46 protein-coding genes and 1 pseudogene are annotated in these 55,066 nt (G+C 32.3%); 23 read left to right on the forward strand and 24 right to left on the reverse strand.

All coding sequences use genetic code 11. From position 1 onward, the window contains the following. The first annotated feature begins 265 nt into the window (after window positions 1-265). Window positions 266-847 carry an NUDIX domain-containing protein gene (locus QZZ53_RS05275; RefSeq protein ID WP_296382267.1) on the forward strand — a complete coding sequence of 194 codons (582 nt, stop codon included), beginning with the start codon at window positions 266-268 and terminating at the stop codon, window positions 845-847. A 3-nt stretch (window positions 848-850) separates the two neighbouring features. On the opposite strand, the gene QZZ53_RS05280 is transcribed toward QZZ53_RS05275, so the two are convergent. Both QZZ53_RS05280 and QZZ53_RS05285 read right to left on the reverse strand, forming a co-directional pair. Beyond that, window positions 851-1,687, reverse strand: a complete 837-nt coding sequence (locus tag QZZ53_RS05280) for a rhomboid family intramembrane serine protease (RefSeq protein ID WP_296382269.1) — start codon at window positions 1,685-1,687, stop codon at window positions 851-853. Window positions 1,688-1,693: 6 nt separating this feature from the next. Next, on the reverse strand, window positions 1,694-3,445 hold the full coding sequence (locus QZZ53_RS05285; RefSeq protein WP_296382271.1) for a M14 family metallopeptidase: 1,752 nt from the start codon (window positions 3,443-3,445) through the stop codon (window positions 1,694-1,696). Window positions 3,446-3,648: 203 nt separating this feature from the next. Between QZZ53_RS05285 and ctlX the strand changes: the two genes are divergently transcribed. Beyond that, window positions 3,649-4,581, forward strand: coding sequence for a citrulline utilization hydrolase CtlX (ctlX, locus tag QZZ53_RS05290; protein WP_296382272.1), 933 nt, complete (start codon window positions 3,649-3,651; stop codon window positions 4,579-4,581). Between the two features lie 50 nt (window positions 4,582-4,631). Here ctlX and QZZ53_RS05295 read toward each other — a convergent pair whose 3' ends face one another. The 3 genes from QZZ53_RS05295 to QZZ53_RS05305 form a co-directional block, all read right to left on the reverse strand. Then, window positions 4,632-5,261: a chromophore lyase CpcT/CpeT gene (locus QZZ53_RS05295; RefSeq protein ID WP_296382274.1), complete on the reverse strand. Its 630-nt coding sequence runs from the start codon at window positions 5,259-5,261 to the stop codon at window positions 4,632-4,634. A gap of 37 nt (window positions 5,262-5,298) precedes the next feature. Then, window positions 5,299-7,353, reverse strand: coding sequence for a tetratricopeptide repeat-containing sensor histidine kinase (locus tag QZZ53_RS05300; RefSeq protein WP_296382276.1), 2,055 nt, complete (start codon window positions 7,351-7,353; stop codon window positions 5,299-5,301). Between the two features lie 329 nt (window positions 7,354-7,682). Then, complete coding sequence (locus tag QZZ53_RS05305; protein ID WP_296382278.1) at window positions 7,683-8,843, reverse strand: glycosyl hydrolase 53 family protein; 1,161 nt, start codon at window positions 8,841-8,843, stop codon at window positions 7,683-7,685. Window positions 8,844-8,984: 141 nt separating this feature from the next. Between QZZ53_RS05305 and argS the strand changes: the two genes are divergently transcribed. Both argS and QZZ53_RS05315 read left to right on the forward strand, forming a co-directional pair. After that, a complete protein-coding gene (gene argS, locus QZZ53_RS05310; protein WP_296382280.1) occupies window positions 8,985-10,766 on the forward strand; it encodes an arginine--tRNA ligase in 1,782 nt (593 codons plus the stop codon). A gap of 199 nt (window positions 10,767-10,965) precedes the next feature. Further along, window positions 10,966-12,195: a carboxypeptidase-like regulatory domain-containing protein gene (locus QZZ53_RS05315; protein WP_296382282.1), complete on the forward strand. Its 1,230-nt coding sequence runs from the start codon at window positions 10,966-10,968 to the stop codon at window positions 12,193-12,195. A 121-nt stretch (window positions 12,196-12,316) separates the two neighbouring features. On the opposite strand, the gene QZZ53_RS05320 is transcribed toward QZZ53_RS05315, so the two are convergent. The 4 genes from QZZ53_RS05320 to QZZ53_RS05335 form a co-directional block, all read right to left on the reverse strand. Further along, the gene (locus QZZ53_RS05320) at window positions 12,317-12,862 is read right to left on the reverse strand and encodes a YfiT family bacillithiol transferase (protein ID WP_296382284.1); all 546 of its coding nucleotides are present in this window, start codon (window positions 12,860-12,862) and stop codon (window positions 12,317-12,319) included. A gap of 40 nt (window positions 12,863-12,902) precedes the next feature. Then, complete coding sequence (locus tag QZZ53_RS05325) at window positions 12,903-15,218, reverse strand: TonB-dependent receptor (protein ID WP_296382286.1); 2,316 nt, start codon at window positions 15,216-15,218, stop codon at window positions 12,903-12,905. Continuing rightward, the gene (locus QZZ53_RS05330) at window positions 15,211-16,107 is read right to left on the reverse strand and encodes a FecR domain-containing protein (RefSeq protein WP_296382289.1); all 897 of its coding nucleotides are present in this window, start codon (window positions 16,105-16,107) and stop codon (window positions 15,211-15,213) included. Before QZZ53_RS05330 ends, QZZ53_RS05325 begins: the two co-directional genes overlap by 8 nt. A 137-nt stretch (window positions 16,108-16,244) precedes the next feature. Continuing rightward, window positions 16,245-16,760, reverse strand: coding sequence for an RNA polymerase sigma factor (locus QZZ53_RS05335; RefSeq protein WP_296382291.1), 516 nt, complete (start codon window positions 16,758-16,760; stop codon window positions 16,245-16,247). A gap of 132 nt (window positions 16,761-16,892) precedes the next feature. Here QZZ53_RS05335 and QZZ53_RS05340 point away from each other — a divergent pair, with 132 nt between their 5' ends. The 4 genes from QZZ53_RS05340 (at window position 16,893) to QZZ53_RS05355 (ending at window position 23,070) form a co-directional block, all read left to right on the forward strand. Further along, window positions 16,893-19,796 (forward strand): hypothetical protein, encoded by a 2,904-nt coding sequence (locus QZZ53_RS05340; protein ID WP_296382293.1) that lies wholly within the window; start codon window positions 16,893-16,895, stop codon window positions 19,794-19,796. A 218-nt stretch (window positions 19,797-20,014) separates the two neighbouring features. Beyond that, complete coding sequence (gene ffh, locus QZZ53_RS05345) at window positions 20,015-21,346, forward strand: signal recognition particle protein (RefSeq protein WP_296382295.1); 1,332 nt, start codon at window positions 20,015-20,017, stop codon at window positions 21,344-21,346. A gap of 108 nt (window positions 21,347-21,454) precedes the next feature. Beyond that, window positions 21,455-22,339, forward strand: coding sequence for a tetrahydrofolate dehydrogenase/cyclohydrolase catalytic domain-containing protein (locus QZZ53_RS05350; protein ID WP_296382297.1), 885 nt, complete (start codon window positions 21,455-21,457; stop codon window positions 22,337-22,339). Between the two features lie 14 nt (window positions 22,340-22,353). Next, on the forward strand, window positions 22,354-23,070 hold the full coding sequence (locus QZZ53_RS05355) for a TIGR02206 family membrane protein (protein ID WP_296382298.1): 717 nt from the start codon (window positions 22,354-22,356) through the stop codon (window positions 23,068-23,070). Here the strand turns inward: QZZ53_RS05355 and QZZ53_RS05360 are convergent. From QZZ53_RS05360 to QZZ53_RS05395, 8 genes are all read right to left on the reverse strand, one after another. Beyond that, window positions 23,056-23,478, reverse strand: coding sequence for a VOC family protein (locus tag QZZ53_RS05360; protein WP_296382301.1), 423 nt, complete (start codon window positions 23,476-23,478; stop codon window positions 23,056-23,058). The genes QZZ53_RS05355 and QZZ53_RS05360 overlap by 15 nt on opposite strands. Window positions 23,479-23,492: 14 nt before the next feature. After that, entirely contained in the window at window positions 23,493-24,443 is a 951-nt protein-coding gene (locus tag QZZ53_RS05365; RefSeq protein WP_296382303.1) for a DUF4440 domain-containing protein, read from the reverse strand. 63 nt (window positions 24,444-24,506) lie between these two features. Next, window positions 24,507-25,274 (reverse strand): pseudouridine synthase, encoded by a 768-nt coding sequence (locus QZZ53_RS05370; protein WP_296382305.1) that lies wholly within the window; start codon window positions 25,272-25,274, stop codon window positions 24,507-24,509. A 37-nt stretch (window positions 25,275-25,311) separates the two neighbouring features. Continuing rightward, on the reverse strand, window positions 25,312-26,352 hold the full coding sequence (locus tag QZZ53_RS05375) for an acyltransferase (protein ID WP_296382307.1): 1,041 nt from the start codon (window positions 26,350-26,352) through the stop codon (window positions 25,312-25,314). A 23-nt stretch (window positions 26,353-26,375) separates the two neighbouring features. Next, the gene (locus tag QZZ53_RS05380) at window positions 26,376-27,203 is read right to left on the reverse strand and encodes an alpha/beta hydrolase (RefSeq protein WP_296382309.1); all 828 of its coding nucleotides are present in this window, start codon (window positions 27,201-27,203) and stop codon (window positions 26,376-26,378) included. 1 nt (window position 27,204) lies between these two features. After that, window positions 27,205-27,579 carry a cupin domain-containing protein gene (locus tag QZZ53_RS05385; protein WP_296382311.1) on the reverse strand — a complete coding sequence of 125 codons (375 nt, stop codon included), beginning with the start codon at window positions 27,577-27,579 and terminating at the stop codon, window positions 27,205-27,207. Between the two features lie 39 nt (window positions 27,580-27,618). Beyond that, entirely contained in the window at window positions 27,619-28,176 is a 558-nt protein-coding gene (locus tag QZZ53_RS05390; RefSeq protein ID WP_296382314.1) for a hypothetical protein, read from the reverse strand. Window positions 28,177-28,194: 18 nt separating this feature from the next. Further along, on the reverse strand, window positions 28,195-29,733 hold the full coding sequence (locus QZZ53_RS05395; protein WP_296382315.1) for a helicase HerA-like domain-containing protein: 1,539 nt from the start codon (window positions 29,731-29,733) through the stop codon (window positions 28,195-28,197). A 150-nt stretch (window positions 29,734-29,883) separates the two neighbouring features. Here QZZ53_RS05395 and QZZ53_RS05400 point away from each other — a divergent pair, with 150 nt between their 5' ends. The 3 genes from QZZ53_RS05400 to QZZ53_RS05410 are packed head-to-tail and all read left to right on the forward strand — an operon-like array spanning window position 29,884 to window position 31,599. Beyond that, on the forward strand, window positions 29,884-30,330 hold the full coding sequence (locus tag QZZ53_RS05400; RefSeq protein WP_296382317.1) for a Rid family detoxifying hydrolase: 447 nt from the start codon (window positions 29,884-29,886) through the stop codon (window positions 30,328-30,330). 38 nt (window positions 30,331-30,368) lie between these two features. Further along, window positions 30,369-31,001 (forward strand): 7-carboxy-7-deazaguanine synthase QueE, encoded by a 633-nt coding sequence (locus QZZ53_RS05405; protein ID WP_296382319.1) that lies wholly within the window; start codon window positions 30,369-30,371, stop codon window positions 30,999-31,001. A gap of 52 nt (window positions 31,002-31,053) precedes the next feature. Next, the gene (locus QZZ53_RS05410; protein ID WP_296382321.1) at window positions 31,054-31,599 is read left to right on the forward strand and encodes an HNH endonuclease; all 546 of its coding nucleotides are present in this window, start codon (window positions 31,054-31,056) and stop codon (window positions 31,597-31,599) included. A gap of 95 nt (window positions 31,600-31,694) precedes the next feature. On the opposite strand, the gene QZZ53_RS05415 is transcribed toward QZZ53_RS05410, so the two are convergent. Next, a complete protein-coding gene (locus QZZ53_RS05415) occupies window positions 31,695-32,237 on the reverse strand; it encodes a DUF2911 domain-containing protein (protein WP_296382323.1) in 543 nt (180 codons plus the stop codon). Window positions 32,238-32,516: 279 nt separating this feature from the next. On the opposite strand from QZZ53_RS05415, the gene asnB reads away from it, so the two are divergent. From asnB to QZZ53_RS05465, 10 genes are all read left to right on the forward strand, one after another. Next, on the forward strand, window positions 32,517-34,178 hold the full coding sequence (gene asnB, locus QZZ53_RS05420; protein ID WP_296382325.1) for an asparagine synthase B: 1,662 nt from the start codon (window positions 32,517-32,519) through the stop codon (window positions 34,176-34,178). A gap of 148 nt (window positions 34,179-34,326) precedes the next feature. Beyond that, the gene (locus tag QZZ53_RS05425) at window positions 34,327-35,115 is read left to right on the forward strand and encodes a DUF6090 family protein (protein WP_296382326.1); all 789 of its coding nucleotides are present in this window, start codon (window positions 34,327-34,329) and stop codon (window positions 35,113-35,115) included. Window positions 35,116-35,221: 106 nt separating this feature from the next. Beyond that, window positions 35,222-35,788 (forward strand): helix-turn-helix domain-containing protein, encoded by a 567-nt coding sequence (locus QZZ53_RS05430; protein ID WP_296382329.1) that lies wholly within the window; start codon window positions 35,222-35,224, stop codon window positions 35,786-35,788. Window positions 35,789-35,860: 72 nt separating this feature from the next. After that, window positions 35,861-36,679, forward strand: a complete 819-nt coding sequence (locus QZZ53_RS05435) for a CPBP family intramembrane glutamic endopeptidase (RefSeq protein WP_296382332.1) — start codon at window positions 35,861-35,863, stop codon at window positions 36,677-36,679. 297 nt (window positions 36,680-36,976) lie between these two features. Then, entirely contained in the window at window positions 36,977-38,926 is a 1,950-nt protein-coding gene (gene gyrB / locus QZZ53_RS05440) for a DNA topoisomerase (ATP-hydrolyzing) subunit B (RefSeq protein ID WP_296382333.1), read from the forward strand. A gap of 198 nt (window positions 38,927-39,124) precedes the next feature. Next, the gene (locus QZZ53_RS05445) at window positions 39,125-40,171 is read left to right on the forward strand and encodes a DUF6588 family protein (RefSeq protein ID WP_296382334.1); all 1,047 of its coding nucleotides are present in this window, start codon (window positions 39,125-39,127) and stop codon (window positions 40,169-40,171) included. Between the two features lie 142 nt (window positions 40,172-40,313). Continuing rightward, window positions 40,314-41,240 (forward strand): malate dehydrogenase, encoded by a 927-nt coding sequence (mdh, locus tag QZZ53_RS05450; RefSeq protein WP_296382335.1) that lies wholly within the window; start codon window positions 40,314-40,316, stop codon window positions 41,238-41,240. Between the two features lie 85 nt (window positions 41,241-41,325). Further along, window positions 41,326-41,937: a hypothetical protein gene (locus QZZ53_RS05455; protein ID WP_296382336.1), complete on the forward strand. Its 612-nt coding sequence runs from the start codon at window positions 41,326-41,328 to the stop codon at window positions 41,935-41,937. Window positions 41,938-42,098: 161 nt separating this feature from the next. Then, the gene (secDF, locus tag QZZ53_RS05460) at window positions 42,099-45,140 is read left to right on the forward strand and encodes a protein translocase subunit SecDF (RefSeq protein ID WP_296382337.1); all 3,042 of its coding nucleotides are present in this window, start codon (window positions 42,099-42,101) and stop codon (window positions 45,138-45,140) included. A 172-nt stretch (window positions 45,141-45,312) separates the two neighbouring features. After that, the gene (locus QZZ53_RS05465) at window positions 45,313-47,391 is read left to right on the forward strand and encodes a proprotein convertase P-domain-containing protein (RefSeq protein ID WP_296382339.1); all 2,079 of its coding nucleotides are present in this window, start codon (window positions 45,313-45,315) and stop codon (window positions 47,389-47,391) included. Window positions 47,392-47,458: 67 nt separating this feature from the next. Here the strand turns inward: QZZ53_RS05465 and QZZ53_RS17125 are convergent. From QZZ53_RS17125 to folE, 6 genes and pseudogenes are all read right to left on the reverse strand, one after another. Then, window positions 47,459-48,126, reverse strand: a pseudogene (locus QZZ53_RS17125) (DUF4272 domain-containing protein). A gap of 37 nt (window positions 48,127-48,163) precedes the next feature. Next, entirely contained in the window at window positions 48,164-48,670 is a 507-nt protein-coding gene (locus tag QZZ53_RS05480) for a DUF192 domain-containing protein (RefSeq protein ID WP_296382344.1), read from the reverse strand. After that, window positions 48,670-49,500 carry a prolipoprotein diacylglyceryl transferase gene (gene lgt / locus QZZ53_RS05485; RefSeq protein ID WP_296382346.1) on the reverse strand — a complete coding sequence of 277 codons (831 nt, stop codon included), beginning with the start codon at window positions 49,498-49,500 and terminating at the stop codon, window positions 48,670-48,672. Before lgt ends, QZZ53_RS05480 begins: the two co-directional genes overlap by 1 nt. Window positions 49,501-49,565: 65 nt before the next feature. Next, window positions 49,566-49,799: a membrane protein insertion efficiency factor YidD gene (yidD, locus tag QZZ53_RS05490; protein ID WP_296382348.1), complete on the reverse strand. Its 234-nt coding sequence runs from the start codon at window positions 49,797-49,799 to the stop codon at window positions 49,566-49,568. 2 nt (window positions 49,800-49,801) lie between these two features. Further along, window positions 49,802-51,283, reverse strand: coding sequence for a cysteine--tRNA ligase (gene cysS / locus QZZ53_RS05495; RefSeq protein WP_296382350.1), 1,482 nt, complete (start codon window positions 51,281-51,283; stop codon window positions 49,802-49,804). 58 nt (window positions 51,284-51,341) lie between these two features. After that, complete coding sequence (folE, locus tag QZZ53_RS05500) at window positions 51,342-52,019, reverse strand: GTP cyclohydrolase I FolE (RefSeq protein ID WP_296382352.1); 678 nt, start codon at window positions 52,017-52,019, stop codon at window positions 51,342-51,344. Between the two features lie 196 nt (window positions 52,020-52,215). Between folE and QZZ53_RS05505 the strand changes: the two genes are divergently transcribed. Together QZZ53_RS05505 and QZZ53_RS05510 are read left to right on the forward strand one after the other, a co-directional pair. Beyond that, a complete protein-coding gene (locus tag QZZ53_RS05505) occupies window positions 52,216-52,677 on the forward strand; it encodes a hypothetical protein (RefSeq protein ID WP_296382354.1) in 462 nt (153 codons plus the stop codon). 11 nt (window positions 52,678-52,688) lie between these two features. Next, window positions 52,689-55,066, forward strand: a 2,378-nt coding sequence (locus QZZ53_RS05510; protein WP_296382358.1) for a PKD domain-containing protein, incomplete at its 3' end; no start/stop codon positions are given.

Here is a 55,066-nt window from a genome sequence, read left to right on the forward strand (position 1 = left end):
ATTTTGTAGGCTTTAAAATTTAAAATTAAATTAATTTTTATTTTAAATGTAATACTCAAAATAAATAGGTCTTTGGTTTTTACAGTTGTTCTTTTTCTCTTTCTTTTCGTTAAAATCTAAAACCTTAACTAAGGCTATGCTTTAATATTTTGCCTTAACAAAGAAAAAAAATACTGCCTCTAAATTCCCCAAAACCTATTTACTTTGAGTATATGTCATAAAAAATAATAAATTTACAAGACCAAAGCAATAATTAACCTTAACCATGTACACCATTTTTGTAGGTAATAAACCTATAATATTAACCACCAAAGTAGAAAAAGAGACTGATTTTAAATCGTATCTTTTAAAGTCTGTTAATATTGGTAAAATAATAAAGACACTAAATAATACAGATTTAAAAGCTGTGCATTTAGTTGGGAAAAATCCTAATAAATTATTAAAGCACTTTTTAAGACTACTACCAAATGTCGTCGCTGGTGGCGGAAAGGCATACAATGCTAATAATGAAATTCTTTTTATTTATAGAAATGATAAGTGGGATTTGCCAAAAGGAAAAACTGAAGGTAAAGAATCTATTGAAGAAACATCTATAAGAGAAGTAGAAGAGGAAACAGGTGTTGAAAGGTTGAAAATTGTAAAACCATTACCAACCACATATCATATTTTTAAACGCAACGGAAAACATAAAATTAAAGTCACCTATTGGTTTGAAATGAAAACCAATTTTGATGGTAAACTCTTTCCGCAAGAAGATGAAGGTATTACCAAAGTAGAATGGTTAGATGATAAAGCATCTATAAAAGCTTTAGAGAATAGTTATGCTAATATTAGGATTTTGGTTTAGACCTTATTTTGATAATTCCTTAAGCCGTTGTTTTTCTTTCTTTGATAATTTATCAATACCTTTTTTATTTATTTTATCTAAAAGTTTATCAAGTTCTTTCTGTTTATTTGCTTTTTGAGTATTGTATTTATGTTCAAAACTTAGAGGTGGATTCTTCTTTTTTAAACCAATACTGTTAGTCATTAAAATATGTGGTTTTGTAAATATTAAGTAGATAAAAACCAATGTTGGTATTAAAACTAAAAGGATGGTAATATAGTTTTTTGATATTGCACTTGGCTGAATTAACAATGCTGTTATTAAACCAATTATTGCTCCTCCTAAATGCGCTTCATGACCAATATTATCACGTTTAGTTTTTATACCATAAATTGAATATGCCACAAACAGAATTCCATAAATCCAACTTGGAAAAGTAAAGGGAGATATGATAGAGCCGATGCCAAGTCCAGGATAAAGTGCAATACTAGTAAATATAATTCCTGAAACTGCTCCAGATGCACCAATAGCACTATAATTCCCATGATTTCTATGAATGTACAAGGCAAACAGATTTCCTCCAATTAGGCTTATAAAATATATAATTAAGAAATATAAAGGCCCAATTTCATTTTCTATTAAAGCACTAAATAGAAACAAGCTGACTATATTGAATATTAAGTGCATCCAATCTGCATGTAGAAAGCCTGAAGATACTAACCTTAGATATTCTTTATGGATTAAAATTTTGTCAACATTAAATTTATAATCTTCAAAGAACAAACTATTATTAAACCCTTTGTAAGACACAATAAGATTTACAATAATTATTAATAAACTAGCAATACCAATTCCTTCCATGACTAATTAGTTTATACGATAAACAGGATACTGCAAATGTGCTTTTTCATAGTTCTTACTCTGCTTATGTATCCAGTCTAATTGTGCATACCAATTATTTGCAAAGTCTTCATCATAGCTAATTTTTATATTGTATTCAATTTGCAATTTTGGATTCTCTTTTAAAAGTTGTTGTGCTTTGTCTTCCCAAACATAAGGAGAAAAGCCTTCTTTTTGTTGTAGAATAGTATCGAAGAAATTCCAGTTAAAAAATGAATCTGGTGCAGTTGGTTCTAAAGTTTCTATTAAGTAGCGTATTGCTCTTTGGTTCGTTTTAATGATGTAATCACCTTGTTTAAAGACTAACTTTTCTTCTGTGTTTTTTATTTTGGTATTATAATGTGGATAATGACCTTCGTATGCAGATTTACGAGTTTGGTAATCATCAATTTTATAAGATTCAACAATTAGAGTAGTATCGTTTTCAATTTGAGTAAATTTCACATTGTTTAACTTTAATAAATCCATTACATTATGCCAACCTTGCGGAATCACATAAGCTTTTGGTATTATGACTTCCATAGTTGGTGTAAAGTAGTTTTGATAAGTGATCTCTTTTGTAAATGGTTTAGATCTATTATATTTTAAACGTTGTTTACCTGTCAATTCACTCGGAATCATCTCTCCTTCGTAGCCTTTAAATTTAAGTATTGATGACTGTGTAGTGTCAATAGTCCAAGTTAATGGATAGGTTTTTCCTGTTGACCATGTTTTGGCTTGTTCTTTTCTAAGTTCCGTAATTCTATGACCTTGTTCTTCTGTGATTTCAATCATACTTTTCATTAATTCGTATGTACTTTCTACACGTTGCTTGTATGGTTTTAGCATGTGTGTTTCTACCATCATACCTAATGTATTAAATAAGGTTGTGTAGCCTGTAGAATAGCGTGGTGAATCCAAGAATTGTGAGAAACCTGATTCTGGTGTGCGATTAAACACATTGACATAAGGTGTAATGTCCCAAGATTTTGCTTCTAGTTTTTGTTCTAGCAAAGGCATCATTTCTGAGTTTACATAGTTGCCTAGTTTGCCTCCTAGTTTATTATGTTGCGTAAATAAGTGTGTCAATGTATATTGATAATCGGCTCCATTACTTACATGATTATCTATAAAAATATCGGGTTGTACTAAATGAAATAGTTTAGCAAAAGTTCTAGCATTTTTAGTGTCCGATTTTATAAAATCTCTATTTAAATCATAGTTACGTGCATTGCCTCTAAAGCCATACTCTTTCGGTCCATTTTGATTGGTGCGTGTTCCGGTATTTCTATTTAAACTTCCACCAACATTATAGATAGGAATAGTTACTAAAACAGTCTGTTTAGGAGAGTCTATTTTACCTTGAACTATATCTCTATACAATAGCATTGTGGCATCTATTCCATCAGACTCACCAGGATGAATTCCATTATTTATTAATAGAATTCTATTGTCTTTTCTAATGGCTTCAAAATCATCTTCAGAGCTATTCATATTTAAAGTTACGATATGCAAAGGCTTCCCTGAATCGGTTTCTCCTATTTCTTGTATTGAAATTTCAGAATAATTATCTGCTAAGTTTGTGTAATATTGAATTGTTTCATCGTAAGTTGCAGTTTCGAGACCTTTACTTTTTTCGAAAGTTGTTGTGAAATCTGTGTCAGGTTTTATTTTATTTTTTTCATCTGTTTTATCGGAACAAGATGTGATGATTAAGAAAAGTATTAAGAGTTTTTTCATACTTGTTTTTTTAAGTATCTCGACTACGCTCGACATGACAGTAAATTAATTTGAGTCTGTCAATTCGAGCGTAGTCGAGAATATTGGATAGACAGCATTTAATTGATAGTCAAACTTAATCAATTTAAAGAAATAAATTTCGGGCAAGTTGATTAGCAATATTAGAAAATGACTAATTTTGCATCACTTTCAAATTTATTTAAATGCAACAAACTACAAATACTATTTTAATGATTCGTCCTGTAAACTTTAGGATGAATGAGCAAACTGCTGTCAATAATTATTTTCAGGAAGATTTAAATTTAAAGAATGCTGAAATTAATGCAAAAGCACAAGAAGAATTTGATGTATTTGTTGAAAAGCTAAGAGCTGTTGGTATTAACGTTATAGTAGAAAATGATGATGAGCGTTTGGATACACCAGATTCTATTTTTCCTAATAACTGGGTAAGTTTTCATGGTAATGGGGATATCGCTAAATATCCAATGTTCGCTGAGAACAGAAGACGTGAACGTAGAGATGAGGTGTTTATCCGATTGGAAGAAGAGGGTTTTAGAATAGAAAACATAGTTGATTACACATCTGCAGAGCACGAAGGTGTTTTTTTAGAAGGGACAGGCAGTGTATTGCTAGATCGTGTTAATAGAAAAGCATATTGTGCATTGTCACCTCGAGCAGACGAAGAATTGTTTATAGAATTCTGTGAAGATTTTGAATACACTCCAATTATTTTCACGGCAAATCAAACTGTTGGCGGAAAACGTTTAGCCATATACCATACCAATGTGATGATGTGTTTAGCTGAAAACTTTGCAGTGATTTGTTTAGACACTATTGATGATAAGAAAGAGCGTAAAAATGTAGTTAAGCATTTAAAACAAGATGGTAAAGAAATTGTTTCTATTACAGAAGTACAGATGCATCAATTTGCTGGTAATATGCTGCAATTGAGAGGGGATAATAACCAACGTTATTTAGTGATGAGTGAAGCTGCTCATAAGAGCTTAACTCCGAGTCAGATAAAAAGTATTGAAAAACACTGTCCTATTCTTTCGAGTTCTTTAGAGACTATAGAAACTTGTGGTGGCGGAAGTGCTCGCTGTATGATGGCTGAGGTATTTTTACCAAAGGTATAATTATAATCGTTCAGTCGTTGAGTTGTGAAGAGGTTGCTTCTAGGTTCTTTTTAATCCAGTTTATTAAATATATAACCACCTTTTTCTGCGCCCCAAACATGCTCACTATTAGCATCAAAACCACGATCCCAAGAAATAATTTTATCTTCTAAGATTTCAACTTCACTTTGAGTATAAGAAGCTCCACGCATAGTACTTACACAAGAGGTTTCACCTGTTTTACCTATAAATTGATTTGGTGCAACTCGACTAAGAATAACTTCACAGCCTTCTTTTAGAGCGATGTCTTTTAAAGAGATAGAATCGAAAGCTTTTAGATTTTTCCATTTCCCTATCCATAGGGAATCTACGTCTAACTTATATATGGCAGAACTAAAAGTACTATCTGAGTTTCTTGTTACTTCATAAATACGTTGACGATAAGGCTTGTTTTGCATGCTGTTTAAAGCTTGTTCTACATAGAGGAAATTTCCTTTGCTTTCCCAAATAGGATACATATGTAAAGAAATATTGTAATAAGAGGAATCAATTTGTGCTTGTACTTCAGAATTAAAAGAACCTTGCATTAAAGCAAAAAGTTCTTTGAGTTCTGTATCTTCTTTAACTTCAGGTTTAGTATTGTCGTTTTTGCAATTATAAAAAAGTGTGAGTAGTATTACAAAAGGAAGAAAACGTTTCATGTATCTATATTTAGATGATAAATATAGATAAAATAAATTAGGCTTGAGGTGCAGCTTTCGGGAGTTCGATAAAGAATTTACTACCAACATTTTGAGTGCTTTCTACCCAAATTCTACCATTATTTAATTCTACTAGGTCTTTAGCAATTGTTAATCCTAAACCAGTTCCTTTTTCATTTTTAGTTCCAACCGTTGTGAAGTTTTTATTAGCATTGAAAAGTTTATCAATGTTTTCTCTAGAGATACCAACACCTGTATCTTCAACACAAATTAAAGCTTTACCATTAACGTCTTGATTAGAAACAGTAATAACATCACCAGTTCTACTAAACTTAACGGCATTTGTTATTAAATTCTGAATCACAATCTCTAGCATACTTTTATCTGCATACACAAAATCGCGTTGCGACTCATCAATAAGTACAATGCGTTTATCTTCAACTTTCTGTTCTACAAGCGCCATTTTATTATGAAATATCTCTTGCATGTTAAACAACTCTGGTTTAGGTTCTAAATTCTGCATTTGAGATTTAGACCAGTTTAATAAATTGAATAAAAGTGATGATGCATTATTGGCATTTTCACTTAATTCAGGAATTAAGTCATTAAATTCATCTCTAGATATACTGTCTTCTTTTAGTAAATCTAAAAATGCCTTTATTGAAGAAATTGAATCTTTTAAATCGTGAGATACAATTGAGAAGAGTTTGTCTTTTACCTGATTAACTTCTTCTAGATGATGAGTTTGCTCTAAAATGGCTTCATTGCGTTCTTGCTCTTGAGCTAATTTATCGTTTTGCTCTAGTATAGTGTCTTTATATGTCTTCGTTTTTAACCAGTTAAATAAAAGAAGTGTTAGTAAAATAACCAAAGCTGCAATGGTTCCGTATAGAACAAGAGGATTATTAAACCAAGATGACTTTTCTTTCGTTTTATTATCAACTTTATTAAGATCGTCTTCAATAGAATTAGTAGGATCATTTATATCTAAAGGATCTACTTCTATCGGAAATATAGGTTGGTCTACCTCTGCAAGAGTTTCTTTTAAATCATAATATTTGTTTTGCCAGAAGAACGCATTTTGAAAATAACCACGTGTAGAATCTAAAGCAATATGAAGTTTATAATTTTCTAAAAGTTCTGTTTTGTTATCGATTTTTTGAGCGATAGCATAAGCTTCATTCAATTGTAATTCAGCTAATTTTACTTTACGTTTTTGAAGATTTAAATTTCCAACAGCATTTAGTGCTCTTAAAAGACCTTCTTCATTACCTTGCTTTCTATTGTATTTTAAACCTTCAGACAAATACATAGAAGCTTTATCAAATTCTTTGAAACGTAAATATTCGCTACCTAGTTTTGGAAGTATTTCGCCACGTAAATCTTTATCAGTTTCAGGATTTAAAATTTCTAAGACTTTTTCGTAATATTCAATTGCTTTACGATGCTCTTTTCTAATAGAATATAAATCAGCAATATTTTTTGTCGATGCTTTTATGCCTTTATTATCATTGATAAGTTTTCTAACTTCTAGTGCTTTAAAGTTGAAGTCTATAGCTTTATCTATTTGATTGGTTTTAAAATAAGCTTCAGCTAGATTATTATATGCAGAGCTTAATTCGTTTCTAAGCCCTTGCTTTTCGAAAATATCTATAGCTGATAAAGAGTTTTTAAGACCTACAGCATAGTTACCACGTTTAATTTCAATAAGGCCTATACTATTACTCACTTTAGCGACTCCGAGTGTGTCACTAATTTGTAGATAGTATTTTCTAGACCTATTATAATTATCTATGGCATTAAAATAATCGTTCCGTTCCGTGTAGATTAAAGCTCTATAATAACTGCTTTCGGCAAGACCTTTGGTATATTTTAATTTTTCTGAAAGTTTTGAAGTCTGATTGACATAAAGCAAGGCTTTATTATAATCTTCAATAGCGTAAAGTTCGTTAATAAGCATTAGCGACATCTCCACCTTTGTAGAATCTTGGTTTTGATATGTTAGTTGTACTGTAAGTTCATCTATTTTTTCATTTTGCGAAAAAACAAATAACGACGTAAGACAAACAGCTAATGTCAGTAACTGTTTCATCTTCGAATTGCGTTAAAACGAATTGCGCTGTTTTGGTGCGAATAACTTTTATAGAGGGATGTAAAAAGTAAGTTAACACTAAACAATAACAACTTGGTTAATGTTTGATTATTAAGCCTCATTAATGTTTGGGACATTGATTAATAGCATTCCAAAAATGCCATAATGTGTTCGAATACACTAATTATTAGGATTTAATACCAAAAAATTAGATGAAATGACAAATGATTTTTTTTTTTTAAATCACATATCGATTAACGGCACAAATCATAGAAAAACGACCAGTTTATCGATGAAATGCACATTTCTCATAGTGTATTGTCTGTCAGTTAGTTAGAGTTAAAAATTTCTATAGCAGGTAAGGCTTTTAGATTAAAATCGAATAGACATTGATTCTCCCAAGAAGTGCCATTTGTAGATGTATTTTCATTACCATTAAAAGCGACCCAATCTGGTGCCCAATAACAAAAACCTATGCCTTTGTTATTGGGTATATTTTTTATGGTTGTGATTAACCATTCAAAATAAGCTTTTTGCCCTTGTGGAGTTGGCGAAAACTCTGAAATGATTTGATCTATACTTCCAATAAAATTATTCTGATTGTCATTCCATAATAGTGTGAAAGGGTAGGCGACTTCAACCATTAAAATATCTTTACTAAATGTATTGGCTAATTCATTCAATTTTGAAGCAATTAAGTCTAAATCTTTAATCTGAAATTGCGGATAATACGATAACCCAATAATATCAAAATCGAGATTATAAGGCTGTAATTCATTAAAAAAATAGATGGCATTCTCTACGCTTGAATGATGTAACATAATGCGAACCTCATTTTCAGTATCAACTTCTCTAACGGCACGTATCGCTTCGGAAACTAAGTCGGCATAATTAATCCAATTGTTGTTAAACTCATCCCAGACCTTGCCGTAATCCCATAAGAAGCCACTATCAGTTTCATTACCAATTTGAATCATTTCTGGCATCGTGTTCTGAGCTTTTAATTGCTCAACGACTTCTTTAGTGTAGTTGTAAATAGCAATTTTCACTTCATTTATAGTCATATTTTGCCAAGCTGTTGGTGGTGTTTGAGTGCTTGGATCTGCCCAATAATTGCTGTAATGAAAGTCTAGAAGAAAATTCATGTTTTTAGCTTTTACCTTTTGTGCATATACTTTTACATCAGTCAAGCCATTTTCTCCATTTTGAGGAGTGTGCCAAAGTTTTAACCGAACTAAATTGGTGCCTTTAGATTCTACAAAATCTAAAAGTTCAACGGAATTACCACTAGCGTCTTTGTAATTTATATTGTAATCCTCTAACTCACTTTGAAACGATAAATCCATGCCTTTATAGAATATTGGATCATTGGTTTGAGTGTCATTATTGCTTTCAGAATCTGTGCAAGACACAATTAAAACAAGAAGTAAAAGTGTTGAAGTAAGGATTTTCATTAAGTATTCATTTTGTTCTTGTTCAAATTTAATCATATTTCTGCGTTCATTTCATAAAGACTTCATTTAAAATAGGTGAATTCAATTGGGTTCTAATTTAGAGATTTAGTGTTACTATATTTCTTAATAAAACTGCTATCTTTGCAAGCGTTTTAAATACCAAGACAATAGCAAAATATGAAGCTTCAAGAGACTTTAGAATTACATGTAAAAGCAGCGATAAAAACGTTGTTTCAGTCGGAATTAGAATCGGTAGAATTCCAAGTAACTCGCAAAGAGTTTGCTGGAGATATTACAGTTGTTGTTTTTCCGATGCTACGTGTAGTAAAAGGAAATCCTGCAGTGATTGGTGAGCGAGTAGGTCAGTATTTGTTAGATAATGTTGAGTTGGTTAAAGGTTACAATGTTGTAAAAGGGTTTTTAAATATCGAAATTGATGATAGCTACTATTTAGATTTCTTTCTAGGTATAAAAGACAAAGAAAATTATGGCTTAGCTGAATTAAAAGATGACAAAGCTGTAATGGTAGAATATTCTTCGCCAAATACTAATAAACCTTTGCATTTAGGACATGTAAGAAATGTGCTTTTAGGTTATAGCGTTTCTGAAATTTTAAAAGCATCTGGTAAAAACGTTTACAAAGCCCAAATCATAAACGATAGAGGGATTCACATTTGTAAAAGTATGTTGGCATGGGAGCGTTTTGGAAATGGTGAAACACCAGAATCTACTGGATTGAAAGGTGATAAGTTGGTTGGGAATTATTATGTAAAGTTTAATCAAGCTTATAAGGCTGAAATTTCAGAGTTGGTGGCACAAGGTCAATCAGAAGAGGAAGCTAAAAAGAATGCGCCAATATTGTTGGATGCTCAAGAAATGCTAAGACAATGGGAAGCTGGTAATGAAGAGGTTGTTTCACTTTGGAAAAAAATGAACCAATGGGTTTATGATGGTTTTGAAGTGACATACAAAAATATAGGTGTAGATTTTGATACATACTATTACGAAAGTGATACATATTTGTTAGGCAAAGAATTCGTTACAGAAGGCTTAAAAACTGGAGTTTTTATTAAGAAAGAAGATGGTTCTGTTTGGTGCGATTTAGCCGAAGATGGTTTAGATGAAAAAATCGTGTTACGAAGTGATGGTACTGCAGTTTATATGACTCAAGATATTGGTACAGCGATACAACGTATTAAAGATTATCCAGATGTTGGAGGTATGGTTTATACGGTTGGTAACGAACAAGACTATCACTTTAAAGTCTTATTCTTAATCTTAAAAAAACTTGGTTTTGATTGGGCAAAGAATTTATTTCATTTAAGTTATGGAATGGTTGACTTACCAAGCGGAAAAATGAAGAGCAGAGAAGGAACAGTCGTAGACGCAGATGATTTAATACGAGAAATGGCTGATACTGCAGAAGAGATTTCTAAAGAACTAGGAAAACTCGAGGATTACTCAGAAGACGAAAAGAAAGCACTTTATAAAACCATTGGTTTAGGTGCTTTAAAATATTACATCTTAAAAGTAGATCCTAAAAAACGAATTTTGTTCGATCCAAAAGAGTCTATCGATTTTCAAGGTAATACAGGACCGTTTATTCAATATACTTATGCTCGAATTCAGTCGATTTTAAGAAAAGCCGAAGTGAAAGATAATGTTACACTGAGCGCAGTCGAAGTGTCTTTGCATGAAAAAGAAAAACAGCTCATCAAGCAATTAGAATTATTTCCTGAAGTGATTCAAAGTTCAGCAGAGCAACATAGTCCTGCGTTAATTGCTAATTATACCTACGACTTGGTTAAAGATTTTAATTCATTCTATCAAAACGTATCTATTCTTGGTGCCAATACAGATGAGGAAAAAGGATTCAGAGTAGCATTATCTAAATCAGTGAGTCGAACCATTAAAAATGCATTCAGCATTTTAGGTATCGAGGTGCCTGAGCGTATGTAATTTTGTTTTAACACTACTTCTCCTACAGTACTAGAGTTTTAACTAAATTTTAGAGGAGAAATTTTCCACTTATCCTTATCTTTACTAAGAGTGGTATTTATTTCTACTATAGTTTAATCTTAAATGCGTAATGATGAAACGATTTATATTTAAACATAAGGTCAGTGCTTTATTTCTTTTCTTGGTACTATTTTATTCAATGTCTTTAATAGCACAAACTGATTTCGCTGAGTATAGTGGAAAAGTTGTCGATGGTCGTTCTAACAAAACTTTGGAGTCAACAAGTCTTAATATTAATGAGACTAATATTAGTGTTATAACGAATTCCGAAGGTCAATTCACGTTAAAAGTTCCAAGTAAGTATTTAGACTCTAAAGTCGTTGTTTCCTCATTAGGTTACAATACTCGCGTGATACCATTGTCAGAGCTATCGGATAAGAATAACACCATAAAACTATATCGAGCGGTAACGCAATTGTCTGCAGTTAGTATTTCTGCCTACAAGAATGCTGAAAATTTGATAAGAAAAGTATTTAGGGAAAAGAATAAAAACGTTCAAAATAAAACCGTATTTATGACGGCTTTTTACAGAGAAACCATTAAGCGTCGTAGTAGAAATGTGTCATTAACAGAAGCTGTAGTAAATATATTAAAGCATCCTCATACGTCTCCACAACGCGATGCTATAAAACTAGGGAAAGCCAGAAAAAGTACAGATTATAAGCGTTTAGATACCTTATCTGTAAAGCTTCAAGGAGGTCCTTTTTCGACAATCTATTTGGATGTTATGAAATATCCAGAATATATTTTTACAGATAAAACGATTGCTAGTTACAATTTTTCGTTTAATCAGCCCTCTACCATAAATAATAGAAATGTTTTTGTGGTAAATTTTTCACCTAAGAATAATGGACTAAACATTAATTACAATGGTATATTGTATATAGATGTTCAATCTTTGGCATTGGTAAGTGCTAGTTATACTTTAGATGTTAGTAATAAGAGTAAAATGAAAAATCTCTTGGTTAAAAAGAAACCAAGAGATGTAATTGTTTATCCATTAGAAGCTAATTATAGAGTTGATTACAAGGCAAGGGGAGGTAAGTGGTATTATAGTTATTCTAGTTTAAGCTTAAAGTTTAAAGTGAATAAAAAGAGAGAGTTATTTAATAAAGTTTATACGCTATCTAGTGAAATGGCTGTGACTGATTGGGAAGTTAATACTACAAATAGGAAAATTAGAAATAGAGATAGATTGAAGCCAACAGTTATTATTACTGATGCTATTTCTGGATTTTCGGATCCTGATTTTTGGGGAGAATATAATTTGATTGAGCCAGATAAATCGATTGAGTCTGCCATAGATAAAATAAAGAAAAGCATTGAAAAGCAAAAAGAAAAGGAAAAAATAGCAAACGGAAAACCTTAATTATTTTCAATTTTTAGATGCTGAACTAAATTCAGCATTACAAGAACAGTTGCCATAACTAATATTTAAAAAAAAAACTTGCTTGATTTGTTATTCTATACTTGTTTCAGAATCTAATCTCTTAATCAAACTTACCTTCAAATTGTATCGCTTGTTTTATATGAGCCAAATGATGATTACTATGCCATGCATAAACTCCGATAGTTTCTTCTAGAGAAAAATGCTTACCATGCTCAGGATGTACAAACTCACGTTTTAAATCGTCTTGGTTGAGGTTTTTTAGTAATACTCCAAGTTTTTTATGTACTCCAATAAGAATAGAAATTGGAGCATCGATTGGTTCAGAATAATCACTTAATTTAGCAAAACGGTCTTCAAAATAAGGTCTAATGGTTGGTGTATTTTCGGTTAGTGCCAGTTTAAATCGTATTATACTATTTATATGACTATCTGCACAATGGTGTACAACCTGCTTGATCGTCCAACCTCCTGGTCGGTACTTAAAATTGAGTTCTTGCTCGCTGAGGCTTTTTGTAACTGCTTTAATAGATTCTGGTAAAGCTTCAATATCCTTTATCCAGTTTTCAATATGCTGTGAGGTAATTTGCTTAGGTTTTTCAAATTCTCCAATAGGAAATTTTAGTTGATTTAAGTTTTGTTCTGTCATCTCTATACTAAATTTAGAAAGCTTAAAATTAAACAATAGTTTAGAAACTTACTCTAACACTTAAATTTGGAGTAAGTTTTAAAGATCGATTATTAATTTCGATTATAGAATCATCCGAACCTAAGGTGTAATAGCGATTGATAAAGTTGGTTTGATTAAAAATATTCCAAATAGATGCTCCAGCTTCTACTTTTATATCTTTGGAAAGTTTAAAATTATAAATTGCGGATATATCTGTTCTTAAATAATCACTTAATCTAGAGCTGTTCGGAGACTCATATTCTATGACAGAATTACTATTGTTTTGTGCTTCTAAAGGACTCGTGTAAGGTCTTCCAGAATGCCAATTAATACCAAGTCCGATTTTAAAATTGTCTATGTTGTAAGTTAATGACGCATTGGCAACATGTCTTAAATCAAGTGTGTTTGGGAAAGATTCTCCGTTATTTAAATCCTGAAATTGATAATCGTTTTTGCTATAAGAATAACTCAGCCAGGTACTAAAATCATTAAAGCGTTTGTTGATTAAAAAATCAATGCCTTTAACCGTGTATGAGCCAATATCGTTAGTAAATTGAAATTGATTTTGAAACCCTTGACTATGAGCAGTGATGTTATTTACTCCTTTGTAATAGCCTTCAACAGAAACTAATAAGTTATTTTGATTGTAACTTACACCAACTGATATTTGTTCGCTTGTTATTAAAGGGACATCATTTGTATTAGCGAGTTGCCAACGACGCTTTTCAATACCAAAAAAATCTTGCTGCAAATCTATAGTCTGTGTAATAGATTGACTCTTTAATTCACCTAATACTTCTAATCTAAAATGATTCAGAAATTTATAATTGATGTTAAATCTTGGTTCAATTAAAAATTCTGATAATTTTCCGAAATAACTAATTCTTGTGCCTGCTCGTATATAAGTTTCACGAGATTGAGAATACCATTCTATTTCGCCAAATAGTGCGTGTGTTCTAATAATTTCCTTATTTAAACTTGTGAAATTGGGATTAGTAACATCTTCAATATTGGTAACACCAACTTCATTAAATTGATAACCTCCATTAAACTGAGTGTAATCACTAACTGTTTTTGAAAAATCAAAGCGAAGGCCGTAATCTTCAACTTTGTTTTCTTGAATTAAACGTTGTGAATTTGTGATATCATTGTTTTCTGCATCTAAATCGTAGTTAGAATAATAGACTTGAGCTGAAGCATTAACTCCATTCTTCAATAGCTTAGAATAGGTGCTACTTGCTCCATAACTAACTTGATTTAATGCGCTTCGAGTTTCTTGAAAATTATTATCAGAATTGATAAATACTTGATTGTAATCTAAATTATTATAGATGTTAAGTACATTGACACGTAGTTTTGAGGTTTTATCAATATTGTACAAAAATTTTGCATTAAAATCATAGAATAAAAAGCGTTCATCTAATGACAATTGTGTGTTAATGTTGTTTGAGGCATTTAATTCTGAGTCTCTAAAAATACGATCAAAATAAGCGTCGTAAGTTGTAGATGCTAAAATATCTGTAAATGAGCGTCTTGTAGATAATTGTAGTTCAGTTTTACTAGACAATGGAATTTTTGCATAGCCATCGACACTTAAAAGGTTTCCCCCTATACCTGCATTAAATTTTTGATCTAAATTATCTGTATTTTTTATTGAAATAGTGCTCGATACACCATTACCAAATTTAGCACTAGTTCCATTCTTTGAAATACTAATGTCTTTAGTTAAATATGGATTAAATGCTGAAATTAAACCAAAAAAATGACCTGTTTGATACATTCTTATACCTTCAAATAAAATAAGGTTTTGGTCATTAGTGCCTCCCCTTACATTTATATTCGAAATGCGCTCATCAACACTAGTAATTCCTGGTAAACTTTGCACAATCTGTAATACATCTGGTTCTATTAGACCAGGTAATATATTGAAGGCTTTTGCATCTACTTCAATAGTTCCTTTGTTGGTTTTAGAGATTCCTTTTGTAAGATAATTAATAACGACGACCTCTTGTAAGCGCTGAATAGTTTTATTTAGTTCTGAATCTGTTTTTGGAATTACAGCAATAAATCGATCGCTTAAAACTTCAAAACTGAGTTTTGTAATTAATCTTAAATGATTTAAAGCTTGTTCTAAGGATAATTCGGGATATAGCGGATCTACGGTTATATTCTCTACTGTTTTCGTTTCAAAAGAAAACTTAACATCGTAACGTTGTTCTAATTGGGATAAAACTTGAGCAAGCGGTAGTTTTTCCTTTTGATTCTGACTGAAAGTAAGGTTACAAAAGGCAATAATTAAAAAATAGAAAACTAAACCTTGTAATAGTTTATTCACGCTTTAATAAGATAGATTTTTCTAATTTGCTGTAGCTTAAATTTAAAGGTATTGTAACAGACTGCAATGCTAAATCTAAATTTTTGTTTGTAAAACTTCCTGTGAATAAACGCGATGTATCAATATCGCTTGAAATTATTTTTAAGTTATATTGATTTTCAAATTCAGAAATAACATATTTTAGAGGTACATTATTAAAGCTACTTTCACCACGCAACCAGCTTGGTTGCGCAGTGTTTTCTTTTTCATTTGCAAGTAGTTTCCCATCTATAATCTGAAAGGTGTATCCAGGTTTTAAATTAACCGTTTTATTATTGTGTGTTACAGCAACCAAGCCTTCGTAGCAAGTAACTTCAAAGTAAGATTTACGTTGTTTTACATTAAATTGTGTTCCTAAAACACTCACAACTCCATCATCAGTAATGACATCGAATTTTTGTCCTTTAGCGACTTTAAAAAAAGCTTCTCCATCAAGCCTAACTTCTCTATATTCACTCCAATATTTTTCGTTAAAAGTTAATATGGATTTAGCATTTAAATCTACAGTAGAAGCATCAGGTAATTCAACAGTGATTTGTTGAGCTATATCAGTGTTAAGCTCAGTGTCTATAGTTGTTGAGTAGTAATAAATACTGAAACCTAAAGCTAAAATTGCAGCAATTCTAAGTAAAGGTTTAAGCCATTGATTCGCTTTAGAATTGTCAGATTTGAGTTGAGGTTCTAATATTTCATAGTTGTTTTTAATAGAGAAATTGGGTGCCTTAAAATCTTTTAAAGCAGCATTCATTTGGATTAAGTCATTATAATCCTCTAGCAGTTCAAAAGCTTTTTGCTCTTCAGTGCTTAGGTTATTATCTAACCATTTTTTTATGAGTTCTTCTCTATTCATGTGTTTTCAATATTATTTTAGAGGTCACATGCTGTTCGCTATTAATCATTATCTTAAATGAAAAAGTTTGCAATATGCTCGTTTCATAATACGATTTCATCTATATAACAGCTAAGTTTTAGTTTCTCCTACCTTCATTAAATTCCTTCAATCTCCTCGCGTAATTTCTTTAAAGCGCCATAAATACGTTTTTCTACGGCTTTTGTAGATATGCCTATGAGTTCAGCAATTTCTTTAAACCGTTTGCCTTCTATTCTATTAAGTAAAAATGCTGTACGCTGAGCTTCGGTTAAATTTGATAAAGCCTTTTGTAGTTTTTGATGATATTCTTTTTCCTGAAGGACAAACTCTGGAGTCTCATTAGTAGAATGTTTTTGTGGTTGTTTATTGTATTTTAAAACAACCTTTTGATGCGCAACCGCATTTAGCATTAAATTATTAGCTGTTGTAAATAAAAAACTTTTGGCTTTAGCTGGTGCAACCTTACCACAATTTTGCCAGAGTTTAATAAACGCCTCTTGTACTTTATCTTGTGGGTTTAGGTGTTCTCCAAACTTGTAGTAAAGAAAATCATGAAGATTCTTTGCGTGTTTATTATACAATCGCTCAAAAAATTGTGCTTCACAGATATTATCATGCAAGGATTGGCTCATAGTTTTTTATAGGTGGTACAAATTATAAATATTTTTTTTAATCTTATAAATAAATCCAAACACTTAGAGATATGAGGTAGGAGAAACTAAAACTTAACTGTTTTATAATAAATGGATTAAATAAGCACTGTTATGAAAGTTAAAATTAATTACCTACTCGTTTTTTTTCTTTTTGCCCTTTTAAGTTTTACATCTTGTCAAGATGAGGCTGTAGAAGTCGAAAACCCAAACGAACAAGAAACTATTGTCCCAAATTCTAATTTAGCTAATTTAATGAGATTTACAACTGCCAATTTTGGGGCAGCTGATGATATATTAGATGGATCTAGCTGTTTTTCTGTAGAATTACCAGTAACTATTGTTGTTAGTGATATCACGATAGTTATTGAAACGGAAGCTGATTTAGAACAATTAGAAGATTTGTTTAATGACCTAAATGATGATGAAGACTTTTTAGACTTTGTCTTTCCTATTACTATAATATTTAGTGATTACACCGAACTAATTATTGAAAATGAAGATCAGCTCGAAAGTTTCATTAATGAATGTGAAGAAGAAGATGTTATTGAATGTGTGGATTTTGTCTATCCAATTTCCTTTTCAGTATTTAATTCAGAATTCAGCTTAATTGATACTGTAACTATCGCTGATGATGAAGCACTTTATGAATTCTTGGAAAATTTAGAGGATGATGAAAATGCTATTATAGTAAGTTTAAATTACCCAGTAACTTTAGAATATGCTGATGGTGAAACCGTCGAAGTAAACTCTAATGAAGAATTGGTAGAAGCAATTGAAGCAGCTGAAGAGAATTGCGACGATGATGAGGAAGATGATTGTGATGAAGAAGAAATTGCTCTAAACCTTGTAGAATGTCCATGGGAAGTCTTTTTATATACTAATGATGATTTAGAAAATTTAGATGGACCATATATATTTAACTTTAATGAAGATGGAAGTTTAGTTATAGATGGCATAACTGATGAACCACATAATACAAATTGGGAGCTCACAGAAACAGATAATGGATTAGAACTTAATATTCAATCATTTTATTATTACGAACAAGAGTTTGGTACTTGGTTGGTCGTAGAATGTGATGATGACGAATTAAAATTTGAACATCTAACTGTTGATGGAACTGGTCTCTTTTTTGATCAAGACTGTGAAGATGATTTAGATTGTTCTATCACAGATATAAGCGATATTTTACAAGAATGCCCTTGGGATTTTACAGATGGAACAGATGCTTATAATAACTACCAAATGATGTTTAATGATAATGGTGAATTGCTTATTCCAGAAGGAGTTGCAACATCAGCTATTGGTGGTAATTGGGACTTATCCATAAGTAATGATGGATTACCAGAAATTGTAATAAGTAATCTAACCGCTTTTCAAGACGACTTAGAAGGTTCATGGATAATTATAGAATGTGATGAAGATGGAGAGCTAACAATTGTAAGAGGTAATACTATAATTGAATTAGAACAAGATTGTGAAGGCGATTTAGGATGTTCTGTAGCACAAATTAATGCAAATATTGTAGAGTGTGCATGGCAATTACAAACCAATCTTATTGATACTCTCGTTGTAGTGTATGTGTATTTTACACCCAATGGACAAGTTTTACTGAGTAATAATAATGGTACAGAAACTCAGGTTGGTACATGGGAAATGGTTACTATAGCCTCAGATATATTTATAGAATTTACATTCCAGTCTGGTTTTGAAATTTTAAATGGACAATGGCAAATTGTAGAGTGTGAGGAAGGTGAATTGTATCTGGTTAGCGGAAATAATTACATCTCATTAGATCAAAATTGTGATATAGATAACGATCAAGAATTATTCAACTGCTTCGATGATTTCGAAATTGTAGAATGTAATCAACCTAATAATGTGCCAGTTTATAATTTAAATGCTGGTTCTATTGGATTAGTTGACTGTACACAAAACTTTATTGCATCATTTCATACCACTGAAGCAGATGCGGTGAACGATGTAAACCCTATAGAAAATACTGAAGCATATGGGACATTAGTGGCTCAAGTTTATTTAAGAATTGAAACTGATAGTGGAAATTTCGAAATATTTACTATTTATCTTAACACTGAAGATTGTAATTATTTTGAATGTTTTATTGATGCCGAAATCACTGCTTGTAGTGAAAACAATGATGACATTGCAACATTTGATTTAACTGAAGTAAACCAAGAATGTGGTCCAGATATTGCTATTTATGGAATTTATTATTTTGAATCTCTTAATGATGCACAAAACAATGTGAACCCAATTTCTAATCCACAAGCTTATACAAATACAGCAAATCCAATTACAGTGTATGGTGCGGTACTAAATGTTAGTAGTAATGTAGTGGAGCACATATTTACAATAACCTTAAATGTCGAGAATTGTAACCTTTTTGAATGTTTCCAAAGTTTTGATGCTGTAATAGAAATTTGTGACAATGGTACTGATGGGCCAAATATATTTAATCTTACGATTGCTTTTGCAAATTGTACACCTAGTGCAGATATAGTGACTTATCACGAAACACAAGTAGATGCAGAAACTGGTGCAAATGTGATTGCAAATCCTGCAGAATATAACACAGCTGATGTTTCATCAACCATATATACAAGAGTTGAGGTCGATAATGAATTCGAAGTGTTTCCAATTCAGTTAATCGTTGCAGATTGTAATGAAACTTGCTCTGAAGAAGATGTTGACTCATTTTTAACTGAATGCATTTGGAGCGCCGTAAGCTATAATGGAAGTGATAATTTAATGGAATACAATTTTGATTTTGAATCCAATAGTCAAATTGTAGTCATCTATACAGATGAGATAACGATTGATGCAAGTTGGTCCACTGCAGAATCTAGTGATGGTGTGATTATAGAGTTTTCAAACGTTGCTGGTCCAAATATACAAGCGATAACAGGAGAATGGTTAGTCGTAGAATGTGAAGAAAATAGATTAGAACTCCATAGAGAAAATGATATTTTAGTTTTAGAACGAAACTGTGATTAGTAGTAAGAACCGCTAAAAGGTAGTGATTTTAGTAAGTTTAAGTTGATGAAGAGAGTCGCCCACCGTAATGCGACTCTTTTCTATTTGTAGTATTCTCATAGATTAAGGTATATATTTATAAATATCCAATTCATAAATCGCTCATAAATCCCTAAATTTGCAACTTATTAAATTTATATGGACTGCATACTGCAGACTGTAAACTGAATACTATAAATATGTTTAATAATTTAAGTGATAAGTTAGATAAAGCGTTACACGTATTAAAAGGTCATGGTAGCATTACAGAAGTTAATGTAGCTGAGACACTTAAGGAGGTAAGACGTGCGCTTTTAGATGCCGATGTTAACTTTAAAATTGCTAAGGAATTTACTAATAGAGTTAAGGAAAAAGCTTTAGGTCAGGATGTATTAACAACATTACAGCCAGGTCAGTTAATGGTTAAAATCGTTAAAGACGAATTAACCGAACTTATGGGAGGTGATGCAGAAGGCCTTAATCTTTCTGGTACACCAAGTATTATTTTAATGTCTGGTTTACAAGGTTCTGGTAAAACCACATTTTCTGGTAAGCTTGCCAATTATTTAAAAAATAAGAAAACTAAAAAACCTTTATTAGTAGCTTGTGATGTGTATCGTCCAGCTGCAATAGATCAATTACATGTTGTTGGTGATCAGATAGGTGTTGAGGTTTTTAGTGATAGAGGTAATAATGATCCAGTAGCTATTTCTCAAGCTGGTATTGCACATGCAAAAGCTAATGGACATAATGTGGTGATTATTGATACAGCTGGTCGTTTAGCTGTTGATGAAGCCATGATGACCGAAATATCAAACATTCATAAATCAATTCAACCACAAGAAACATTGTTTGTTGTTGATTCTATGACTGGTCAAGATGCTGTGAATACAGCAAAAGCCTTCAATGATATATTAAACTTTGATGGTGTTATCCTTACTAAATTAGATGGTGATACTCGAGGTGGAGCTGCAATTTCTATTAAGTCTGTAGTTAACAAACCAATTAAGTTCATTGGTACAGGTGAGAAGATGGAAGCAATCGATGTATTCTATCCATCTCGTATGGCAGATCGTATTTTAGGAATGGGAGATGTTGTTTCTCTTGTTGAGCGTGCTCAAGAGCAGTTTGATGAAGAAGAAGCAAGAAAACTTCAAAAGAAGATTGCCAAAAATCAATTTGGATTTGATGATTTCTTAAAACAGATTCAACAAATCAAAAAGATGGGTAACATGAAGGATTTAATCGGAATGATACCTGGTGCAGGAAAAATGATGAAAGATGTAGATATAGATGATGATGCCTTTAAAGGTATTGAAGCTATTATCCATTCTATGACTCCTGGAGAACGTTCTAATCCTTCAATAATAAATGCAAATCGTAAAAAACGAATTGGTAAAGGTTCTGGTACTTCAGTACAAGAAGTCAATCAATTATTAAAGCAGTTTACTCAGATGAGTAAAATGATGAAGATGATGCAAGGTGGAGGCGGAAAGCGAATGATGCAGGCCATGAAAAATATGCCGAAATAATTAATAAATTAAATGTTAAGTCACCTCGAGCGTAGTCGAGAGGTCTTAATAATATTAGAATATAAAAGTAGGTCTCGACTGCGCTCGACCAGACACACAACCAACAATATGACAATACTAGATGGTAGAAAAGTAAGCAATGACATTAAAAATGAAATTGCTGAAGAGGTAAAACAAATGAAGGCTAATGGCGAAAAAGTACCGCATTTAGCTGCCGTAATTGTTGGTACTGATGGAGCAAGTTTAACTTATGTTGGTAGTAAAGTAAGAGCATGTGAGCGTATTGGTTTTGAATCTACGATGGTTCGTTTATCTAATACCACAAGTGAGATTGAATTGTTAGATAAGATTGAAGAGTTGAATAATAATGAAGATATTGACGGATTTATTATTCAGTTACCACTTCCACGTCAAATTAATACACAAAGAGTATTAATGGCTGTAAATCCAGATAAAGATGTAGATGGGTTTCATCCTATGAATTTTGGTAAAATGGCATTAGATATGTCAACTTTTATTCCTGCTACACCATTCGGAATATTAGAGCTTTTAGATCGTTATGGAGTTGAAACTGATGGAAAGCATACTGTTATTATCGGACGCTCACATATTGTCGGTCGTCCAATGAGTATTTTAATGGGTCGTAAAGGATTTCCAGGAAACTCAACAGTTACCTTAACACATAGTCATACTAAAAATATTACTCAGATTACATCGCAAGCAGATATTATAATTTCTGCATTAGGGATTCCTCGATTTTTAAAAGCAGAGATGGTAAAAGATGATGTTGTAATTATTGACGTAGGTATTACACGAGTACCAGACGATTCTGAAAAAGGATATTATATCACTGGTGATGTTGACTTTGAAAACGTTAGTAAAAAAGCAAGTTATATTACTCCAGTTCCTGGAGGTGTAGGTCCAATGACTATTGCTATGTTGTTAAAGAACACCTTATTGGCTAGAGAGCAACACAGAAAACATAATAGATAGTTAAATTAAGAGATATGAAGCTACTTATTATCACTCAAGATGCTGTTGTGATAGGTAGTTTTCAACATTTATTTCCGATTGCTTTTGCTATTGGGTTTACAATTCTCTTAGTCCGATATTCTAATAGAAACTTTAACGAATTTAATAAGCGGAAAGCTATTCATTATTTAGGATGGTTTGTGTCTATTACTGTTATTGTTTTTCATTTATATCGAATGTTCTTCGATAACTATAATTTTAAAACTGATTTACCGCTTTATCTCTGCAGTCTTTTGGCTTTAATAATTCCTGTGTTTACCTATTGTCGTAAATATTGGATGTTTGAGATTTTAATCTTTTGGATTATAGGAGGAACACTCCAAGCCGTTATTACTCCGGATATTACGGACGGTTTTCCAAGTTTCGATTATTTTAGATATTGGATAGCGCATTTAGGAATACTTGTCATCATTTTTTATTTCATTTTTGTGTTTAAGATGAAACCAAATTGGAAGAGTGTCTTTAAATCCTTTTTAGCACTTCAGGTTTATGTGGTGCTTATGATGGTACTAAACTATTTTTTAGATGCCAATTATTTCTACTTAAATGAAAAACCAAAATCAGCTTCACTTTTAGATTATTTTGGAGAATGGCCTTATTACATTTTAGTTGTCCAGTTAATTATTATTCCGCTATTTCTAATAATTTACTTGCCATTTTATCTTTTAGAAAGAAGATCACTTAGCAAATAATTGCTTCATATCTTTAAAAGCTTTAAACTCTAAAGCATTACCAGAAGGATCTTTAAAAAACATGGTGGCTTGTTCTCCAACTTGCCCTTCAAATCTTATGTATGGTTTAATAATGAATTTGATGCCTTTAGATTTCAATAACTCAGCAAAATCTTGAAATGTTTTCCAAGGTAAAACGACACCAAAATGAGGAACAGGTACATCTTTACCATCTACTGGGTTAGTGTGTATGTCTTCTTCCGTTTTCGGTTTATAATGAATTACCAACTGATGGCCAAAGAAATTATAATCTACCCAATGGTTACTACTTCTACCTTCTTCAAGATTTAAAGTGTTGGAATAAAAATTTCTACACTCGTCTATATTATGAACTGGAATTGCTAAATGAAATGGAGAAAGTTGAGACATAATTATAATTAAAACTATTTAGCAACGTTATTCCAGATGTCTAGATAAATTTTCCAATCTCCATCTATTTTTTTCCATACAATAATATATTTGCCTTGCCATGATACTTCTTTTTTATCCTTAGTTAAGGTTTTGCCTTCGTAATAGCCATAGTCATATGCAGTATCATTTTCAATATGTATTTCTGAAGGAGTAACTTTATGATGAAGAATTTTTACATCTTCAGGAACAGTCCAATAGCTTTTTAAATCTGTCTTTCCAGACATAATTTGTCTGTTATTCGGAAATATTTTCCCGTCTTCTGTGTACATGTTAACCAAAGCTTCTGCATCACTACTCATATAAGCTTTTGAAAACGCTTTTATATTTTTATGGATGATATCTATATCTGAATTGTTTTTAGTTTCTCTTTTGCAATCAATCTTCCAAGTTGGGTAAACTACTTTTTCAGTTTTGTCAGTCCATTCTCCAATCCATTTGTAGCCCAAATTACTAATATCATAAAAGGTTAATCTAAACCAACCCTCTGTTCCGTTAGGTGCTTTATTGTCTCGATATAAAACAATATTCCCATCTTCTGTTTTGCCTCCCTCCCAAGTTGATAATTTAGTGGATGGAGAATTAGAAGAATAATAGTGAACATACCATTTACTGCTGTCAGCAATGAATTGGCGGATACTACCAGAATGTTTTCCATCGGATTTTATGGTTTCATCCTGTACAGCCATACCATTCATTATATATTTCCATTCCCAAGTCATATCAACAGGGTCTGCCCAAGTTTGATCTTTATTTCTGGAAACAGATTTACAATTACATTTACCTATTAAGGCTTCATAATCTTTAATTTGTTCTGGAGCTTCAGGATTGGGTAATCCAAAAGGGTTAGTGTCAGAAATGGAGTAGTTGTTTTGAGAAAAACCGAGAATAGAGAACAAAAATAGGAGAGGTAATATTGGTTTCATATTGAGTTGATTTACCTAAAATTAAAGAGGATTAACCCAATATACCTGCTAATTAGGATTTAATTAACGTCTGTTTTTTCTTGGTGTACGTTGAGTTGCTTCAAACGTTTTTTTAGATTCGCTTATCAATTCACTTAAAGTTTTAAACTCTTCTTTAGATAATTCTCGATATTTTCCGAGAGACATATCAAGCTTTATGTTCATTATTCTAACACGTTTTAATGTCTGAACTTCATAATTTAGATACTCACACATACGACGAATTTGTCGGTTTAAACCTTGTGTTAGAATAATACTAAAAGTGAATTTATCTATCTTTCTTACTTCGCATTTTTTGGTGCGTTTACCTAAGTCTTCAATATAAATACCACCAGACATACGCTCAATGAAAGTTTGAGAAATCGGTTGGTCTACGGTTACTATATATTCTTTTTCGTGATTATTGCTAGCTCTTAGAATCTTATTAACGATATCTCCATCATCTGTCAATAAAATTAAGCCTTCACTTGGTTTATCTAAACGACCAATAGGGAAAATGCGTTTTGGATAATTAATGTAATCAATGATGTTATCCTTTTCTACTCGAGTATCTGTTGTGCAAACTATACCTACGGGTTTATTAAATGCTAAATACACAAAGTCGTCTTTTCTACCACCAATAATTTCACCATCTACTTTTACGACGTCTTCAGGTGAAACTTTGGTTCCCATTTCTGGTATGACATCATTAATAGTTACACGACCAGCATCGATTAAGCGATCGGCTTCGCGACGTGAGCAATGACCAGCTTCGCTAAGGTATTTGTTAAGGCGTTTTAAATCTTCTGACATGGTGTAAAAGTACGATAAAGATTATTCTTAGATTCGACTATTTTAACTTCAGATTTCTTATCTTTTTTCTTAATGGAGATTCTATATATTTAAAAGAAAGGGCAGAAATAATTATAAGAAGCACTAAAGACAAGCTAAATAATACTATTGGTTTTTTAACGCCTACATAATTTAATACCATATATGAGGATTTGAATATGGGCACTTGTAAAATATAAAGACCAAAACTTATTTCTCCCAGAAATATTAAAGTTTTGTGTTTAAAGAACTCAGTGATTTTACTCTTATTCGCAGATATCAATATAATTAGAGGTACAAAAATAAAGGCCAACATCCCATTATGATAATTTATACTTGTTTTAAATTTTAATGCAAACAGAAGCAAAACGATCAAAATGATAATTTGCCAGTTATAATTTTTTGGTTTTTTATATGTTAAAAAATATAGACCTGCTAGGTTACCTAAAAGAAATTCATTTAAGTGCATTAATGGAAAGTAAAAAATAAAATCGTGGGACCTAGAAGGGTAACCTTTATAAAACGAGGAATATAATAAGACGTGCAAAATTATTTGGCTAGCAATAAAAATGACTATAATCCAAAAAGCATTTTTTGTAAAAGAGAATTTTTTATAAAATTTATTGAAAAGCATTGGAAACAAAGCATAAAAAAACAACTCTACACTTAAGGACCATGCAGGGAAATTAAGCGATATTGCTCTGCCAGGTCTCCAGGCCTGTAGCATAGTTATGTTATATAAAAATGATTTATAATTTACTGTTTTATTTATTAAGAAGTAGTAAAGAACTAACAGTAAAAGTGCAAGTAAATAAATTGGATAAATTCTAGCAAATCTGTTTTTTAAATAGTCTAATACATGAATTTTTTTTTTGTTCTTGTAAGCAATAATCATTACAAAACCAGAGAGTATAAAAAAATAACTGACTCCTAAATTGGCTTTTTCAAATACAAATGAAATAGCTTTATTATTGAGAGGAGAAATGGTTTTTCCAAAATGAAAAAAGACAATAGCGATTGCAGCAATAAACCTAGTAAATGTTAATTGGTCAATTCTCATTATAATTATAATGTCTTATTTTTTTATCCATTAATAAATTCAATAATTCGAGGAGTCAAAGATGAATCTTTTAATCCGTGTCCAAACCCAGTCGTACTTATAAGTTGAGAATTTTTATAACGATTAGCAAACAATTGTGCATCCTCGTATGGAATAATTTTATCTTTTTTATCATGTATTATTAAACCTTGAGCTTCGATATATTCAGCGAAAGCAGCTGCGGAAAAATAAGCGACGGGTTTTCCAAAACGCTCTAAGACAATATTGTCTAGGCCATTAGAAATTCTATTGTTGTAACCCATCATTGTTTTGTACCTTGTAAAAACTCCTGTGAAGTGAGCTGGCGCACCAAGTAGGATCATTTTTTTTACAGATGATAGCTCATGATTATGCACTGAAAATACACTTGCCATGCCACCAACAGAATGTCCTATTATAACTTCTGGTTGAAATTTTTCAATTACTACATTAATAAATTCAGAATAGAGAACTGCGTTAAATTGTTTTCCACCAGATCTGCCATGTGCTGGAGCATCTAAAGCAATAATATTATAGTCTTGAGCTTTTAAAGCTTGTAAAATATAATCCCAACGCGAAGCATTACTTTCCCAGCCATGTGCTAATAAAATGGTTTTATTTTCTCCAACCCAACGATAGGTGGCAATGCTCAGATTATCATAGGTAATCTCTTCGAAATATGCTGAATCAATAATGCGTCTCTGATCTTCTGAATAACGACCTTTTCTTGGTGAAGCAAATAAGTTTAAAGCTTTTTTTGAAGCATATTTAGATGAAATTATGCTTGTAGCGTTTAATACATTACCTATTGATTTAATTACAAAACTACTCATACTATTGGTCTTCTCTATTTACGGAATCTATTGAAAATGCTGGTAAGCAAATAGCAATATATTCACAAGGTTCTGCAAATGGGTTAGAGTATTGCAATCTTGTATTTTTTTCTATTTTTATGGATTGTCTGGCTTCAAGTATTATAGTGTCGCCTTCGATAATAAATTGTTTTTTGCCTTTAATAATAAAGGTGTACTCATCAAACTCTGGAGTTTGATATGGTTCACTCCAACCTGGTGGAGCAACCATATGTGCAATGCTGATTTCAGAATTACCATCACTGGCTAAACCAAAATGTTCTTTAATGACTTTTCCATCATCTGTAGGTACAACAAATGGTAAAGTCTGTAGTGTATATTTTTTTCCCTCTTTCATATGTACTACTTACTTGTAACCTAAAATTTTAATGCATGTTTACCAATGCACCATAAAAAATTTAATCTTCGCTTTTTCTGGAATTTGTATAGCATCAATAGTCATATCCATATCAAATCGAATACTTGCTGGTAATTCTTTTTTATCAATAGTAAAAGATGCATTAATCTCATTGACAGAAACTACAATAGAATTAATTAGATTGTCAATTTTTGAAATTTTATAGGCTTCTTTAAGTTCTTTAAACGTACTTATGATAGAAATATTTTTTTCAGTTTTATAGCGTTCATCTATAATACGAACACTAGAAATCACAGAAGTAGAATCTAGAGCTTCTTTTGGTGATAAGTCTAATAGTTTTCTGCCACCTTTTTCAAATATTTCAATAGTGTTCACAGAACCTGTAAATTCATCTCCAGCAATATATCTCACAACGGAGTCATTACTAAAAATAAGATCTAATTCTTTTACTTGAGTTGAATCCGTAAGTAATCCAATATGATTTTTCTTAATTAAAAATGGGTTTGGTGCACTGTCTTTGGCGCAACTTGTAATTAATAGTACACAGATTAGCACACTAAATAGGACTTTTTTCATAATAGATTTAGGTTTTAATTATCTAAGCAATTTGGTTAATATTCCCAAAACACTTCGTATTACTGTCGGACTAGAAAGCACTTTGACGATAGGATTTTGTCTAGAGCTTCGTCTTCTAGACGAGCTAGATTTACGTTTGCTTTCGGCACGTTTTAAAGCCTCCTCTTCTTCTTTTGCTTTTTGTTTTGCTTCTTCTGCTTCTGCTACTTTAATTTTGGCATTAAGCATTTCATAAGCACTCTCTCTATCAATTTCCGTGTTATATTTTCTTGCGAGTTTAGATTGTGCTAATAAACTACCTAGTTCACCTTCGGTTAAAATATCCATACGACTCATTGGTGCACGCATCATAGTAGCGGCTAATGGAGTAGGTTTTCCTTTTTCATCTAAAGCCGATACTAAAGCTTCACCAATTCCTAAAGAGGTTAATACTTCCGCAGTATCGTAATACTCAGTATCAGGATAATTCTGAGCTGTCAATTTAATAGCTTTTCTGTCTTTTGCTGTAAAAGCTCGTAAAGCATGTTGTACTTTTAATCCTAATTGTCCTAAAACCGCTTCTGGTACATCTGTTGGATTTTGGGTTACAAAATATAAGCCTACACCTTTACTACGGATTAGTTTTACAATACTTTCAATTTGGTTTAATAAGGCATCAGACGCTTCATTAAAAATTAAATGCGCTTCGTCAATAAACATGATGAGTTCTGGTCGTCCACTATCTCCTTGTTCAGGAAAGGTAGAATATATTTCAGCCAATAAACTCAACATAAATGTCGAAAACAACTTCGGTTTATCTTGTATGTCTGTAAGTCTAATTATATTGATATAGCCACGACCATTTTCGTCGATACGCAAAAGATCTTGCGTGTCAAAAGAGGTTTCACCAAAAAAGACATCACCACCTTGCTGCTCTAATTCTACAAGTTTTCTAAGAATCGCACCAGTTGAAGCTGTCGAAATTCTACCATAAGCATCTTCAAACTCTTTTTTGCCTTCGCTAGTCGCATATTGAAGAATCTTTTTGAAATCCTTTATATCTAATAAAGGCAGTTTATTATCATCACAGTATTTGAAAATTACTGAAATAATTCCGGCTTGTGTTTCAGTAACATTTAAAATTCTAGAAATTAAAACAGGCCCAAATTCACTAATTGTAGCTCTTAAGCGTACACCATCTTGTTCGGACAAGGTCATCACTTCAACAGGAAATGCTTTAGGCTCAAATGGTAATCCTATTTTTTCGTGACGTTCATCTATTTTCGAATGTCCAGGACTTGCCTTTGCTAATCCACTTAAATCGCCTTTAATATCCATTAAAAGTACAGGAACCCCTTTTTCTGAAAGGTTTTCTGCTAATACTTGGAGTGTTTTGGTTTTACCAGTACCAGTTGCACCAGCAATTAATCCATGTCTATTCATTGTTTTTAGAGGCACGTTGACATAAGCATTTGTCATCGTTTCACCATCTAACATTGCAGATCCTAAAGTGATGTAATCACCTTTAAATGTGTTGCCATCTGCAATGTCTTTTATGAAAGTATCAGAATTCTTCATTAGTCAGAAAATTTGTATAAAAATAATGTAATTTTAGCAAACTACCTCGGAGTAAATGCATGAGGCTTGTAATGAAAAAGTCTTTAATTATAGAAATCAGTTTGTTGCATTCAAATCTCGATTATCGAGTCAAGTTTAAAACAGAATAGAATGAAGTCAAAACTTTTATTTTTAGTCACCTTAATTTTTATCAGTTTCCTTTCTTGTAAAGACGTAGATTCAGAAATTATTTTTCACAAATCTCACGAAGCAAGTCGTGCTAATGTGTCTTTTAGTGATGCCGTAGAAACGGATGATTTGTTGTTTCTAACTGGACAGATTGGTAAAGACCATAAAGCAGGTAAATTAGTTTTTGGTGGTATTGAAGCTGAAACCAAACAAGTGATTGAAAACATTAAAGCTGTATTAGAGCATCATAATTTATCTTTAGACCATGTGATAAAGTGCACTGTAATTTTGAAAGATATTAAAGACTTTAAAGCGTTCAATTCTGTTTACACAAGCTATTTCACTAACAAACCAGCGCGTACTACATTTGCTGCTTCAGGTTTGGCTGGTGGAGCTAGCATTGAGATTGATGTTATCGCAGCAAAATAACTTCAAACTTTTAACTTTTAGAACTATCTTTGCAAGCTATGACGAGAAGAGAAAAACAAGCACTTATAGACCAAGGTCATTTATTACCTTTAATGGAAGAGTTTTACACCATACAAGGTGAAGGCTTTCATAAAGGAACAGCAGCATATTTTGTTAGAATTGGTGGTTGCGACGTTGGTTGCCATTGGTGTGATGTTAAAGAAAGCTGGTTGCCAGAATTGCATCCTGCTACGGAGACTACAAAAATAGTTGAGAATGCTATAAAATATAGCGACATTATTGTGGTTACAGGTGGTGAGCCGTTAATGTGGGACATGGACCCTTTAACAGCACAATTAAAAGCAAAAGGAGTACAAACACACATCGAAACGTCTGGAGCTTATAAATTAACAGGCGAATGGGATTGGGTTTGTCTCTCTCCTAAGAAAATGAAATTACCAACTGAAGAAGTCTATGATAAGGCACACGAACTAAAGTGTATCATTTATAATAAAGACGACTTTAAGTTTGCTGAAGAACAAGCTGAAAAAATAAATAAAGACTGCATTTTATACTTGCAACCCGAGTGGAGTAAACGCGATAAAATGATGCCACAAATTGTAGATTATGTGATGGCAAATCCAAAATGGAAGGTATCTCTACAAACACATAAGTATTTAAATATTCCTTAAATTATAAGTTGTTTAGTTATTATTATATTTGTTGAACCCTTAATAATAACAGATGATACGAGATTTCTATAAAGAACAATGGGAGACCGTTGTCTTTGATGATTCTATTCACCCTAATGAGAAGTACAGCTTATCTTCCCACGGACGTATAATTAGAATAAAAGATGGTGAAGAGTCTCTTTTTGAGCCTTATAACATGCATGGTTACCTGTATTTTAGAGTAAAAAAGATAGAAAAAGGAAAGTTTAAAACGTTTTACTTACACAAAATTTTAGCCCAACATTTTTTAAAACCTAATGATGGTGAATTTGTGATTCATTTAGATTATAATAAATTAAATAATCATATCTCCAACCTAAAATGGGCGACAAGGAGAGAGAAAGAGATTCATCAATTTAGTAATCCAAATTACAAAAAACCTGAGAAATTGACATCAGCAAAACTCTCAGAAAATGATGTAAGGCGTTTAAAAAAGATTTTAAACGATCCAAATCGCAGAACAAGGTTGAAAATAATTGCTAGACGTTTTGGTGTTACAACAATGCAGTTGCGACGAATTAAAACTGGTGAAAATTGGGGACATGTTGAAGCTTTATAGATGCTTAATTTTAGTATCTAATTATTTTGTAATTAAAAAAATATAAAAAACGCCTTGATTTTTTAAGGCGTTTTTTATATCAATGAAAGTTATGTTTACTTCGTAAAAGGAACAGCAACACGTACTTTGTCCCAACCCAAGTGCATTGTTGCACCAGCGTCAGTTGCTTCAAAAGTGATTGAAAACGCTTCTAAAGAATCCGAGCCTTCAGTTACTGGTACAGTAACTCTAGCAACTTCATTAGATTCTTTATAACCTCGCGTTGCCCAATTATCAACATCAGAACTTATAATAATGGTCCATTCTTTCTCTCCAGGAATTGTAAATAAAGAGTATGCACCAGTCTTAATTGTTTTACCTCCAAATTTCATGTCTGATAAAAACTGAATTTGTGTGGCATCATTAGCACCTGTTCTCCATAGTTTTCCATAAGGAGCTAACTCTTTTCCTACCGTTCTTCCCTTAAGTTGAGGTCTACTGTAAAATACTTTAATCGCTTTGTCTGATCCTCTACTTGGAAAAGATGCTAAGTCTAAAGGGCTTTTATCTAAACCAGAAAATTTTTGAGCTTCAATATTAAAAGATACAAGCATCATAAATGCAAAAGCAATAGTTGTAAGTAATCTTGATGTTTTCATAATAAATTTTATTTTTTTTTTGGTTAAAATTAGAGCTAAATATGATGACTATGTCGTAAGGAAATATTAAAATTTACATATTGATAGTTATAAGGCCTGATTTTAATGGGCTTTGTTTTATATTTTACACAAAACGCATGTTATAGTTTAATATCGTAACTAATTAGTTGTTATATGTTTATTAATTGAAAGTTTAGTGTCATATTTGCTTTATAATTAATAATAAGAAGATGTCTGGCTGAGCTTATCGAAGCCTAATTCAAATAAAAACTAAAAGTTATGTGCGGAATAGTATGTGCGTTCGATATAAAACAAAAGACTGACGATTTAAGACCTCAGGTTTTAGAGATGGCAAAAACAATTCGTCATAGAGGACCAGACTGGAGTGGTATTTACAGTGATGATAAAGTAATAATGGCTCATGAGCGTTTGGCAATTGTAGATCCAGCTTCAGGAAAGCAACCTTTGTTTAGTCCAGATAAAAAATTAATATTAGCTGCAAACGGTGAAATCTATAACCATAGAGAATTACGTTCTCAGTTTCCAGATTATGATTTCCAGACTGAAAGTGATTGTGAGGTGATCTTAGCTTTATACCAAGAAAAAGGCGTTGACTTTGTAGATGATATGAATGGTATTTTTGGTTTCGCGATTTACGATACTGAAAAGGATGAATATTTCATTGCAAGAGATCATATGGGAATTATTCCTTTATACATTGGTTGGGATAAAAACGGAACATTTTATGTTGCTTCTGAATTGAAAGCTTTAGAAGGGATTTGTACAAAGATTGAATTATTTCCTCCAGGACATTACATGTCTAGTAAAGATGGTGAATTTGTGAAATGGTACAAACGCGATTGGACAGAATATGAAGCTATTAAAGAGAACGAAACAAGTATAGCAGAAGTAAAGCAGGCTCTCGAAGATGCTGTACATAGACAGCTAATGAGTGATGTGCCTTATGGTGTATTATTATCTGGTGGATTAGATTCTTCAGTAACCTCTGCTATTGCTAAAAAATATTCTGAAAGACGAATAGAAGCAGACGATAAAGAACAAGCATGGTGGCCACAATTACACTCTTTTTCTGTTGGACTAGATGGTTCACCAGATTTAGCAGCAGCAAAAGTAGTGGCTGATCATATTGGTACAGTGCATCATGAGATTAAATTTACAATTCAAGAAGGTTTAGATGCTATTAAAGATGTGATTTATAACATAGAGACTTACGATATTACAACAATACGTTCTTCTACTCCAATGTATTTAATGGCGAGAGTTATTAAATCTATGGGAATTAAAATGGTATTGTCTGGTGAAGGAGCAGATGAGATTTTTGGAGGCTATTTATATTTTCATAAAGCACCAGATGCGAGAGAATTTCATGAAGAAACCGTTCGTAAATTAGACAAGTTGCATATGTACGATTGTCTAAGAGCCAACAAAAGTTTAGCAGCTTGGGGAATTGAAGGTCGTGTGCCATTTTTAGATAAAGAATTTATGGATGTGGCGATGCGCATCAACCCAAAAGATAAAATGATTAACGGAGAACGTATGGAAAAATGGGTAGTTCGTAAAGCATTTGAAGACATGATACCAGAAAGTGTAGCATGGAGACAAAAAGAACAGTTTTCTGATGGAGTAGGTTACAGTTGGATTGATACCTTAAAAGAGTTGGTTGAAAAAGAAGTGACTGATGAGCAAATAGAAAATGCGGCATTCCGTTTTCCAATTAATACACCTCTAAACAAAGAAGAGTATTATTATAGAAGTATTTTTGAAGGTCATTTCCCAAGTGATGCAGCAGCTTTAAGCGTGCCACAAGAAGCAAGTGTAGCTTGTAGTACAGCAACAGCTTTAGAGTGGGACGAAGCATTTAAAAACATGAATGATCCATCTGGTAGAGCAATTGCTAATGTGCATGATGAAGCATATTAATATTAACCTTTAGTCTAGAAAATCAAAAGCCAGTTTAAAACTGGCTTTTTTTATACCTCTTAAGTAACATATCACTACATTTATAAACCAATTACATAACTAACCAGTTCTACTTTCAATTTACTACTAAAAAACTAACCGTAAGTTAATGATAAAATTCTTCAGAAAAATTAGATATAATCTTATGGAAACAGGGAAAACAGGAAAGTACTTTAAATATGCTATAGGCGAAATTATTCTTGTGGTCATTGGTATTTTAATTGCGCTTCAGATTAATAACTGGAACGAAAGTAGAAAAGAAAGGATAAAGGAAAAGGCATATTTAACACGTCTAAAAGAAGACTTAATTTCAGATAAAAAAGCTATAGAATTAAATACAAATTTCTATAATGATGTTTTTATTGCTGGTAGTTTAGTGCTTTCTAATTTAGAAGGTGAAGAGGATGTAATTACATCTAACTGGGATATTTTAGTTGCATATTTTCATGCCAGTCAGATATGGCCTATGCTAATGCAATCCTCAACCTATGAAGAGCTGAAGAGTTCTGGCGAGTTATCTCTAATTCAAAATGTAACACTTAGAAATAGATTGCCATTTTATCATGGTAATGGATTAAGACGTTATCAACAGACAATGGGAATTAATCCTCCATATCGTAAAATGGTTCGTGGTTTAATTCCATCTAATATTCAAAATTATATGTGGGATAATTGTCATATCACAGAAGGTGATAATCAGATTTTAAAAAAATGTGATCCTTTTATTGATGAAGAAGACGCTGAAGTTTTAGTTTCTGGTTTAGGAAGTAATTCGAAACTTATAGAAGAGCTGAGGTTTTATATGTCTAACATAAAAGTTGGACAAGATACACTTAAAGAACAAGGGAGGTTATGTGATGCGATAATAAATGAAATTGAAAAAGAGATAATAGATTAGCCTGAAAACCCTTATAAAACCTAAAAGTGTCAGTTAGGTGACATTTAAATGACGTGTTAAAAACCAAGATAACGTCATAGATTTGTACCAGCAAAAATGATACAGAATGAAAAAGCAATCGCTTAAAGAAAACTTACTATATCAACGTAAACTAAAAGGCTTTACACAAGAAGAACTTGCGGATAAAACTACAGTTGGTGTGCGTACCATACAACGTATAGAAAAAGGAGATGTACAACCACACTTACAAACTGTAAAATTACTAGCTGTAGGATTAGATGTAGAAGTCGATGATTTAATAGCGCTAGATAATCCTAAAGAAGAAACGATAAAGCGTAAATGGATGTTACTTATACATGGTTCACCATTTTTTGGTTTAATAATCCCTTTTGCAAATGTGTTGTTTCCACTTTTTATATGGATAAGTAAAGCAGAAGACAATAAAGTCTATGATGCACATGGACGTGCAGTTATAAATTTTCATTGTACCATTAATCTCTTAATAATTATATCGCTATTGTTGTTTTTTCTATTTCCAGGAATCAACTTCTTTGGTACAGCAGCAGTTGCACTTTTCGGCATCATCTTTAGTATAAAAAACCTAATGTCAGCATTAGGTTTAGGTACTTATAACTATCCGTTTTCAATTCCTTTTTTGAGGCCAAAGGCATAACCACTTTTTAATTTTAATAAACTTTTTATATAGCTAATTAGACATTAGCTAAGTCAACTAATATCCAATATTATGAAAACACTTTTATCTAAATATCCAACACTTGTTCGATTTGTATTAACAATTCTTCTTTTTGGTCTTGCACTATTTTTAAGTGGCTTAATCGATACACCTTTTTTAAAACGCTATTTTCCATTTACATCAGTTATTTTATTAATTATAGCAACTTGGGTTTTGTTCAAAACTGATAAAAAATCACTTAAGGATATAGGTTTAAACTTATCGCTTCGTAACATCTCTTTTTTGCCTTTGGGAATATTACTTGGTGCAGTTGCTTTTTTATTAGTTAAATACTGCCGAGCATTATATACAGGTGAAACATTCGAAATAACAACTTCAGATGTAAACTATAGTGTTATACTATATGGATTTTACGCTATTTTACCACAAGTGACTATAGAAGAGTTCTTATTTAGAGGTTATGCTTTTAAAAAAACGACTGAAGTTAGCAACGTTGTCATTGCTAATATCATATTTGCAACCTTATTTATGTTAGTACATATTTTAGATCGTGAAGTGATTCAAAATAAAGCTATGGTTCTTTTTTTGGCAATAACGATACCTATTGGTCATTTATTATTTGCAACAGCCTTATTAAAATCAAAGACTTTGTTTTTTCCAATTGGAATTCACTTAGGTAATAATTGGGCAACTCTACATTTAATTACTAACCATAATAATGGAAATAGTTTTTTTTACATTCCTGAAAGCACAACTTTTGAAACATGGACGCCATTTATTATTGTAATAGTAATATGGAATGCATTTTATTTATTGCTCACTTATGTCATTTGGAAGTGGGATGACTTTTCATTGAATAAGAAGGCATAAAAACGTGTGGTTTTCGTCAAATTTAAAACTTGATGAAATGCGAAATTTTAGTTCTAAGACGATTTAGTGTTATTGTATTTTTTTGAAGTGTGTAAAAACATCTAAAATCAAGTTTAAAGTACTTTTTAGTAGTTTTAAGCCACTTTTAAGTAATTAACAAATGTTGATAATTATCTACTTCAACAGGTAAAAAGCTTTAAAATAGCTTCATTAATTCGTATATTTGTTAGTATTCAAAAATGATACAAGAGTGTCATTTTTTTATGCCATAAATCGAACTAAAATTTATTCAAAATAATGAGCGATAAAAAAGAAGAATTTAACAAGCACAATTATTCAGCAGATAGTATTCAGGCTTTAGAAGGTATGGAGCATGTACGTATGCGTCCATCCATGTATATTGGAGATGTAGGTACTCGTGGTTTACACCATTTAGTGTATGAGGTTGTCGATAACTCTATTGATGAAGCTTTAGCTGGCCATTGTGATAATATTACGGTAACTATTAATGAAGATAACTCTATCACAACAGAAGATGATGGTCGTGGTATTCCGGTAGATTTACATAAAAAGGAAGGTGTTTCAGCATTAGAGGTTGTAATGACTAAGATTGGTGCTGGTGGTAAATTTGATAAAGATTCATATAAAGTTTCTGGTGGATTGCATGGTGTTGGTGTGAGTTGTGTTAACGCATTATCAGAACACTTAAAAGCTACGGTTTTTAGAGAAGGAAAAGTTTACGAGCAAGAGTATGAGCGCGGTAAGGCTATGTATCCTGTAAAACAAACAGGTGATACAGATAAAAGAGGTACTACTGTAACTTTTAGACCAGATTCAACAATTTTTACACAAACATTAGAATATAACTACGATACTTTAGCTAGCCGTTTAAGGGAATTAGCTTATTTAAATAAGGGAATTACTGTTCATTTAGTTGATAAGAGACATACTAAAGAAGATGGTTCATTTGAAGGAGAAACATTTCATTCTACTGAAGGTCTTAAAGAATTTATTCAGTTTTTAGATGCTACAAGAGAGCCTTTAATGAAAGATGTTATTGCATTTGAAGGTGAAAAGAACGGTGTACCAGTTGAGGTTGCGATGATTTATAACACATCATATGCTGAAAATTTACACTCGTATGTTAATAATATTAATACACACGAAGGTGGAACACATTTATCTGGTTTTCGTCGTGGATTAACACATACGCTCAAGAAGTTTGCAGATAATTCTGGTATGTTAGACAAGTTGAAGTTTGATATTGCTGGTGATGATTTCCGTGAAGGATTAACAGCGATTATTTCTGTAAAAGTACAAGAACCTCAGTTTGAGGGACAAACAAAAACAAAACTAGGTAACCGTGAAGTGTCGGCTTCTGTATCTCAAGCAGTATCTGAAATGCTTACGGATTATTTAGAAGAGCATCCAGATGATGCTAAGACGATTGTTCAGAAGGTAATACTAGCGGCTCAAGCACGTCACGCAGCTCAAAAGGCACGTGAAATGGTACAACGTAAAACTGTAATGAGTATTGGAGGTTTGCCTGGGAAATTGTCGGATTGTTCTGAACAAAATCCAGAAATATGTGAGATTTATCTTGTTGAGGGAGATTCTGCAGGAGGAACGGCAAAAATGGGTCGTGATAGAGCATTTCAAGCAATTCTGCCATTGAGAGGTAAGATTCTTAATGTAGAAAAAGCAATGTCACATAAAGTTTTTGAAAATGAAGAGATCAAGAATATATTTACAGCTCTTGGTGTTACTATCGGAACTGAAGAAGATAGTAAAGCTCTTAACCTTTCAAAATTAAGATACCATAAAATTGTAATTATGTGTGATGCCGATATTGATGGTTCTCACATCGAAACCTTAATTTTAACCTTCTTCTTCCGTTATATGAAGGAGTTAATAGAAAATGGTCATATTTATATTGCAACTCCGCCTTTATTCTTAGTGAAAAAAGGAGCAAAAAAAGAGTATGCTTGGAATGATGAGGAACGATTAGAGTTAATGGAGCGATTTGGTGATGGAGCAAAAATTCAGCGTTATAAAGGTCTTGGTGAAATGAATGCAATACAACTTTGGGATACAACTATGAATCCTGAGTTTAGAACATTACGTCAAATACAGATTGATAATGGAGTAGAAGCAGATCGTGTATTCTCAATGTTAATGGGAGATGAAGTACCACCACGTAGAGAATTTATTGAGAAGAATGCTATTTATGCAAATATTGATGCATAAATAAATTCAAAATAATGTTATACTGTTTCAACTTCTGAAGTTTCAGTATTTAAAAAATGCCCTAAATAGGGCATTTTTTTGTCTTGTTTTTTATAATTTTTGCATTCACATAAATAACGTTTAAATGCAAAAATAATCGATAAAAGGTGTTTTGTTAATTTTTTTTTATAGCTTTACTGAAATCTTAACCTTAAAATTATGAAAAGATTAATTGCTTCAATTATTATAATTGCCAGTTTGCAATTAAGTAAAGCACAAGAACTTGAGACTATTTTATTGGCAGCAGACGATGCAAGTTTGCTTACCCAAAACTACTTAAATCCTGCAATAGAGGGCTTAATGTATAGTATGAATGGAGGTTGGGCAACAACTGCTAAGGTTCATAAGAAATTTGGATTTGATTTAACAATTGGATTGAATGCTTCTTTTGTTCCTGATAAAGCACAGACCTTTGCATTTGTATCTAGTGATTATTTGTTTTTATCCTTACCAAATGATGAAACTGAATTACAGACGGTTATGAGTGAAGATGATGTTGAAACTACTGTAGATATTTCTATCCCAAATGATAATGGTACGTTTAAAGTTGCAAGCTTTAATATGCCAGGTGGTATTACTGAAGATTTACCAGTCAATGCTGTGCCAGCTCCTACTGTTCAGTTAGGTTTTGGATTGCCTTTTAAAACGGACATAAAAGCAAGATTTGTCCCAAATTTAAATTTTGATGATGATGTAGAAGCCAATTTAATAGGGTTTGGTTTGCAGCATGATTTAACACAATATTTTGGTCCATTAGATAAATTGCCTCTTAGTATCTCAATTTTAGGGGCTTTTACAAACATGAAAGTTACTTATGCCATAAATGATGAGGATGCAACCGACAGTGTTGTAGTTAATAATGGTGAGGCTGAGTTTAAAATGAATACATGGACAGTACAAGCCTTAGCGTCTTTAGATTTTAAAATCATTACGTTCTATGGAGGTGTTGGTTATAATAATGGTAAGACCACAGCAAAAATGAAGGGTGATTATACATTAACTTATGATATTGAAGATAGTAATGGAAATCAAATAGGAACAGTAGAAGAAACCATAAGTAATCCTATAAATTTAGATTTTGAGGCTAATGGTATGCGAGCTACTATTGGTACAAGACTAAACTTAAGTATATTTAAGATATTTGCTGATTATACATTTCAGAATTATAATACAGCTACTGTTGGTATAGCCTTTAGTGTAAGATGATATTGTTTAATTATTTATAAGAAAAGAGTAGCCAATTAGCTGCTCTTTTTTTATTTCTCAATACTATGATTTATGTCATGGAAGTTAAAGCTTAAAACCTTAAATTTGTACTCGAATTTTTAACGGATAAAAACAAATTAACATGAAAGTAACCGTAGTTGGCGCTGGAGCAGTAGGTGCAAGTTGTGCAGAGTATATTGCTATTAAAAACTTTGCCTCAGAAGTTGTAATATTAGACATTAAAGAAGGGTATGCAGAAGGTAAGGCAATGGACTTAATGCAATGTGCTTCTTTAAATGGATTTGACACCAAAATTACAGGAAGTACAAACGATTATTCTAAAACTGCAAATAGTGATATTTGTGTTATTACTTCAGGTATTCCTCGTAAGCCAGGAATGACACGTGAAGAGCTTATTGGTATCAATGCAGGTATTGTAAAAACAGTATCTTCAAGTTTAGTTGAGCATTCTCCAAATACGATAATCATTGTAGTAAGTAATCCAATGGATACAATGACTTATTTAGTACATAAAACAGTTGATCTTCCAAAAAACAGAATTATAGGAATGGGTGGAGCATTAGATTCTGCACGTTTTAAATTCAGATTAGCTGAAGCTTTAGAAGCTCCGATTAGTGATGTTGACGGAATGGTTATTGGTGGACATAGCGATAAAGGTATGGTGCCATTAACGTCTCATGCGACTAGAAATAGTATTAACGTATCTGAATTTATATCTGAAGAACGTTTAAGCCAGGTAAAAGAAGATACTAAGGTTGGTGGAGCGACATTAACTAAGTTATTAGGAACATCTGCTTGGTATGCACCAGGTGCTGCAGTAAGTGGGTTAGTACAAGCGATTGCTTGTGATCAAAAGAAAATATTTCCATGTTCTGTATTATTAGATGGTGAATACGGCTTAAGTGATTTATGTATTGGTGTGCCAGTGATTTTAGGTAGAAACGGAATTGAAAAAATTGTTGACGTACCTTTAAGTGCTGCTGAAAAAGCACACATGGCAGAAAGTGCTGAAGGTGTTAAGAAAACTAATGGCCTTTTAGAATTATAAGATTCAAAACATTATAGATTATATTTAATAAAGACTGTAGAGATAATCCCGATAGCTATCGGGATTATTTTTCTATATTTGCCGCATGAAAACCAAACTGCAATTTGGAATTTTAGTGATACTCTTAGCTTTTTTTGGAAGGTATATAGAGCAATCTACGGTTCCTAATCAGCAGATTGTTATTCAGTTTTCTGACACAAATATTTCTTCTGAAGACGCTGAAAATACTATTAAGATTGTTAAGCAGCAATTACAAAGCATTGGTGTTACTCATATTCAAATTGGTCAACATGAAGACGGAAGTCTTAAAATCACTTACTATAGTGATGCAGATGTAGAACGCATTCAGAATATACTTTTAAAAGAAGATCATTTCAATTTTGCATACGAAGCTGGTTCAAATAGTTCCAATGATTTTCCTGAAAACAGAAATGTAAAAGACTACGAAATTAATATTTCAGAAATTCAGAATAGTAGTGATACCAACTGGGATTTTGAAGGGATTCAAATTGTAGAACGTAATCATAAAAGTGATCGTTTTAATAATTCTAAGGTCTATACTTCAGGCGGAAATCTAAATGAAGAGCATCACAATAGTATAGTCAAGGTTCTTTTTCAAGTTAATAGTACTGTTATAATAGCACTAGATAATTCATCTTACAAAATCCCTGAAACTAGAGCAGGACCTACTGTATAAGGGAACATGTAATCTGAAATAATTCCCATTCATACCATATAGCTTTTGTCATTCAATCATAAAGCTAAAAAATCATTTATAACATAAAAAACAATTGTCTGATTAGACCGTAAACTCTATATTTGCGCGTTTTAAAATTTAGACATTAAATAACTATAACAATGCAAAACAAAGGAATAATTAAGCTTTTTGCTATTTTATTTGGCTTGGTAAGTATCTACCAATTATCATTTACATTTAAAGCCAACCAAATAGAAGATGCTGCTAAAGCGGCTGCTGTAGCACAATATGATGATACAGTAGATAGCTATCAAGATTTTAGAAACGTAGCTGAGGTTCGTTACCTTGATTCATTAAAAACTTCTAAAATTAAAGTAGGTGATGATTTTGAACCTATCGAAGTTTATAACTTAGGTGTATCTCAATACACTTATACTGAAGTTGAAGATAATGCCATGAAATTAGGTTTAGACCTTAAAGGTGGTATTAATGCGATTATCCAAATTTCTGTAAAAGATATTTTAAAGGGATTATCAAGTAATAGTAAAGACCCTATTTTTAATAAAGCACTAGATGATGCTGAAGAATTACAAAAAGATGCTCAAGAATCTTATTTAGAGTCTTTCTTTAGAGCTTTTGATGAGATTAAGGGAGATACAAAATTAGCTTCACCAGATATTTTTGCTAATCGTGACTTAAGTGATGTGATTAAATTTGATATGTCAGATGATGAGGTTAAAGGCATCATTGAAACTAAAATAGATGAGTCTATTGTTTCTGCTTTCGAAGTATTACGTAATCGTATTGATGGTTTTGGTGTGTCGTCTCCAAACATTCAACGTTTAGGTAACTCTGGTCGTATTTTAATAGAGTTACCAGGTGCTAAAGACAAAAAACGTGTTGTTGATATTATTACAAAAACGGCACAATTACAATTTTGGGAAACGTATAAGACTCAAGAGATTTTACCTTATATTCTTCAAGTTAATCAAACTTTAGTTGAAGCTAAAAAAGCAGAAGAGACTAAAGATGAAGTAGCAGAGGCTGTTGAAGTAAAAGATAGTACAACAAATGCTATTGATGAATTAACAGGTCAGATAGAAACAGATTCTACAGATGTAGCAGATGCAAATCCATTGGGTATTCAAGGTTATGGAAATGGTGGTTCTGTAGTTGGTATGTTCTTAGCTAAGGATAAGGACAAAGTAATGTCTCAATTAAATGACCCTAAAAATAGAGCAAACTTATCTGCAGAGATGCGTTATGCAAAATTTGTATGGGGAATTCAACAAAAAGATTCTGAGTTTTCTGAGTTGTATGCTATTAAAAGTAATAGAGATGGTCAGCCAGAATTAAGTGGAGCTGTTATTACAGATGCAAGACAAGATTTTGACCAATTAAGCAGACCAGCAGTAAGCATGCAAATGAATGCTAAAGGAGCTAAAACTTGGGAAGAAATGACCAAGAAGGCATATGAGACACAAGGTTTTATTGCTATTGTGTTAGATAATATTGTGTATTCTGCACCAAGTGTGTCTTCTGGACCAATTGCAGGTGGTAACTCACAAATATCAGGATCATTTTCATTAACAGAAGCTGTCGATTTAGCAAACGTTTTAAGAGCTGGTAAATTACCTGCATCTGCTGAAATTGTGCAAGCTGAAGAAATTGGACCTTCGTTAGGACAAGAAGCTATTGATAGTGGTATGAAATCGTTCCTTATTGCCTTAGTTTTTGTTTTACTTTGGATGGTATTTTACTATGGTAAGGCTGGTATCTTTGCGGATATCGCTTTGCTATTAAATATCTTATTAATATTTGGTGTATTAGCAAGTTTAGGTGCTGTATTAACGTTGCCTGGTATTGCTGGTATCGTATTAACAATTGGTATTTCGGTCGATGCGAACGTACTTATCTTTGAGCGTATTCGAGAAGAATTGGCAAAAGGTAAATCGCAAAAAGAATCTATTAAAGATGGTTTTGCTAATGCTTTGTCTTCAATCTTAGATGCGAATATTACAACAGGTTTAACAGCTTTAATCTTATTTGTATTTGGTACAGGACCAATTAAAGGTTTCGCAACAACTTTAATCATTGGTATTTTAACTTCATTATTTACAGCGATATTTATTACTAGGTTATTAGTAGATTGGTATGTTAATAGAGGTGGTAAATTAGATTTCTCTACTGCGATGACCAAAGGTTTATTTAAGAATGTAAATATTAATTTCTTAAAGAAACGTAAGATTGCTTATGTGATTTCTGGAGTATTAATTTTAGCAAGTTTAGGATCTTTATTTACAACTGGGTTAGACCAAGGTATTGATTTTGTAGGAGGTAGAACATACCAAGTACGTTTTGAGCAACCAGTAAGTATTGAAGAGGTAAAAGGAGATCTTAATGCTGTGTTTAACAGTGCTGAAGCTAAAACAATAGGTGGAGATAATCAATTAAAGATTTCTACAAAATATAAAGTTGAAGAAAACTCTACTGAAGTAGATGAAGAAGTGCAGTCCAAACTATTTGGTGCTTTACAAAAGTACCTGCCAGCAGGAATGACGTATCAAGAATTCTTAGACGGTTCTGGTGATGCTAAAATAGGTAAAATGTCATCGAGTAAAGTAAGTCCAACAATTGCAGATGATATTCAAAAATCTTCGATTTGGGCAGTCTTAGGATCTTTAGTAGTAGTATTCTTATACATCTTATTTAGATTTAAGAAATGGCAGTTCTCACTTGGTGCTGTTGCCGCTGTTTTCCATGATGTTTTAATTGTACTAGGTATCTTCTCATTAACATGGAGATTTATGCCATTTAGTATGGAAATTGATCAAGCATTTATTGCAGCAATCTTAACTGTAATTGGTTACTCATTAAATGATACCGTTGTTGTATTTGATAGAATTAGAGAATTCTTAAACGAGCACACTTCTTGGAAATTTGATAAAACTATAAACGAATCATTAAATAGTACATTAAGTAGAACGTTAAATACCTCTGTTACTACATTAGTAGTATTATTGGCAATGTTTACTTTTGGTGCAGATTCACTTAGAGGTTTATTATTTGCCTTAATCGTAGGTGTATTAGTAGGTACATATTCATCGTTGTTTATTGCAACACCAATTATGTACGATACAGCTAAAAAAGGTGATGCAGCAGAATCATTAAAGAAAAAAGTAAAAGAAGAAGAGGAAGCTTAAGTCTCTTAATATAACTATTATTCTGAACTTACTTCAGAGTCTAAAATGCCTTTCTGAAAAGAAAGGCATTTTTTTGTTTAACCGAAATGCATTGTCTTTTATCTATGTTTAAGAATGTAATTGTCAAAATAATCTTATCTTAGGGATGTAATTATTCAAATGATTTTTTAATATGAAAAAAACACTACTCTTTTTATTTTTAATAATATCAATGTTTGGTTTTACCCAAGATATAATTATGCAAAATGGTACAGTGGTCTCATGCTCTGGACTGTTTTATGATTCTGGAGGTGAATTTTCTAATTATTCTGAGAACGAGAATTTTTTAATAACTATATGTCCTGATCAGCCTCAAGGAAGAGTTCAATTAGACTTTCTGGAGTTTTCTACTCAGATTAATGTAGATGTTATGACAATTTATGATGGAGATAACACATCGGCTTCGTCTCTTGGTACATTTTCTGGTTCAACATCTCCTGGTTTGATTTCTGCTATGTTCGATAATCCAACCGGTTGTTTAACAATAGAGTTTGTGTCTAATAATGCTGGGAACACTACAGGTTGGGCTGCATCAGTATTTTGTACAACACCATGTCAAGATATTACAGCGCAATTAGATTCAACTTTGCCTATGGCTAATAGCGAGGGTGTTATTGAAGTATGTATTGGAGATAATATAAACCTAAATGGTGGTGGAATATTTAGTGTGGACGGAACTGGTGCTAACTATATATGGGATTTAGGTGATGGGAATTCGGCTTTTGGGCAAATCGTTGATATTTCTTTTGATACACTAGGCGTATATTTAGTGAACTTAGATATCTATGATACAAATACGGGTAATACGGTTCAGGGTTGTACAAACTCAAATAGTATAAACCAGGTTATACGCGTTTCAGGAGTACCTAATTTTACAGGAACAGAAGCTGCTGACAATACATTATGTTTTGGAGAAACTACTACTATAGAAGGTATAGTAAACCCATTGACATTAAAATACAATTGCCCACCACCAGAAAGTGATATTACACTTTTACCAGATGGGAATGGCGTAGCTTACAGCACCAGTATCAATGTAACATGCTTTGACTCTGCTTTGACTTTAACTGATGTTAGTCAGATTGAAAGTATTTGCTTAAATATGGAGCATTCTTATTTAGGTGATTTAGATATTGATATTATTTCTCCAAATGGTCAAGTTGTAAGACTTCATGATCAAGGAGGTGGATCTGCTAATTTAGGAATACCATGGGCTACAGGTGCTGTAGATGGTAATAGTGCTAATACAACAGAAGGTAATGGTATAGACTATTGTTTTACGCCTAGTGGTGGATTTCCAACACTAGTAGATGGGATTCAGCAAGGAGGTTCTTTTCCGTTGGGCAATGGTCCAGATACATATATTGATAGTTTTGTACCAGAGGGAACTTACAGCCCAACTGATTCTCTGAATGGTCTTTTAGGTTCACCCTTAAATGGGGAATGGACGATTCAAATAGTAGATAATATAGGTCTTGATAATGGTGTCATTTTCTCTTGGGAACTCAATTTTGACCAAAGTATACCACAAGAAGACTACGATTTTGTGTCGTCAATAATATCGCAATCTTGGGATTCTAATCCGAGTATAACAGAAGTTAACGGTAATACAATTACAATTGCGCCAGGATCTGCTGGTGAATTCTGTTATACCTTTAGAACTGAAGATGTTTTTGGTTGCGAATATACTGAAGAAGTTTGTGTTAATGTAACTCCAGATGGTGTGCCTCCTACGACTTTTTATGAAGATCTTGATGGAGATGGCTATGGAGATCCTAATACTTCTATCACAGACTGTAGTGATACTCCTCCATTAGGTTATGTAATTAATGGTTTGGATTGTAATGATACAAATGGTGATATTAATCCAGATGCAGCTGATTCAGAAGGTAATGGGATTGATGAAAACTGTGATGGAGCTGATGGAGACCTTCTTAGTATAGATGATGTTGTTATTAACGATATTAAAATATTAACAAATCCATTTAATGATAAAGTAGTTTTAAATGTGCCAATCAGTTTGATGGGAAGTCCATTACAGATCAATATTTACGATTTGAATGGTCGTATCGTTTATGAAAATGTGTATTCAAATAGTAATGATCAGATTACCATTAATAATCTTGGTTCATTAGAAAAAGCGACTTACTTCTTAGAAGTATCTAATGAAAACATCGGCTTAAATGTTGTAAAGAAATTAATGAAATTATAGGATTTAAAAAATCCTATAATTCTAAAAATGCCTTTCTGAAAAGAAGGGCATCTTTTATAATATAGTTTTAAGTATCACAAGAAATGTCATCCCATTCTTGATCCATATAATTTACTAACCAATTTAAAGCGTATTGTCTTTCGTAAACAATACTAGTGTTTAGTTGATTTAATTCTAACCCGTTTAGTCTTGCATCGACACATGCCCAATTAAAACGATAATACAAATCATTGGCATCTAAAATCTCAGATTTTATTCTAGATTCTGAAATACTATTTATAAACACATTAGGATCTTTATCTTTTCCGATTGGGTATTTTTCAAAAGGAATAGTATTTAAATCACAAAGTTCATTCGGAAAGCCAAGGTCATTAACAACATTTAGTGCCCACATTAATGTCCATATACATTCGCATTTCCATGTTTCTTGGATCTTCTTTTCATCTGTTGGGTTCTTTAAAAAGATTTTTCATCTTCCGTTGTAGCTTCCCAAAGCTTGTGTTTTTTTAAATAGGAATTAGCTTCTTCTGAAGTTATATTATTAAAAGCCAACATATTTGTAATAGCTAATACTGAAACACGTTCGGCTATTTCTTTTGGATTTCTTAGTATTGTTTCTTCTTCGGGTTCAATATTTGGAAGGTTAAAATTTATTTTTATCCCTTCTTTTTTTAAGATGTTTTCTGTTCTTTCTTTTCGAGTTAACTCTTTTTTCTTCTTGAATAAATTAAACATAATGAAGAGTATTGTATTAGCTAATTTTTATAATTATTTAAAGTCGTTCTAAAACCTTAAAATCAATCTTATCTCCAACTGCAAGTTGCCACACATCAGAAAGCCCACCATTAATTTCTAAAACATATTTAGAAGGAGCATCAGATGGAAGAGACGTTTCATCAAAAGGCTTAGCATTCTTTTGGAAGCTAATTATTGTTTTGCTTTCATCGATATAAATAATGTCTAAAGGAATCTTAGTATTCTTCATATAGAAATTTCGCATTTGCACATCAGGAAATATAAATAACATACCATGATTTGTTTCAAGCTTTGTTCTATACATTAAACCAGTTTGAGTTTCGTATTCGTTATCAGCGATTTCAATATCTATAGTCTTAACTAAAGAATCTGATTCTGCTTTTTTAAGTTTTAAAACACCTTCTTTTTTAAAATTGACAACAACTTTATCATCAGATATAGTTGTTTTTTCTTCTTTACAAGATGAAAACAATACAAACCCAATAAGGACAAGCAAAGATTTTAAAAATAGTCGAAACCGCATTAGCTAAGTTTTGTTTTAGGCTTATAAACAAACATAAAGTACAATCCAATTAATACAAATGGAATACTTAACAGTTGACCTGTTGAAAGGTTGTTTCCAAAATATTCCTCAATTCCTCCTTGGCTTACTTTGACATATTCAACAAAGAATCTAACGGTCCATAGTAAAACTAAGAACAAACCGAATAGAAAACCCTGTTGCTCCGATTTTTTTGTTTTCCAATAGAAATATAATAGAATTAAAAATACAAAAACATAGCAAAATGCTTCATATAATTGTGCAGGATGCCTTGCTTGTGTTTCTCCTAATTGTTTAAAAACAACTCCAAATGCCGAATCTGTTTCCTTTCCAATAATTTCAGAATTGATAAAGTTTCCAATTCTAACAAATACTGCACCAAGTGCAACAGGAATAACTACACGATCTAAAATCCACAATACAGTTTTTTTTAAAACTTTCTTATTGTACAAATACATTGAAATAATCATGGCAATAGCTGCGCCATGACTGGCTAGGCCTTGAAAGCCAGTAAACTCAAATCCACCTTTAAATTTAAAAGGCAAAAAGATGCTAAAGAAGTCTTCTGTTATTAATTCAGACTGATAAAATATCACATGTCCTAATCTAGCACCAAGCATAATGCCTAGAACAGAATAGATGAACAAAGAATCTAAGGCTTCATCAGACTGACCTTCTTTTTTATAGATGCGCTTGGTTATGTAGAAACCTAAAATGAAGGCGACAATCCACATCATGCTGTAAAAGTGAAGTTCAAAAAATCCTAAGTCAATTGATTTAATTGGATCCCAATTAATTTGTAATAGATGCATAGATATTCTCTTTATGTGGTAAATATAGTATTTTGATAGATATTGAAAATGAGATTAACGAAATATTAATCTTCTTTAGGAGGAACAGGATCAAAACCTTTGCCTCCCCATGGATGACAACTAAAAATCCGTTTTACAGCTAATCGTCCTCCTTTAAAAAAACCATGAACCTCTAATGCTTCTTTAGCATAGTGAGAACACGTGGGTTGGTATCTGCAAGTCGCAGGAGTAATAGGAGATATTAAGGTTTGATAGACTTTAATTAGAAATAAAAATGGGTATGTCAAGAATTTCTTCACGATTAATTAGTCGTAAAAGTCGTGCCTTCCCTACTATCATTAAGTTGAATACCAGCTTCGGCCAATTCATCTCTAATTTTATCAGATAAAGCAAAGTCTTTATTTACTCTTGCTTCTTTTCTAAGGTTGATTAATATTTCAACTGCGTCAGCTAGTTTATCACTACCAGAACTTTCTTTTGAAACATTAACTAGACCTAAAATTTCGAATGCAAAAGATTCAATAGATGTTTTTAATAATTCTAAATCTTCTGATGTAATGCTAGCGCTTCCATCTTTTGTCTGATTGATGAATTTTACAGCATCAAAAAGATTAGCAATTAGAATAGGAGTGTTAAAATCATCATTCATAGCATCATAACATTTCTGTTTCCATTCAGAAACATTGAATGTTGATGTAGAGCTCGATTTTAAATTATCAATTAAACTAATGGCATCCATTAATCTATTGAAGCCTTTTTCAGCGGCTTGCAATCCATCATCAGTTAAGTCTAAAACACTTTTGTAAGATGCTTGCATCATAAAAAACCTAATAACACTCGGATTGTAAGCTTTAGATAAAACATCATTATCTCCAGATAGTAGTTCAGCCGGATTAATGTAATTCCCTGTAGATTTACTCATGCGAGCTCCATTGAGTTCTAGCATATTTGCGTGCATCCAATATTTTACAGGATCTTGTCCTTTTGCTGCTTGATTTTGTGCAATTTCACATTCGTGATGTGGGAATTTTAAATCCATTCCACCTCCATGAATATCAAAATATTCACCAAGATATTTGGTGCTCATAGCAGTACATTCTAAGTGCCAACCAGGAAAACCGTCACTCCAAGGAGATGGCCAACGCATAATATGTGTAGGTTCTGCCTTCTTCCAAAGTGCAAAATCTTGAGGATTCTTTTTGTCACTTTGTCCATCGAGTGCTCGTGTATTATGAATTAAGTCTTCTAATTTACGTTTGCTTAAAATACCGTATTCATTAGACTCATTGTATTTGTGTACATCAAAATATACAGAGCCGTTGACAACATAAGCAAACCCATTATCTATAATAGCTTCAATTAATTCTATTTGTTCTATAATATGACCAGTTGCAGTAGGCTCAATACTTGGTGGTAAAAAGTTAAAGGTATTTAAAACATTATGAAAATCTACAGTATAACGTTGAACAATTTCCATAGGTTCAATCGCTTCTAGTCTTGCTTTTTTAGTGATTTTGTCTTCACCGATATCTGCGTCATTTTCTAAATGACCTGCATCTGTAATATTACGCACGTAACGTACTTTATAACCTAAATGCTTAAAGTAGCGAAAAATCATATCGAACGACATAAAGGTTCTTACATTACCTAAATGTACATTACTGTAAACTGTTGGTCCACATACGTACATACCAATATAACCTGCTGTAATAGGTTTAAAGACTTCCTTTTCACCAGAAAGCGTATTGTATATTTTTATTTGATGAGTATCGTATAATGGCATGATGCAAATTTGAAAAATTGGATAAACAAAACTAAAGAACTAGCTTAGAGAAAGCAAGTTAAAACTGTGTATCTAATTGAATGTAGTCTAAAAATTCTCTACGTGTTTCGTTCTCTTTGAATTTTCCACCGAATTCAGAAGTTACAGTACTACTTTCAATGTCTCTAATACCTCTAGAATTTACACATAAATGCTTAGCGTCAATAACACAAGCAACATCTTCAGTGTTTAAAACATTTTGAAGCTCTTTTACAATTTGAATAGTTAATCGTTCTTGTACTTGAGGACGTTTTGAAAAATAATCTACAATGCGATTCATTTTAGATAAGCCAACTACAGTACCGTTAGAGATATATGCCACATGTGCTCTTCCAACTATTGGCAATAAATGATGCTCACAAGTAGAATAAACTGTTATGTTTTTTTCTACTAGCATTTCATTGTATTTATATTTATTGTCAAATGTAGAAGCGTTTGGTTTTTTATCAGGATCTAAGCCACCAAAAATTTCATTAACAAACATTTTTGCCACTCGATTTGGTGTCCCTTTAAGACTATCGTCATTAAGATCTAGACCTAAAGTTTCCAAAATGTGTCTAACATCATTCTTTATGATATCTATTTTTTCATTAGTAGATAGTTTAAAGGCATCTGTTCTCATAGGTGTTTCACTAGATGACCCAATATGATCATCACCTAAAGCATCAATATCGTTAAAATCACTATCGATTTTCATTGTAAAAAATGTATTTATCAATTTTTAAAAGCAAGTCGCAAAGGTAAGCAATAAAAACAGCATCATGAGGGTAGGAGTTTTAATATTAAAGCTGTTATATAGTTAAAACCGTTAAAATGCCAATAACATTGACGAACTAACGTCCGTTTTCCTAAAATTTTCTTAATTTTCGAAACTTTAAAAACCTGATTAAGCTATGAAAAAATTGTACACTATTCTTATTGTAATATTAATGCCTTTTTGTGTGTTTGGTCAACAAACCAAGCAAAAGCATCCGGTTCCTTTAGCAAAATACAACGACAATGTAAAAATGCCTTTAACGATAAATGAGCGTGCTCAAATTATAGAAGTGTATGGCGAATATGCCGATGAACATGTTTTTAACATTCCGCACAGATTAAAAGCCATAAAACATATTCTTAGAAATAGGGTTGTGATTAAATTGGTCACTGACGAGAATAATAAAAAGCCGTGTACAAAATTGTCTGAGGTTTCACTTTTTAATGGTTTTGTGCCAGATGTAAAAAGAGATCAATCCTTTAATTCTAATGATTTTAATCCGTTAAAATATAATTTTGAATTTTATTCGAGAGCTGCAGCAATGTATCAAGTCGACAATACCAATTATTATATCATCATTAAGTCCCAATATCAATAAAACTATATAACATGAAATATTTAATTACTCTAATTTCATTATTGTTTTCATCCCTCATATTGGCACAAGATGTTATTATGCAAACAGCAACCGTAAGCCAATGTGGTGGCGTATTTTACGATTCTGGTGGTGAGTTTGGTAACTATGGAAATGATGAAGATTTTACATTAACCATATGCCCTGAAGATCCAGGTCAAAAAATCAGATTAGATTTTACAGCATTTAATACGCAGTTGAATGTAGATATTATGTCTATTTTTAATGGTGATTCCGTCGCATCTCCATTTTTTGGTCAATTTTCAGCTGGTGCAAGCCCAGGTATAGTTGAAGCTACTCAAGATAATACCTCAGGATGTATCACTATTCAGTTTGTTTCTAATGCTGCAGGTAATGGAGAAGGCTGGGCAGCCAATATTACGTGTCTAACACCTTGTCAAACCATAAACTCTCAAATCGATTCCTCATCCCCTGCACCTAATGGTGATGGGTATATTAGAGTATGTCCAAATGAGGATATCACTTTAAATGGAAGTGGAGTGTTTTCAATTGATGGAACAGGTGCAACATACGAGTGGGACTTAGGAGATGGTAACACAGCATCTGGTCAAACAGCTACTTTTTCTTATCCAGATCCTGGCGTTTATATAGTGAATTTAAATATTCGTGATGCAAATACATCAATTGATCCTCTTGGATGTGATAATGATGATTTGATTAATCAGGTTATACAGGTAGCTACTGAGCCGGATTTTACAGGGACACTGGCTGCTAATACAACGCTTTGTTTTGGTGAAAGCACAGATATAACAGGAGAAGTAGAAGCCGTAGAGTTTATTAATGATTGTACTCCTCCAGTTAGTGGTATAACATTTTTGCCTGATGGTAATGGAGTGACATATGAAACTTCTATTACTGTAGATTGTTATGATTCTGCACAAACTTTAACAAGTATAGGACAATTAGTGAGTATATGCCTAACTATGGAGCATTCGTATTTAGGTGATTTAGATATAGAAATTATTTCTCCAAACGGACAGGTTGTGAGAATGCATGATCAAGGAGGTAATAGTGCGAATTTAGGTATTCCATGGGCTACAGGTACTGTTGATGGGAATAGTGCAAATACAACACCTGGAACTGGAAGTCAGTATTGTTTTGTGCCTAATGGGGGCTTCCCAACTTTAGTTGGAGGTATTCAAACAGGAGGTGCGTTTCCAGATGGAAATGGACCTGGGACTTATAACGACTCTTTTGTTCCAGCTGGGAATTATAGTTCTGTAAATCCTTTGGATGGTCTTCTTGGTTCACCTCTTAATGGAGATTGGACTATTAGAGTTGTTGATAATATAGGTGCAGATAATGGACATATTTTTGCTTGGAGCATTGAATTTGATCCTAACTTACAGCCACCTGAATTATCTTTTACACCTGTAATTACTTCTGAAGCATGGGATGCTAACCCTACAATTACCAATACTGTTGGTAATGTAATAACAGTAACACCTCCAGATGCTGGACAGTTTTGTTATACATATCGTGTGACTGATGATTTTGGTTGTGAATACACTGAAGAAGTATGTATTGATGTATTACCAGAAATAGTTACTGAAAACCCGAATAATTTATTTGTCTGTGATACAGGTGTGCCTCCTTATATTTTTGATTTAGACTCAAATACTGCGGTTGTGCTTGCTAGCGCAACAAATACTGGAGATTTGGTAGTGACCTATCATAACTCGATGGCAGATGCAGATGCAGATCTAGGTGCCTTAACGGGTCTAGGCACTTATTCAGGTACTGATGGTGAAATTATTTATATAAGGGTTGAGTATTTAGTTTCTGGATGTTACGAAATTTTACCTTTTACTTTAAACGTAGCTGGTCAACCTACAATCAACCCAGCAAATGACCTTGAGTTATGTGACGATGTGAGTAATGATGGTATTGAAGAGTTTGATTTAAGTATTCAGACGGCTATTATATTGGGTTCACAATCAGCAACGGACTTTAATGTGACGTATCATTTAAGTTTCACAGATGCAGATTCGGATGCGGGTGCATTACCGAGTATGTATACCAATGTTAATAACCCAGAGCCAATCTTTGTACGAGTAGAGAGTATAGGGGATAGTAATTGTTATAATGCTTCGGCTACAGCCGTATTTAATTTAGTGGTCAACGCTAAAGCTATAGCAGCGACACCACCTAATATGGTTGTCTGTGATGATTTGAGTAATGACGGTATGGCGACTTTTGATTTAAGCACTCAAGAAAGTACAATTTTAGGAATCCAAGATCCATTATTATTTGATGTATCGTTTCATGCGAGTCAAGTTGATGCAGATACTAATGTAGGGGCTTTAGCCACGACTTATACCAATAGCACCCC

Source organism: Winogradskyella sp. (genome assembly GCF_016744625.1).
In the GTDB taxonomy this organism is placed as follows: domain Bacteria; phylum Bacteroidota; class Bacteroidia; order Flavobacteriales; family Flavobacteriaceae; genus Winogradskyella.

Coding starts and splice junctions, on each gene's coding strand:
- QZZ53_RS05465 (WP_296382339.1), top strand. CDS start 45,313: ATGAAAAAAACACTACTCTTTTTATTTTTAATAATATCAATGTTTGGT.
- QZZ53_RS05335 (WP_296382291.1), bottom strand. CDS start 16,760: ATGAGCCAATCCTTGCATGATAATATCTGTGAAGCACAATTTTTTGAG.
- ffh (WP_296382295.1), top strand. CDS start 20,015: ATGTTTAATAATTTAAGTGATAAGTTAGATAAAGCGTTACACGTATTA.
- folE (WP_296382352.1), bottom strand. CDS start 52,019: ATGAAAATCGATAGTGATTTTAACGATATTGATGCTTTAGGTGATGAT.
- QZZ53_RS05305 (WP_296382278.1), bottom strand. CDS start 8,843: ATGATTAAATTTGAACAAGAACAAAATGAATACTTAATGAAAATCCTT.
- mdh (WP_296382335.1), top strand. CDS start 40,314: ATGAAAGTAACCGTAGTTGGCGCTGGAGCAGTAGGTGCAAGTTGTGCA.
- QZZ53_RS05395 (WP_296382315.1), bottom strand. CDS start 29,733: ATGAAGAATTCTGATACTTTCATAAAAGACATTGCAGATGGCAACACA.
- QZZ53_RS05295 (WP_296382274.1), bottom strand. CDS start 5,261: ATGAAACGTTTTCTTCCTTTTGTAATACTACTCACACTTTTTTATAAT.
- QZZ53_RS05400 (WP_296382317.1), top strand. CDS start 29,884: ATGAAGTCAAAACTTTTATTTTTAGTCACCTTAATTTTTATCAGTTTC.
- QZZ53_RS05480 (WP_296382344.1), bottom strand. CDS start 48,670: ATGCGGTTTCGACTATTTTTAAAATCTTTGCTTGTCCTTATTGGGTTT.
- ctlX (WP_296382272.1), top strand. CDS start 3,649: ATGCAACAAACTACAAATACTATTTTAATGATTCGTCCTGTAAACTTT.
- QZZ53_RS05355 (WP_296382298.1), top strand. CDS start 22,354: ATGAAGCTACTTATTATCACTCAAGATGCTGTTGTGATAGGTAGTTTT.
- QZZ53_RS05505 (WP_296382354.1), top strand. CDS start 52,216: ATGAAAAAATTGTACACTATTCTTATTGTAATATTAATGCCTTTTTGT.
- cysS (WP_296382350.1), bottom strand. CDS start 51,283: ATGCCATTATACGATACTCATCAAATAAAAATATACAATACGCTTTCT.
- asnB (WP_296382325.1), top strand. CDS start 32,517: ATGTGCGGAATAGTATGTGCGTTCGATATAAAACAAAAGACTGACGAT.
- secDF (WP_296382337.1), top strand. CDS start 42,099: ATGCAAAACAAAGGAATAATTAAGCTTTTTGCTATTTTATTTGGCTTG.
- QZZ53_RS05455 (WP_296382336.1), top strand. CDS start 41,326: ATGAAAACCAAACTGCAATTTGGAATTTTAGTGATACTCTTAGCTTTT.
- QZZ53_RS05280 (WP_296382269.1), bottom strand. CDS start 1,687: ATGGAAGGAATTGGTATTGCTAGTTTATTAATAATTATTGTAAATCTT.
- QZZ53_RS05350 (WP_296382297.1), top strand. CDS start 21,455: ATGACAATACTAGATGGTAGAAAAGTAAGCAATGACATTAAAAATGAA.
- QZZ53_RS05430 (WP_296382329.1), top strand. CDS start 35,222: ATGAAAAAGCAATCGCTTAAAGAAAACTTACTATATCAACGTAAACTA.
- QZZ53_RS05365 (WP_296382303.1), bottom strand. CDS start 24,443: ATGAAACCAATATTACCTCTCCTATTTTTGTTCTCTATTCTCGGTTTT.
- QZZ53_RS05425 (WP_296382326.1), top strand. CDS start 34,327: ATGATAAAATTCTTCAGAAAAATTAGATATAATCTTATGGAAACAGGG.
- argS (WP_296382280.1), top strand. CDS start 8,985: ATGAAGCTTCAAGAGACTTTAGAATTACATGTAAAAGCAGCGATAAAA.
- QZZ53_RS05340 (WP_296382293.1), top strand. CDS start 16,893: ATGAAAGTTAAAATTAATTACCTACTCGTTTTTTTTCTTTTTGCCCTT.
- QZZ53_RS05390 (WP_296382314.1), bottom strand. CDS start 28,176: ATGAAAAAAGTCCTATTTAGTGTGCTAATCTGTGTACTATTAATTACA.
- QZZ53_RS05285 (WP_296382271.1), bottom strand. CDS start 3,445: ATGAAAAAACTCTTAATACTTTTCTTAATCATCACATCTTGTTCCGAT.
- QZZ53_RS05445 (WP_296382334.1), top strand. CDS start 39,125: ATGAAAAGATTAATTGCTTCAATTATTATAATTGCCAGTTTGCAATTA.
- QZZ53_RS05300 (WP_296382276.1), bottom strand. CDS start 7,353: ATGAAACAGTTACTGACATTAGCTGTTTGTCTTACGTCGTTATTTGTT.
- QZZ53_RS05410 (WP_296382321.1), top strand. CDS start 31,054: ATGATACGAGATTTCTATAAAGAACAATGGGAGACCGTTGTCTTTGAT.
- QZZ53_RS05375 (WP_296382307.1), bottom strand. CDS start 26,352: ATGAGAATTGACCAATTAACATTTACTAGGTTTATTGCTGCAATCGCT.
- QZZ53_RS05315 (WP_296382282.1), top strand. CDS start 10,966: ATGTCTTTAATAGCACAAACTGATTTCGCTGAGTATAGTGGAAAAGTT.
- QZZ53_RS05405 (WP_296382319.1), top strand. CDS start 30,369: ATGACGAGAAGAGAAAAACAAGCACTTATAGACCAAGGTCATTTATTA.
- QZZ53_RS05370 (WP_296382305.1), bottom strand. CDS start 25,274: ATGTCAGAAGATTTAAAACGCCTTAACAAATACCTTAGCGAAGCTGGT.
- QZZ53_RS05435 (WP_296382332.1), top strand. CDS start 35,861: ATGAAAACACTTTTATCTAAATATCCAACACTTGTTCGATTTGTATTA.
- gyrB (WP_296382333.1), top strand. CDS start 36,977: ATGAGCGATAAAAAAGAAGAATTTAACAAGCACAATTATTCAGCAGAT.
- QZZ53_RS05385 (WP_296382311.1), bottom strand. CDS start 27,579: ATGAAAGAGGGAAAAAAATATACACTACAGACTTTACCATTTGTTGTA.
- QZZ53_RS05360 (WP_296382301.1), bottom strand. CDS start 23,478: ATGTCTCAACTTTCTCCATTTCATTTAGCAATTCCAGTTCATAATATA.
- lgt (WP_296382346.1), bottom strand. CDS start 49,500: ATGCATCTATTACAAATTAATTGGGATCCAATTAAATCAATTGACTTA.
- QZZ53_RS05320 (WP_296382284.1), bottom strand. CDS start 12,862: ATGACAGAACAAAACTTAAATCAACTAAAATTTCCTATTGGAGAATTT.
- QZZ53_RS05415 (WP_296382323.1), bottom strand. CDS start 32,237: ATGAAAACATCAAGATTACTTACAACTATTGCTTTTGCATTTATGATG.
- QZZ53_RS05380 (WP_296382309.1), bottom strand. CDS start 27,203: ATGAGTAGTTTTGTAATTAAATCAATAGGTAATGTATTAAACGCTACA.
- QZZ53_RS05275 (WP_296382267.1), top strand. CDS start 266: ATGTACACCATTTTTGTAGGTAATAAACCTATAATATTAACCACCAAA.
- QZZ53_RS05330 (WP_296382289.1), bottom strand. CDS start 16,107: ATGAATAGAGAAGAACTCATAAAAAAATGGTTAGATAATAACCTAAGC.